This is a genomic window from Nonomuraea sp. NPDC003201 (assembly GCF_053590415.1).
Genome location: NZ_JBSFTC010000032.1, coordinates 1 through 53,560 on the forward strand (window position 1 = coordinate 1; position 53,560 = coordinate 53,560).

Genomic DNA, 53,560 nt, shown 5'->3' on the forward strand with positions numbered 1-53,560 from the left:
GCCGCGGTGGCGGACGCGGCGGGCGCGGTGAGCAGCGAGCCCAGGACGGTGAGCAGGGCCAGCGCCGCCAGCGTTCTGGTACGGACTGGCGCCCGGCGTAAGGATCTGAACAGTCGAGACACGTTGACAAAGATACACAATTTTGGAGCACGCGCTCTGTTATTTTGCTCAGCCGGGGCCGGGGCGGGACAGCGACGTGGCCAGGAGCTCGGCCAGGTGGCGGGCCTGGCGGCCGGTGCGGGGGCGGCGGTCTGGGTGCGGCAGGAGAAGCCGTCCGCGAGGATCGTCCGGCAAGGGCCGCGGTGTGCTCCAGCCAGACTCCGTTGCAAGCCAGCCGCGTGGCGCATGTGTCGTCGGCTTTCCGGGTACCCACACATCAATCCCCGGCGGGGTCCGACGAAAGACGATCTCCCCCGTCGCGCGGGCGGGGAGAATAGTGTGAGGTAATGGATCGACGCATCTTCGGTCTGGAGAACGAGTACGGCGTCACGTGCACCTTTCGGGGTCAGCGCAGGCTGTCTCCGGACGAGGTGGCGCGCTACCTGTTCCGGCGGGTCGTGTCCTGGGGCCGGTCGAGCAACGTGTTCCTGCCCAACGGCGCCCGGCTGTATCTGGACGTGGGCAGCCATCCCGAGTACGCCACCCCCGAGTGCGACAACGTCGTGGAGCTGGTCACCCATGACAAGGCCGGTGAGCGGATCCTGGAGGGGCTGCTCGTCGACGCTGAGAAGCGGCTCCGCGAGGAGGGCATCGCCGGCGACATCTACCTGTTCAAGAACAACACCGACTCGGCCGGCAACTCTTACGGCTGCCATGAGAACTACTGCGTGGGCCGGCATGGGGAGTTCGGGCGGCTGGCCGATGTGCTGATCCCGTTCCTGGTCACCCGGCAGATCATCTGCGGCGCGGGGAAGGTGCTGCAGACCCCGCGGGGGGCGGTCTACTGCGTGTCGCAGCGCGCCGAGCACATCTGGGAGGGGGTGTCGTCGGCGACGACCCGGTCCCGGCCGATCATCAACACCCGTGACGAACCGCACGGCGACGCCGAGCGGTTCCGCCGCCTGCACGTCATCGTCGGCGACTCGAACATGAGCGAGACCACGATGTTGCTCAAGGTCGGCGCGACCGACCTGGTGCTGCGCATGGTGGAGGCCGGGATCGTGATGCGCGACATGAGCCTGGAGAACCCGATTCGGGCGATCCGCGAGGTCTCGCACGACATGACCGGGCGGCGGCGGGTCCGGCTGGCCAACGGGCGTGAGGCGTCGTCGCTGGAGATCCAGCAGGAGTACCTGGGCAAGGCCAAGGACTTCGTGGACCAGCGGGGCGGCGACGTGATCGCGCGGAGGGTGCTGGAGCTGTGGGAGCGCACGCTGCGGGCGGTGGAGACCGGCGACCTGGACTCGGTGTCCCGGGAGATCGACTGGGTCATCAAGTACCAGCTCATCGAGCGGTACCGGAAGAAGTACGACCTGCCGCTGTCCTCGCCCCGGGTGGCCCAGCTCGACCTTGCCTACCACGACGTGCACCGTAAGCGCGGGCTGTTCTACCTGCTGCAGCGGCGCGGCGCGGTGGAGCGGGTGGCCTCCGACATCAAGATCTTCGAGGCCAAGTCGGTGCCGCCGCAGACCACCCGGGCGCGGCTGCGTGGCGAGTTCATCCGCAAGGCGCAGGAGAAGCGGCGCGACTTCACCGTCGACTGGGTGCACCTGAAGCTCAACGACCAGGCGCAGCGCACCGTGCTGTGCAAGGACCCGTTCCGTAGCGTCGACGAGAGGGTGGACAAACTCATCGCCAGCATGTGATCGGGTGGTGGCCAGACCGGAGGCCAGGGCCTTCTCGATCGTACGGAAGCCCACACCGTACTTGCGCCGCAAGGCCCCCGCATCACCGCCGAGGACGACCCCGCCCGCCGCCGACGCACCCGCTGACCAGGCGAGCCCGCAGCGCCGACATCGGTTCCGCCATCGATGCAGGACGACATGGAGCGGCTGGGATCGAGCGACGGGCCGTCAGGTCCGGGCCGTCCGCTCCGCGTTGACCGCCCGGACGGCCTCGTGGACGTGCTGCCTGCTCCCCGGGTCGAGCACGGCCTGGGCGAGAAGGGCGTCGGTGGCGTCGCGCCGCGTCTCATCGGCGGGAATGTCCAAATACGCCAGCACCACCTCCTGATCGTCGAGATAAGGCAGCAAGGGCCAGGCGTACGGGGTCGCACTCGTACCTTCTGCCGCGCCCAGGACGGCCTCGTCCGCGACTCCCCGCAGCGCCATCGAGGCCTTGAGACAGCAGCGTTTCGCCTGGTCGATGATCTGCGCCAGGCGGTTGAGCGCGGGCACCGTGGCGCGCCCGGCGTTGTTCTGCTGGGCGTGCGCGGAGAGGTCGAAGTTCGCGCGCAGGTCCTCGCATTCGAGTTGCAGGTCCTCCAGGGTCTTGATGATGGAGTCCAGCCGCCGGCTGACGTCGGCGTGCCGCTTGGTCCTGGCGTCGGTCTGCGGTGGTGACGTGGCGAGGTCCTGGCAGGCGTCGTACGCCTGGCTCAGCGCGGTGACGGCCTGCGGTATCGCCGCGCTCACCTTTCTGACGGGCGCGGAGGCGCCGTCGGCCGGGAAGCCGTTCAGGGTGCCCAGGCATTCACCGGCGTCACGCAGATGGGCCAGCGCCCAGGCCAGCGGTTCGGCGCCGGCCTGCTCGGGCAGCGGGTCACGCCGGGCGCCGCGGCGATAGACGGCGTCCAGGCCGCCGTGCCCGGCGGCGGTCACCCAGCCCCTGGACAGGTCGATCTTGCTACGCAGCCTCCCGCGTACGGCCTCGGCGATGGCCACCGGGTCACCGGTCACTGCTGCTCCTTCGTTTCCGCTTCTTCTGCGTGCTTGTTCATCCGGTCCTCGAACAGCGGGTCGTCCCGATTCCTGTTCCAGATGGGCAGGTCGACCATAATGTCGTGCAGTTCGTCGAAGGTTTGCTGGTCGATGGGCAGGTCGTTCGCCGCCGCGAGGTCGGCGACCAGCACGGGAAGCTGGACCTCGCCCAGCTCGGTCGGTGCGACGACGTCGGCCGCTATCTCGAAGAGCTTGCGAGCACCGTCGTAGAGCCCAGGGACGACCTCGGTGTCCTCAGACTCATCGGATCTCTCATCGTGGGCCGTCACGAGTTGCCGGTCCAGGCCGCGCCCGTACATTTCTTTCAAGGTCCACAGAAGCTGCCGAGGAGGCACCCGGGGGCCGAGCCTGGCCACGTGGATGAGCCAATATTTCACGGCGGAGTACAGGGCCTTTTCCCGTTCCGTCCGGTCGTCGAAGATCGCCTCGAACAGATCAACGGCCTTCCCGGGGGCGGCAGGTGCGATCTGAATCGACGCCAGGGAGGGCGGCGGGATCCGTAAGCTCCTGCCGGGGCCCGCGGAGGCGGGGTTGAACACGAAGTCGGCCACCTTGACCAGAAAAGAGCTGTTCGTCGCGGCCAGCTCGAAGAGGTCATTCATATCGAGAAAAGGCAGGAGATGTGACTCGGACACATCCCTGAACGACATCAGTCCCGCCAGGGTGCTCGGCGGCGGTGCGTTCACAGGCAGTGCGTCCCGCTTGGTCTTGACCAGGGCACGGATGGGCTCGCTCTGCTCGCCTGCCGCCTTTTTGGTCCTCTTGGGGGACCGGCTCCCGCTTCCCCGTTTCGGGCTGTCTCTCTTCATGCGGACCAATGTCGTAGGGCGTCCCGGTGGTGCCTACTAGCCGGCCCGCCAGTTTCGCGGACCGGGCGCGGCCGATTCCGGACACGTCGCCGGACGGGGACGGTCAGCGCTCGGACGGACCCGGATGGGCGCCGGAGCTGGGGTCCAGTATCGATGGCGGAACCGATGTCGGCGCCGGGGGCTGGCCTGGTCAGCGGGCGCATCGGTGGGACCGGGCCGGGCCCGGCGGGGATGCGGCTGCTCTGACCTCATCGAGCACTTCACAGGCTCTGGGCCCAGCGGCGAAGCTCGTTGGCGGCCTCGTCGGGGGTAAGGGAGCCGCGTTCCAGGTGAACCTCCTGAAGATGCCGGATCGCGGCCCCCACCAGCGGGGACGACGGGATGCCGAGCACCTCCATCACCGCCCTGCCGTCGAGTACGACGGGGACATCGTCACGCCTGACATACCTGTCACGTTCGGCGGCGGCGCGGGCATCGGCCTCCTCCTTCGCCCGGCGCGCCGCCTCCCAGGCGTCGTAGTCGGCGGCGTCCAGGGCACGCACGCCCGCCCGGCGCCACCCCTCCATGTCGCGCTCCTGCCCGAAGCCGACCGCGTCGAAGAGGTCCAGCGCAGCCGTCCCGACCGCTCCGAGGCGCGCGAGCATGGCGTTGATCGGCCAGTCCTCGCACGGTCCCGCAGCCGCAGGGATCCAGGCGTGCTCGGGACCCCAGGTCTGACGGCCGTTCTCCCACAGGGCAGCGGTCTGGCTGCCGTCACCACCCCAGAAGTCCGCCTCCACGTAAGCGACTCGACCGCCGCGTGACCAGTCCTCCAGCCTCTCGGCGAACGCCGGGGACATGAGCGTGAACGGCCCGGCCTCCCGCCGTGCGTCGGTCAGCTCGTTGAAAACCTCGTCGGTAACCGGCAGCAGCCCCAAGCGTTGCCGAAGCGGCACCACCACAGCCCGCGGCACATCGTCCGACAGGAACCGGAGATGGTCGAAGTCACCGACAACACCGCGCAGCACGTACGACATGCCCGCACCCTAGATCGGGCAGCGGCACAGAATCAGCACATTTCCTAGGTCGGACGTCGCGGTGTCGACCATCTTCAACCATGGCGACCTGCATCCGGTCAACGTCCTCACCGCTGACGGCACGATCTGCGGCGTGATCGATTTCGGCGACCTCTTCGCGCGCGATCCGGCCGGCGACCTCGCCGCAGCTTGGAGCCTGCTGCCGGACGGCACCGCCGATCTCTTCCATTCCGCTTACCGGCCGGCCCTGGACGCCGCGGCCCTGCGCCGTGCTCGCGGATGGGCGGTGCGACGCGCCCTTGGCGGCATCCTCATCGGCGAAGCCGGCGTCCGCGGTCGGCCAGGCGGCAAGGCCACGTGGGGCCCACCCGCCCACGCGGCACTGCGACGCCTGGCGCCACGCCCAGCCGCTCCGCGGCCCGGGCCACGGCCGCCGGCCAGCGCCCGCGCGACCTGGAACGCCTGCCCTCTCGTCCCTGCCCGAGTCGTGTCGGTGCTGGGGCCGAGCACGCGCAGCCTCCCTAAGCGGGGTCAACCGCATCATCGGAGCGTCGGTCCTAGGAAGACCGCTCCGTTCCTCGGCCATCGAGGGCGATGGCAGTGTGAAGGCCCGTCCGAACGAGGAAGAGCGGTGATCAGGCGATGAAGGCGGTGCGGTTCCACGAGTACGGCGGGATCGATGTCCTGCGGGTGGAGGAGGTGGAGCGTCCGGTGCCCGGCCCCGGGCAGGTGCTGGTCGAGGTCCGTGCGGCCGGGATCCAGCCCGGCGAGGTGATGATCCGGCAGGGCGCGCGGCACGAGCGCTGGCCGGCGACGTTCCCCTCCGGGCAGGGCAGTGATCTGGCCGGCATCGTGGTGGAGGTCGGTCCGGAGGTGCGCGGCGTCGCGGTGGGCGACGAGGTCCTCGGCTTCACTCACAAGAGGGCGAGCCACGCGGAGTTCGTCGTGGTGGACGATGTGCAGCTGACCCCGCGTCCGAAGGGGCTGTCCTGGGAGGTGGCAGGGTCGTTGTACGTGGCCGGCACGACGGCGTACGCCACCGTGTTCGCGGTCGACCCCGGACCGGGCGACACGGTCGTCGTGTCCGGTGCGGCGGGCGGCGTCGGGTCCCTTGCGGTGCAGCTCGCGCGGCGGTGCGGCGCCACGGTCATCGGGCTGGCGAGCGAGCCGAACCACGCTTGGCTGAAGGATCGCGGTGTCGTTCCGGTCGCGTACGGGGAGGGTGTGGCCGAGCGGATCCGGGGAGCCTGCGGCGGGAAGGTCGACGCGTTCATCGACACGTTCGGCGACGGCTACGTGGAGCTGGCAGTGGAGTTGGGCGTGCGGCCCGAGCGGATCAACACGATCCGCGACTGGCAGGCCGCGGCCAAGGTCGGTGCGCGTACAGACGGAGAAGGCGCCGCGGCGTGCGCGGTCGTGGTCGGCGAGCTGGCCCGGCTCGCCGCGCGCGGGGAGCTCGAGGTGCCGATCGCCCGCGCCTACCCACTGGAGCAGGTACGGGACGCGTTCCGCGAGCTGGAACAGCGGCACACTCACGGCAAGATCGTGCTCCGTCCCTAGCGGGGGAAGGCGAGCCGAGACGCGGGCGTCACGATCGGCCAGGCGGCGGCATTCGCCGGCGTCACGGTGAAAACCATCCGGCACCACCACAAGCACGGCCTGATCGACGAACCCCGCCGCGACAGCTCCGGCTACCGCCGCTACGGATCGGCCGACCTGCTGCGGCTGGTCCAGATCCGGACGCTGGCCGCCGCCGGAGTGCCGCTGGCCGAGATCGGGGCGATACTCGACGCCGACCCTGACCGGTTCGCCGCCGCGCTCGTCGACGTCGGACGGCGCCTCACCGACCGGATCGACGATCTGATCGCGCGGCGCGACACGCTGCGCCGGCTCGCCACCGGCGACCGGGCCCTGCTGCCCGACCGCGTTCTCGCGAAGCTGGACAGGGTGGCCGCCGAGCTGGGCTTCACCCCGGACGACGTGACGATGGCCCGGGAGGGCCTGGTGCTGATCAGGGCCCTGGTGCCGGAGGGCTTCGACGACTATGTCACCAAGGTCGAGCGCGCCCTCGACGACCCTCGGTACGTCTCCTTGGTCAAGCGCCTGTGGTGTGCCGCCGAGTGGGAGCCGGACGACCCCCGGATCGACGAACTCGCCACCGCCACGGCCGACCACTTCCTCGCTGCTGCCGATCCCGGCCGGGCTCCGGGCCCGCGCCGACGGCGCGATTCGCTACAGCCTGCTCAGCCACCACGGACAGGAGCAGAAGCCGGCCTGGGCTCGGCTGGATGAGCTGTTCGAGGCAAGGATGCGCTCGGCCGGCGTCGACCTCCCGTAGCGGGCTCCCCGGCGCTCATGAAACCGACGAGCCTGGCGAGGGCCCCATCCCGGTGAAGAGAGCGTCGAGGATCCGGTCGACGTACTCATGGGTCAGTTGTTCCTGAGTGATCAGGAGCTGGAAGTACAGCGGGCCGGACAGGATCGCCATCGCCAGGTCGAGGTCGAAGCCGCGCGACAGCTGGCCCTGGTCGCGGGCCGCCTTCAACCGGGCGACGGTCTTGTCCGCCTGCGGGGTGATGAAGCGCTCGTTGAGTGCGGCGGCGACCTCGGGATTGTGCTGGGCCTCGCCGATCAGGGCCTTGTACAAGGGGCCGAAGGGTGGCGTGGCCAGCAGGTCGACGGCCGCGCCGATCTGCGCGCGCAGGTCGGCGACGATGTCGCCGGTGTCGGGATAGTCGAGGCCAGGCTCGTTCAGCGACAACAGCGAGTCGAGCAGCAGGGCGCCCTTGGACGACCATCGGCGGTAGATGGTCTGCTTGCTCGCGCCCGCACGGGCGGCGACCGCTTCAATGCTCAGTTTGGCGTAGCCGATCTCCTGGCCGAGCTCCAGCGTGGTCCGCATGATGGCCTCGGTCCGGTCGGCGCCGCGGCGATGGGGCGTGTCGGTCATGCCGACACCTTATCGGTACGGAACGTGCCGTACTTGACACCAGAAGCCTTCATGGACATCATCCTATCGGAACGGTGCGTACCGTACCGATAAGAGCCGCTTTCGGAAAGAAGACGATTTTTGATGCCCATTCCTGCCGACCCGACCGTGGTGCATCCCATGCCCGAGCAGCCGCGGGTGGTGCTGCTGAGGCCTCTTGTCACCTCGCCGCTGATCGAGGTCGGAGAGTTCTCCTACTACGACGACCCGGACGATCCGACCGCCTTCGAGACCCGCAACGTGCTGTACCACTACGGGCCGGAAAAGCTGGTCATCGGGAAGTTCTGCGCGCTGGGGGAGGGGGTGCGATTCATCATGAACGGCGCCAACCACCGCATGGACGGGCCCTCGACGTTCCCTTTCCCGATCATGGGCGGCTCCTGGGCCGAGCACTTCGACCTCATCACCGGCCTGCCCGTACGGGGTGACACCGTGGTCGGCCACGACGTCTGGCTCGGCTACCGGACCACGGTGATGCCCGGCGTCCGCATCGGCCACGGAGCGATCATCGCCTCCGGTTCCGTCGTCGTCGACGACGTCCCTGACTACGGCATCGTCGGCGGAAACCCCGCCAAACTCATCCGCCGCCGCTACAGCGACGCCGACATCGACCGTCTCCTCGCTCTGGCCTGGTGGGACTGGCCGCTCCAGCACGTCAGCGAGCACATCCGCACGATCATGTCCGGCGGCATCGACGACCTGCAGAACGCGGCGCCCGCTCCGGCACCGGCCAGCCATCATGACTGACCCGCAGGTGGAGCGCACCGTCAAGGCGGAGTTCGAGATCGTTGAGTTCGACGAGAGGGTGTATGGCGAGCACGCCGAGGGGCCCAAGCTGACCCGGGTCACGATCCGGAAGCGCTACCAGGGCGTGATCGAAGGAACGGGTGTCGCCGAGGTGCTGACGGCCCAAGGCGGCGCCGGCGGTGGCTACGTCGCCTCGGAGCGCATCGAAGGCACGCTCGACGGCCGCCAGGGCACCTTTGTCATCCAGCACTGGGGGCTGGCCGATGGAGCCGAACAGAGCAGCGAAGGGAGCATCGTCCCGTACTCCGGGACGGGAGAGCTCGCCGGGATCGCCGGGCGGGCGATGGAGCGCGAGTTCCAGGTGCTCACGCTGGTCTACACGTTGTGAGATCACTCGAGCCGGACCTTGGCTCGCGGTTGCGACATCTGACCTCCGTTTCACAGTTCCAGCACTTCGGAATCGAGCTATCGGCATGCCTGCTTCGTCCCATCCCAACCCGTTCGCCGGCTGGCTTCGCGGCCAGGCCGTCCCGCTCACCCACCTCGACCCTGAGGCGCCGCTCGACGATCTGGAGCCGGTACGCGACATCATCGGCAACCCCCGCGTCGTCGCGATCGGTGAGAACTCCCACTTCATCAACGAGTTCTCACTCATGCGCCGGCGCATCCTGCGGTTCCTGGTCGAACACTGCGGCTTCACCGTCCTGGCCTTCGAGTACGGCTTCAGCGAAGGCTTCCCCCTTGACGCCTGGGCCCAGGGGCAGGGGACGGATGATGATCTGGCGGCCCATCTCGCCGAGGCGATCCCCGTGGGAGTCGACGAGCCGCTGCGCTGGATGCGCCGGCACAACGCCACAGCCGGGGTGCCGGTGCGTTTCGCCGGGATCGACATCCCGGCGGCCGGTGGATCCCTGCTTCCCGCGCTGGCCCCGGTCGCCGACTACCTCCGCGAGATCGATCCGGAAACCCTCCCGGCGGTCCAGGCGGCGATGCGGATCGCCGAGTCGTTCGCCGGTGCCTCCGCGGCCTCGGCCGCGCCGGCCTGGACGCGCCTGGCCACCGCCGAGCAGGACGCTCTCAGCGCTGTCCTGATGCGCCTGCTCATCCGGTTCCGCGCCGTCGAAGCGCTGTACGTCTCCCGCGGCGATCAGCACAGCTATGACATCGCCCTGCGTCGCGTCGAGGCCGCCTGCCACGCCGACTACGGCTTCCGTGCCATGGCCGGCCTGTACGCCGGAAACGGGCTGACGGCCGACACCTCGGCCCGCGACGTCTACATGGCCGGGTCGGTCCTGTGGCACCTGGAGCGCCTCGAACCTGGAACCCGCATCGTGCTGGCGGCTCACAACGCCCACATCCAGAAGGTGCCGATCTCCTTCAACGGTCACCTCACCGGGCTCCCGATGGGACAGCACCTGCAGCGCGTTCTCGGCGACGAGTACTTCGCCCTCGGCCTGACGAGCACCACCGGGCACACAGCCGATATGCGCCCCGACGAGAACGCGCGCTTCGGTTTCGCCATCGACGACACGGCGTTGGAGGCGCCCGAGCCGGGAAGCGTCGAAGCCGCCTTCGCGGATGCCGGCCTGGGGCTCAGCATCGCCGACCTCCGCCGGGCACGCCGAGAGGCCGTTGCCCCGGGTCCCGATCGCATCCGGATACAAAGCGCCTACTTACACACCCCCGTCCTCGACGCGTTCGACGGCATCCTCAGCACCCCGACCTCCACCGTCGCCGACGACGTCGAAAGCTGAATCGTCCAGAACGTCCAGGAGATCGTCAGCCGAGGCCAGAACCTGCGGAAACAGGGAGTAACGAGATGCGTGTGTTACTGACAACGACGAATTGTGAGGGAGTCACCCGGTGATGAACACCGATGTGATCATTGTGGGCGCCGGTCCGACCGGCCTGATGCTGGCCGCCGAGCTGCGCTTGGCCGGGGTACGTCCGCTGGTGCTGGAGCGGCATCCGCAGCGCCGGGACACCCCGAAGGCCGGTGGCCTCGGCGGGCAGATCCTGGAGCTGCTGCGTTACCGGGGCCTGCTGGAACGATTCGAAGCGGCCTGCACCGGCCCTGTTCCGGCTCCTCGCTTCCCCTTCGGCGGTGTGCACCTGGACTTCACCCAGCTGGCAGATCCCCCGCTGCACGCCCTGCCGCTCCCGCAACAGCTGCTTGAGCGGCTGCTCGACGAACGCGCCGGCGAGCTCGGCGTCGACGTCCGCCGCGGGCACGAGGTGGCCGGGGTGAGCCAGGACGAGGCCGCGGTGAGCGTGGACGTGCACGGCCCGGACGGGCCGTACCGGGTGATCGCCCGCTACCTGGTGGGGTGTGACGGCGCGCGCAGCCGGGTCCGCGACTGGGCCGGCATCGGCTTTCCCGGCACCATCTATCCGGAGGTCAACCGGCTGGCCCAGGTCACCTTGCCCGAGAAGGTGACCGTGCTCGGCAACGGCGATCTCGACGTGCCCGGCTACGGCGCTGTCCGCGCGGGTTTCACCCGGACCGACCATGGCCTGTTCGGCGTCGGCTCCTCGCCCGGGTCCCAGAGCGTCTCGCTCTACACCATCGAGGACGAGAGCACCGAGTACGACGACGACGTCCCGATGACGGTCGCCGAACTGCAGGACAGCGTCCGTCGCGTGCTCGGCGTGGAGCTGCCCGTGGGGGAGGCGCACCGGCTGTCGCGCTTCACCTTCAAGGCCCGGCAGGCCGAGCGCTACCGTGAGGGGCGGATCCTGCTGGCCGGCGATGCGGCGCACCTGTTCCCCGCCACCGGGGTGGCGCTCAATGCCGGCATGCTGGATGCGGTCAACCTGGCCTGGAAACTGGCCGCCGACCTCCACGGCTGGGCGCCGACCGGCCTGCTGGACACCTACCACAGCGAACGCCACCTCGCCGGCGCCCGTACCATGCTGCACACCCGAGCCCAGGTGGCACTACGGCGCGGGCACGACGTGGCCGCCGAAGCACTGCGGGAGGTCTTCCAGGAACTCCTCGCCGACGAGCAGCCGCTGCGCCGCATGGGAGCGCTGGTCGCCGGCACCGACATCCGCTACCCGATGCCCGGCTCCGACCACCATCCCCTCGCCGGCGGCTTCGCCCCCGACCTCACCCTGCACACCGGCGAGGGCAAGACCAGCGTCGCCGAACTCCTGCACCCCGCCCGGCCGATCCTCCTCGACCTCGCGGACCGCTCGGACCTGCGCGAAACGGCCCAGGACTGGCGGCATCGCGTCGACATCCACACCGCCAAGACCGACGCTCGGCCGGCCGACGCCCTGCTGATCCGCCCGGACGCCCACATCGCCTGGGCGGCGACCATCGACGAACCCACCGGCACCGCCGCGCCCGCGCTGCGCGAAGCACTCTCCGGCTGGTTCGGCACACCCTGATCATGCCCTGCGAGATGGATAGAGGGTGACTCATCGGCGTCGCAGGGCCTGCGTCCTGGCCCTGCGACGCCGGGAGCGAAGCGCACGTCAGCTGGGTGGGAGCCGGTCAGTCCATTCGGCGTCTGTCCGGCGCCAGGGGAGGGGGTACCTCGGAATACGGCTGGGACGGATCGACAGCATGCTCCAGCAGTTCGCAGAGCGCCGTACCGGTCACTTCATGTCAACGGTGAGTAACGATGCACGGCCCGTATGATCAACCGGTGGATGAAGGGATCTTGGTTCTGCTCGCCGGCGCTCCGGGGTCGGGGAAGAGCACGCTGCTGCCACACCTGCTGAAGGCCGCCGACGGGCTGGTCGTCATGGACATGGACGAGCTTCTCGAGGACGGCAGGCTCATCGGCGTACCGATCGCGACGATGGACGCCGCACCCGTCTGGCCCGTCTACGACCGCATGTGGACCCGCATCGTCACCGTGGTCCGGCGAGCCGGCCATCCCGTCCTCCTGCTGTGCCCCGTCCCCGACGCCGACGAGCTCGCACCGGGCGGGCGATGGACCGGCGACGTCCACTGCGCCCTCCTGGACTGCAGCGACACCGAACGACTGCGGCGGCTGCGAGCACGCGGTGACAGGCCGGACGAGGTCGAAGACGCCATGGCGGACGCCGCCCGGGCACGCACCCTCATCCCCACCGTGTTCCACACCGACGATGCCGACGTCACCGAGTTGGCCATCCGGATCGCCGACTACGCCAACAAGCTGCGCCGCCAGTAGCCGCCCTCCGACGCCCGGACCGACAGATGAACAAGCCTGACCTGGCCCATCTTGGCCAGGCTCTCAGGGCACTGCGCGCCGACGGGCTCGCCCTGGCCGTCGCCTCCCGGCTGGGGGACCGGGCGGTCGCGGCGTCCGCCATGCTCGACGAGGTATGTAGGTCGTTGATCCGTAAAACCGGACTGACCGCTCTGACGGCGTGTCTGTCGATCGTCGCGGCGCTCGCCGACGTCGGCCGTACTGAGTTTCTCGTTGTACGCGACAGCGTCGAGACAAGCTGCGGTCCACAGGTCGCCCTCTGGAACAGGTCGGCGTTGTCCAGGGCCGGGTGGGGGACGGCCTGGGTGCCACCGCGTTCACCGTCGGTCAGCATCGGCGGCTAGAACACCGCAGTGCCTTCGGACGTGTGGTCGCGACCGGTCGGCCAGGGCCGCAGGCCGGGTTAGTGTTTCGCGCTCGGGCGGAGTCGGTCGGCGATGGAGGCGACCAGCTCGTAGGACCGGCGGCGATCCGCGTGGTGGTAGGCCTGCCGGTAAGGATCGCGCCACACGGCCCAAACGAACGGCGTCGCCGCGGGTCACCGTACGCGACGGTGTCACTCGTAGAGGGCCGGTTTCGGTCCGGGCGTTCGGGGATGAGTCAGGCGCCCTGCGGCACGATAACGCTGGATCGAGCGTTTCTGCAGGTCGCGTTGCTCGCTAAGTGCTTTTATGTCAACCGGCTGCCCCTTCCAGCCGTACTTGGGCTGTGGGCCTACCCGGCATGGGATGAGGTCGTGGGGCCCGTCCATGCGGCGAGAGGTCTGTGGTCTGCGAGCCCCGACCCGGCCGTAGCCGTCCGGGGGCTCCGCGCGCCTGCCAGCCATCAATTCAAGGGGCTTGGCGTCGCGCGCCGGCGAAGCCAAGCCGCTGTCGACACCGATGGATGACCCGTGAGCGTCGGCCATGCCGGTGTCGCTGGGGGACGAGCCTCTTTTAACGTGGTGTAGATCAGTCGCGAGGCTGCCGCTTGGCCAAGCCCCGTACCCCAATGACGGCGACAACCAGGGCGACGATGACCACCACCGGGCCGATGACCGCCCACGCGGTGACGCCGCTCATCACGCTGCCGCCCAGAACGCCCAGCCCTTGCAGCGTCCACACCGCTCCCAGCAGGGCGAACAGCACACCGCCGACGAGCAGGATCCATGCTTTCACTGCTGATCTCGCCTCTTTTCGGGAAGGGGTCACCGCTCAGTGTGCGCACCCTGTAGGCGAAGAGGCAAGCCCGCCATCGACTCACAGGCGGCTATGTTCGGCCACAGGCGCAAGCGTGTCCGGCCACGGCCAGACACGCTCCGCGCAGGCGGCGGTGCCGTCGACGCGCCCGCCCCCGTTCCATCAGCGGATCGGCCATGGAAGGCGTTCGAACTCTCCCCTGCCTTTGACTTCAGCGCGGTCGAGCTTCGTCGAGGTCGGAACGCCAACGACGCTGGACGCGGTCGTACCGGACGGGCCCGAGCTCGAACTGGGTGAGATCGAGCGTGACGAGTTGCTGATAACCCTCTTCAGGAAGGTCGGTGTCCAGAACGATCTGCAGCCCAGTGGCTGGGTCCTGAAGCACGACTGGGCGGCCGGGGACGGAGTCAGGCACGGAGCCGCGGCCACCAAGGACCGCACGCACGGCCTTCTGGAGTCCTCGGTAGCCGTCATCGGCGATCTTGGTACCCAGACCGCTCAGGAACGCCTGCAGCGGCAGAGCGGCCAGGATCAGCCACTCCAGCTGCTCAGGGCCTCGACGCGGGGGCAACATCCTGACCGGGGTGGATAGGTTGAGTCACTCGATCAGCGCCGGCGGCGTGTCCCATCGAACCCTCGGGGAGTGCCAATCGCTAGATGGGGACCACGGGCAATCGTTATCTTGGGTTGTTGGCCTCTTCTCGCAGGTCAGAGCGAGATGATCTTTTCTGTCACGTGTGGCATGTTGGCTGATCTTCACAGCATGTTGCCTCGGACGTGTGTCTAGGTGCTTTCGAAAACACCTTCGGTGGGATGGCCCAAGGGGCCGGCGTCGACCCGAGTGACGGTCCGTGCATCGCCTCCGATTGTGGAGCATGCAGTTGCCAGCACTGCGGCCGCCGATAGTGCAGCCAGGGCTTTCGTCCCTGCCACGGCCATCTTGGCACCTCTCATCGCCGCCCATACCGGACACTGCTGCCGTGCCCATTCGAACACGTTGCGTAACCAGACGGAAGGCGTGGCCGCTGCAGGTGGAGGCGGTCGCGCTGTCAGGCGCTGGGATTCACGGCAGCAGCACTGCGCAGAGGCCCAGCATCGGCCACTTCAGCACGAAGGTCATGACCAGCGCGGCCACAGAGGCTTCCTGGATCACCATTTTGAGTGACGGGGAACATACTGATCGCTCTCGGAGCCCTGGTTCAGTCGGATGCAGGCGCCACCGGGGGGAGATCGTCTTTAGGCCTTGAGCATCTACGGGCTCACGCCGGTAAGAGGCTGATCACGGCCGCGCGGCGCGTCCTCCCCCTGGGCGCGCGCTATTTCACCCTGGCGGCCGGAGCCGTGAAGGTGTTGCAGACGGACGGCGACTCGGACTCGAACCCCCGCCTGATCCAGTAGACACGATTGGACGCTTTGCCGAAGCCGGCGAAATTGCCGTCGATAACGTGCCGATCGATGTAGTAGTCCTGGCCGTGCTCGCGCGTGTGGCCGAGCGAATCCCAGACACTGCCGGTGAACGCCCCGGAGAAGCAGAGCGTCTGCAGCGTGTATCTGGACTGAAGGGCCAGCGCGTCCCGCTTGGACAGCTTCTTCATGGTCTTGGCCACGGCGTTCATGATGCCCGCGACGTTCTGGACATGGATGGCATAGCCCGCGCTGAGGGCCTCCAGCAGTTGTGGCTTGTCGATCTCGCCCTTAAGCCCGTAGTCGCTGACCATCATGTGGACGGTCTTGGTGTTCGTGCAGTAGACGCTGTCAGTGGCGTCGGGCGCGTAGATGCCGCAGGAGGTCTTGACCCGCTCGCCGTACGACAACACCACCTTGGGTTTGGTGTACCGCAGACCTGCCTTCGTCAGCAGCGGCCCCCACGCCTTGTCCAGACAGAGGGAGACCTCTTCGACATAGCGCCGGAACACCTCGACGTCGGCGCTGTCCGCATACGGCTCCTCGCAGGTCTTGAGCGCGAACTTGCCCGCCTTGTACAGCGGGTTCTTGGTCAGCACGGCCGGGGCCGACGCGGCGCTGGCCGTCCCGCTGAACGCGGCGCTGGCGAGCACGCCGACGAGTAATGGCACGATCAAGGACCTCGGACGCATGGCACCGGACTTTACATGGGTGTCAGCCCACATAAGCCCAAAACCCACATTGGGATGATCTTGAAGGGTTGAACGGCGAGGTTGATGAAGCTCAACTCGTTGCTGGCCAACTGCGTGATCTTCCACACGGCGCTGGACATGACCGATGTGCTGCGCCAGCTGCTGGCCGAGGGCTGGCAGCCCGAGCAGGGCAAGGAGATCACCGCCGCGCAGCCGTCGCCCTATCTGACCGCGCACATCAGCCGGTTCGGGCTGTATGCCACCGACGTACTGCGCCTGCGCCCCGACGACTTCGACCCCGACCTACCCGCGATCGACTTCACCGCCTTGGCCGAGGCGGCGTAGACGGCAAGCAGGCCAGAGGCAAGCGCTGGGGATCGTGGTGAGGCGTTTCGGGCGGCAGGGGCAAGGCTGAACATAGGCACGGCGCTCCCGCCGATCTTGGCGCCGGCTGGTATGCCGCTTTTCCACGGTGCGGCCGTTCCTGTCGCTGCTGACCCAGGTCGTCGACTTGGGCGCGAGCCCGAAAGGGCACCGGTGCTGAGGCCCTCAAGGCGCTGCCGGAGCTGATGGGCCAGAAGAAGGTCACAGGGAGATAGCCGCCGACCCCGGCCGTTGTCTGGCGGCACACGGCCGCCGGACAAGGTCGCCCACCGCCGAAATCAGACGGCTTCGCGCAGGTACAGGTCGCGCAGCAGGCCGATCTCGCCGCCGTGATGTGTGACCTCTTTCAGAGCGTGCAGCGCGAGCTTCAGATAGGTCTCATCGGCCCAACCGCCGGGGCCCATGCCTATCGGCGCCAACAGGCGCTTGTCGCCGAGGGCTGCGATCCGGGAGATGAAGTGCTCCCAGTCCTCGGCGAGCGCCTGGATGCCTTCTTTGGCGGTGCCCGGCCACACATCGCGGTCGCCGTAGTCGGGAACGTCGTCGAAGAGGTAGATCACGTAGCCTCGCAGGCAGAGGTTGCCGATGTGCCAGATGCGCCAGGCGATCGTCGTGACGGGGTCCGGCGCCTCCGGACTCGATTCCGGAAAGAGCATGGCGACGCGGAAGAGGCCGTCGTCGCCGGGGCGGATGCCGATGCAGTCGCCGACCGGCTCCCAGTGGTACTCGGCGTCGGTCAGGCCCTCCAGGCGCCCGAACAGCTGGTAGCGCACGTTTTCGAAGGTCGCGAGAATGTCCCGCGTGACGGGGTCGGGCACGATCATGTCAGCCATGTCAACTCCAGGGCTCGGTGGTTTCGGGTCGGTCGGGATGATCAGGGTCGACGGGTTGGCCGACTCGGTCACGTGCCGCCGCCTCGGCGTGTGTCGCCGGGTGCGAGCAGGCTGGTGAGTTCGGCGATGGTGTCCGGCGACGGCTTGAAGTAGCGGCGGACGTTCTCTGCCTTCTTGTGCCGCGACTTGGCCATCAACATCAGCAGGCTCGCCCCCTACTCCCCGAGGTGGGTCAGACCGGAGTGCCGGAACTCGTGCAGATCCCAGCCTGTGCCCGCCCCGTGCAGCGCGGTGTGCTCGTCCAGCAGGGCGCGGGCCTGGCCGTACGACAGCCGGGCCAGCCCGGAATCCGGGCACACGTCCCGCGACGAGACCACCTTGCCCGGCCCAGGGCGGCGGTGAGTGACGAACACCGGGCCGCGGGTGCGGTTCTTCAGCAGCCGCGGCAGCAGCCGGGCGGTGCTGGCGTCCCAGTACACCGGCTCGAGCACGAAATCCTCGCGGGCCTGGCCGCGGCGGCGGGCCTTGGACTGCGCGCCTTTGGCCTTCACCAGCGCGCGGCGGCCAGCGAAGTCCAGGTCCTCGATATTCAGCGGCAGGATCTCCTCCGCCCGCGCCACGGTCTCGTACAGCATCCGGTAGAAGCACTTCTCCCGCAGGTGCACCTCGCGGCGGGCGATCAGCCGGTCGATCGCCATCTTCGAGCGCGCCGGCGTCTCGGAGTCCGGCGGGGTCAAGCGCTTGGCCCAGGCCGGCACCTCCGGGCCGTCGAAGCCACGCTCGGCACACCAGGCGAGCCAGGACAGCACCGCCGCCCGGCGGGCGTTCCAGGTGTTCACCGCCGTCGAGCCCCACAGCGCTTCGAGGGCCTCGCCGATCTCGTCGTCCGCGACCTGCCCGAGCGGCCGGCCCTCGCCGACCCGTTCGGCGGTCTTGCCGACCCCGATCGCGTAGTTCCGCACCGTGTTCGGGTTGCCGAGCGCGTCGAGGAAGGCGTCGGCGGCGCCGCGGACGGTGAGCGCCTTCCCGGCGGGCAGCTGCGCGACGGTGGCCACCGCTTCCCCCTGCCACAGATAACAGGGCCGCTTCGCGTAGCGGCCCTGAACCGTCGCCGCAGGTCGCGATCAACGATGCCCCAGATAATAGGGCATTATCCGTGGCAGCATTCGACCTCAACCAGCGTGAACGCTTGCCGATCTCCGCTTCAAGATCATCCCAATGTGGGTTTTGGGCTTATGTGGGCTGCCCCCCATGATCTCCCAGAGTTCACGCGAACTGAAGGTTCATCAGGTTGAACCGAGAGGTCTTCACGCATCATGGATGGTTTCAGCCCTTGGGTTCGGCTGAATGCGCGGAGTCTTGTTCCTCTGCGCGCGTGGTGAGCATACCCGGGCACCAGGTCGAGAGCGGCAGCCGGCACGACAACCGGTCGATCTTCTCTGGGTGCAGCTCTTCTGCAGTTCCCGAGACCTATGGGTGGGACAGGAGTTGGAACGGCGCCATCACGCCGGACACCCGTTACGGGGTGGCGCGGCCCCCTTTCTGGTGCTACTGGGCGACATCGCCCGAGTAGGCGATGCCCCGACCAGGGATTTCAGTCAAATTTCAGCATGGTTTCATCCGGATAGGCGACCGTTGCTCTATGTGTCAGCGAAGTCCGGGATTCAATCTGGGTCGCACTTCTTCGATCTGCGTCAGAATCCAGTTTCTGACTTCGTTTCATGCTCGACAGTCAAAATTCACGAAGGGAAATCATCATGCGACGGAAGGCCATCGTGTTCCTCAGCGCGGCTGTACTGGGAATGGTCGGATTAGTCGGGACCGGATCGCCCGCGATCGCCGAAACTTCCGCAGTGATCACGCCAGCAGAGAACGCGTCAGGATCCAGGGTGTCGGACCCGGTGGAAACCATGGAGTCTCGGTCGTTCAGCTGCGAATGGGAGGACGGGAACATCAATTTCTCCTGGGAAAGGGGGACTCTCAACACTCGGGTCTACGTCAACAATCACTGTAGTGACGTCAGATACTTCACTGTAATCATCACCGACCTGGAGGGAGGCAAGAACGTATGCTGGCGCGTACCCGTAGGAAAAAGTAGTAAGGAGTTCAGTCACGGGCTCTCTGGTCGTGTCTCGTCAATTGTGAGGCATTGCTGACGGACATTGTTATTCCTCTCCATTTCAGCGATTCGCAGCGTGACTTGGAGGGGTTCCGTAACTCGCGCCTTCTCGGCTAAGGAGATGCGTTCCGCCCTGACTGCCGCCCGGTAGGGGGGCGGGGCGCTTCCGTCGTTTCGGCCCTGATAGTCCGATGCAGCGGGGCGGCACCGGGATCACGGCATCCGGGGTTGAGGAACCGGCGGACAGCCGTTATCGAGGAGAACGATCTTGCTAGGGCCTCAATGGACAGGAGCGGGATGCGGGTGGATAACTGCTCACCATCGCCGCACAGCGCGCCGTCGACCTCGCGCGGCGCTTCACCCGTGCCCTGATGCGACGTGATTGGCGACAGGCCGCCGGTGCCGCATGGCTGGCCCTGGCCAAGGCGGCACCGCCCACGCTCCGGCTGAAGACCGGCATCGATCATCTGGCCCAGCTCGCCGCCCACGACGCCGTGGCCGCGCGGCATCTCCAAGCCGCGCGTGCGTTTTTGAACCGGGAGAGCACATGAACAGCGCGGTGTTCGACCACATCGCCGAGCAGGCGTTGCGCTGGCTGCATCGCCATCTCGGCCGCATGCGGCTGAGCGAGCACCGCGGTGAGGTGCTGTATGCGCTGCTGAAGGCCGAGCCGCACCTCGCGAGGCCGCTGATCTTCTACGCTTGCTGAAAGAAACCGGCGCCAGTCATGCCGGCGTTGAGCACCTGGCCGGGCATCTGGTGAGCACGCGCCACTGGGCCGCTCTCGACGAATCCCCCCGCAGACGTCTGGGCCGCCTGACCACCCAGCGAACTCTCGGGCTGCCCGTGCATGACGACATCGAGGAGATCATCGCCAAGACCTGGCTCGGGCATGCTCCCGAGCCCTGGCTCCTCGACCATGACAACGCCTATGCCCTCACCCACACCGTGTTCTATCTGACCGACTGGGGTCGATCACCCGCCCGTCTGCCCGCTGCCCTGGCCGATTACCTCAGCGGTTGGCTCCCGGCCTGGTGTCAGGTGTGGTGCGAGGAAGAAGACTGGGACCTGCTAGGCGAACTGCTGGCCGTGGACGCCTGCCTGCCCCAGCCCGCCCTCGACGAACGGCTGTGGCACCACCTGGCCCAGGCCCAGCTGCCCGACGGATCCATCCCCGGCCTGCGGCCGCACCCACCCAGCATCACCCCTGACAGCACCCCCCTGACAGCGACCCCGGTCACGACGACGCCTACCAGGGCCCCCACTCGGGTCCGCGTCACCAGCCGCAAAGTTGTGAGCTCCGGCGATAAATGGCCGGGGAAACCCAGAGCAATCTGGCCGAGGACGGTTCCGGATCGGTCAGCTGACTCTTCGAACGAGGGTCAGTGGGTGCGGCGGCGGGGTGCCAGGACCTCGGTGACCTTGGCGATGGCTTCGGCGCCGGGTTTGACGTAGCGCATGGCCGTGCGGGGGTTCTTGTGGCGGGTCTTGCCATGATGAGCTGGAGGGTACTTCGGCGTCGCCGAGGTGGGTGGCGGCGCTGTGGCGCAGCTGGTGCAGGTCGAGGCTGGCGTGTTTGTCGAGCAGGACGCGGGCGCGGTCGTAGCCGAGGCGGGCGCGGCCGGTGTGCGGGCAGATGTCGGCGGCGGCCGGGCGGCGGGCCGGAACGGGGCGGCGTTCGGACAGGAACAGCGGACCGTGCGTGCGCGTGCTGCCGTCGGGGAGCCGGAGCAGGCGGGGCAGCAGGTGGGCGGTGCCGCTGTCCCAGTACACCCATTCGGTGGTGCCGCCCTTGGACCGGACGGGAGCGCGCCGGTGCTCCAGGTCGAGGTCTTCGACGTTGAGCGCGAGGATCTCGGCGGCTCTGGCCGCTGTTTCGTAGAGCATTCGCCACAGCGCCCGCTTCCGCAGCGGGATGTCGCGGCGCGACAGCAGCCGGTGGATGGTGGTCTTGGCCACCGCCCGGGTCTCGTCGGCGCTCTCTTTGCGGCGTTCGGCGTCGGCCGGGACCGACGGGGCGGCCCAGTGCTTCTTGGTCTGGCACCAGAGCAGCCAGGAGGTGATGGCGGCGCGGTTGCGGTTCCAGGTTGCCAGCGCGCTCGCCCCCCACAGCTCGGCGAGTGCGGCGCCGATCTCGGCGTCGGCGACGTCGGCGAGTGGCCGGTCGCGGCCGAGCAGGGCGATGACGCGGTCGATGACCGAGGCGTAGGCGCGGTGGGTGTTGGGGTTGGCGGTGCGCGGGATCGCGAGGAAGGCGTCGACGGCCGCGGCGAGGGTGACGTGCCCGCCGCGCAGGGCGGCGACCTTCGGCGCGGTACTCATGCTGGCCGCCCGGCGGCACTCGTCACACCGGCCCGGATGATGTACCGGATAACGTGCCGGAATCGCGCACCGCCCCGGCGGAGGGTTCTCCTGGTCACCGCGCCGCCATGATCGCTCATGTACGGGATAAAAGATCATTATCACGTACATGATGTGGGCCAATGACCCTCGGATGTCCTTCCTATCAGCCGGTTAACGACGGGCAGATAATCGACTCGCGCGTCAGCGGGAATGCCGGTCTAATACCGCCATGCACATCACCTCGGAAACGTGCACCGACGGCATCCGCGAGCAACTCTTCACCATTGGAGACATCCCCGGGGCGCTCTGGACGCCCGCCGAGGGCACCGGTCCCCACCCACTGGTCCTGATCGGGCATGGCGGCGGCCAGCACAAGAAGGGATGGGAGGTCGTCTCTCGGGCCTTCCCCTACGTCACCTCCTGCGGCTTCGCGGTCGCCGCGATCGACGCCCCAGGTACCGGCGACAGGCCGGAACACCCGGAAATCCGGCGGCTGGTGGCGCTCATCCAGGAACGAGAGGCCGCGGGCGAGCCCTTCCGGTCCTGCCCGGAGTGGCCCGCCCTCAACGAAACCGTGGCGGCGCAGCTCATCCCCGACTGGCAGACCACCCTCGACGCGCTCCAGAAACTGGATTCCGTCGGCGACAGCCAGCCCGTCGGGTACTACGGTCTGTCCCAGGGCGGTGAGATGGGCATCCGCCTCGTCGCGACCGAACCTCGGATCACAGCCGCGGTCTTGGGCCTCGTGGGAAGCGACTGGCTCATCGACATCGCGGCGCGGATCACGATCCCGGTCGAGTTCGTACTGCAGTGGGACGATGAAGATAATCCGCGGGACTCGGTCATGAAGCTGTTCGACGCACTCGGCTCCGCCGAGAAAACCCTGCACGCCAACCCCGGAGGCCACTTCCGAATCCCGTCTTTCGAAATCGACAGCTCGATCCTATTCTTCGCTCGGCACCTGAGTAGCTCCTGACCACCGGTGCCCAATACATGCCCGGCGTCGGACACCGCATGTGGAACGGCCTCGACGACAACAACGAGCGCGCCGCCGCCATCACAGCGTTCCTCCAGAGCGAGCCGTCGCCCCTTCCCTATTACCCAACCCGCACCGGCATCTCCGCCTTCCTCCGCGACCACAGGTAAGGCTTGCAGCGGGCCGATGTCATCCCACCGAAGGTCCGCTCACGCCGCAGTGAGGTCGAGCCGGGTGTCCATATCCAGCCGGAACCGGCCGTAGGGGTTTACATGGGCCACCGCGTACAGCTCCTTTGCCCTCCGCCGGGGCGCCCCAATGGGGGTCACGGAAGGCCGGAGGGGTTCGCGCTCGGCTACCTGGTGCAGAACCCCGGGGCGATCCAGCGCGACATCGCACGGCGGACCCGTACGAGCGCGGCGGCCGTCTCCAGCCTGCTCCAGGGCCTGGAACGCCGCGGTCTCGTCGAACGCCGCATGGAGCACGGTGACGACCGCAGCAAGCGGGTGTACGCGACACCGGCCGGCAACGAGCTGATCGCCGGGCTGGACAGCGCGATGACCGCCGTCGAGCAGGACATCCTCGGCCCGCTGGACCAGGCCGAGCGGGCGACCCTGCGCACCTTGCTCCAGAAGATCACCGCGGAGCTGCCGCACCCCTAAGGCTTGTCCCAGCCGGAGACGAACCAGCGCACTTCGCCCGTCTCGGGGTCGTACTCCCGCCGTTTGGTCGTGCCGATGTTGCCGCCGTACACGTGGATCCCGATGGTGGGCTCGCTGCCGACGGCGGCGACGGCGTGCACGTCGTCATCGGTGGTGCAGCAGACGGTCACCTGCCCCGGCGTCCACCGGGCGTCGCCGGCGGGCGTCAGCGGCCCGCTCGGGGTGGACTCGGTCGGCTTGAGGTAGCGGGTCTCGTGCTCGACCCCGGCGTAGATGCCGACGACACCCCACGTCTCGTGTGAGTGCACGTTGGTCCGCTGGCCCACGTCCCAGACCACGGACGCCATCGACCAGCTGTCGTCGGGGGCGATGTACATCGGGTACGTCAGGTGACGCGCGGCCGAGGCCCGCGTCAGCTCCGGCGGCAGCCGGTAACCCCTCGGCCAGGAGCGCCGACATCAGTTCGCCGACCCGCGCCGTGATCTCGTGCTCGTCGCCGGTGCTGGCCACCACGAGTGCGACGTCGTCGATGAACGTCTGGAGGCGGTTCATGACACTCTCCGGTACTTGAGGTGGGTGACGCCGGGCGCCTCGACGGCCCGTACCTGCTCAAGCCGTACGTCCCCGAGATTCTCCAGGAGGCGGGGACCACCGCCGAGCAGCACCGGGACGACGTGCAGTTCGAGCACGTCCAGCAGCCCCGCGGCCAGGTACTGCCGGACGACCTGGCCGCCGCCCCACACCATGACGTCCTTGCCGTCGGCGGCCTTCTTCGCCTGGTCGAGTGCCGACTCGATCCCGTCGGTGACGAAGTGGTAGGTGGTCCCGCCCTCCATCTCCACCGGGCCGCGCGGGTGATGGGTCACGACGAACACGTCGTAGTGGTACGGCGGGTTGTCGCCCCACCAGCCCTTCCACTGCTCGTCGACCCAGGGGCCGCCACCGATGGGGCCGAACATGTTCCTGCCCATCACCGCGGCGCCGATGTTCTCGATCGACTGCTCGAACACCGGCGTGCTCGGGTTCACCTCGCCGCCCTCCTCGCCGTCTGCCCGGCGGAAGGCGGCCAGCCCCAGCCCGCCTCACCAGTTCAGCGGCACCCAGCGGCACCGCCAATCCCGGCCTACCGACCAGGCCAAAGGCGCCACACCCGCTCAAAGCCGCTGGCAGAAAGCCCAGGCCATCCTGCAGCAGACTCCAGAACGCCCACGACGAGCCCAGGACATCGCCGCCGCCCTCGGCATCACCGGTAAGCAGAGTCTCCACAGCTTCTACGTCCAGATGTCCGCCTGGGCCCGTCGGGGCAGACTCACCAAGACCGCTCCGGGCATCTACCGGATCGCGCACCCAACCGCTCTGGACACGCCCCCGTGATCGTTAACTTCGCGGCATTGGGTGGTCGCCTGTGAAACGGCTGCTGTCTCTCTCGTACTCGGGCTGCGCAGCAGGGACGGCTATGCGGACAGTCGATCCAGCCATTCCGTCAGTAGCCGCTGTTCAGCATGACTAAGAACGTCCTGGTCGGGCAATGCGGCGCGCAGGGCTCGGGCGGCGCCGGCCGGGCCCCGTTCCTGCACGGCCGCTTCCTGGGTGGTGACAGCAGTGATCATTGCTTCGCGCAGTGCGAGGAGGAGGGCGGGGTTACGCTGGGACTCGGGCAGGGACAGCCAAGTCAGGACGGCGCCGCGTGCGGTGGCGTGGATGATCTGAGCCGCGAGATTCTCCTCGACGCGCAGCAAGCCTGTGATGGCCAGGCGGCGGATGCGCTCCTTGAGGTGTTCGAGGCCGGCTCGGAAAGCGGTGGTGGACCTGGCGGGCTCGGCGTACATCAGCGCGTACAGCGCGGGGTTGGCCAGTCCGAATTCGACCGCGATATCCCAGCTGGCGCGTAGTTCCTTGATGGGGTCCTGCGGGTCCGGGTCGAGGTGCTTGGCGGCCAGGAACCGGATGAAGCCGTGTTCGGCCACGGCGTCGAGCAGTCCCTCCTTGTCGCTGAACAGCCGGTACAGGGCCGGTGGTTGCAGCCCGGCGGCGTCAGCGACCGCGCGGGTGGTAACCGCATCGCGGCCTCCGCGCTCCAACAGGTCGATCGCGACGTCGATAATCCGGCGGCGGGTCTGCTCACGCGCTGTGACGCTGGGCTCCGCAGCAAGCCCCGCAGGGTTCGGGTCAGCCATCTATCAATGATAACGCTTACTGCGTAGCTCTGATCCTATCATCGTAAACAATATTTAATTGACGTTGATAATAATGGTGATAACGTTCCTCTGTTGTCATCGGAAACACCCATATGGGGGAGCGTCAGCATGTCCGACCGTCTGCGGATCATCGGAGTGGAAGAGACCGTCGTCGTACCCGCCGTCCACGAGGCGTATCAGCGAGCCGGATCAGCACAGATCCCCGCCCGCGGTTTCGGCGACGGCCCGATCGCCAAGAACCTGCGCGAGGCCGGCGCGCAGCGGCTGGCCCACATGGACGACCAGGGCATCGACGTCGCCGTACTGTCCCTGTCCTCGCCCGGCGTGCAGGGCCTGCCCGAGGCCGAGGCGATCGCGGTGGCCCGCGAGGCCAACGACCAGCTCGCGGAGATCGTCGCCTCGCGTCCCGACCGTTTCCAGGCGTTCGCCGCGATCCCCACCCAGTCGCCGGCCGCGGCCGCGGCCGAGCTGGAGCGGGCGGTGGCCGAGCTGGGCTTCCCCGGCGCCATGCTGTACGGCCGCACCGGGGACAAACTGGCTGACCACCCTGGCAACGATGAGCTGTACGCCACCGCCGAGCGGCTCGGTGTGCCGCTGCACTTCCACCCGCAGATGCCGGCCAAGCCGGTGATAGACGCTTACTACTCCGACATCGGCCCGATCGGCACGGCGCTGGCCGGAGCGGCGATCGGCTGGTACTACGACCTGGGCATCCAGTACCTGCGGATGATCTTCTCAGGTGTCTTCGACCGATTCCCCGAGCTGCAGGTGATCGCCGGACACTGGGGCGAGGTCGTCATGTTCTACCTCGACCACACCGGATTCTTCGCCCAGGCCGGCGGCCTTCAGCGGCCGCTCGCCGACTACTTCAAGCAGAACTTCTGGGTCGCCGGCAGCGGCACCAACAGCCCACGCTACCTGCGCTGGACCGCCGAGGTCATGGGCACAGACCGGATGCTGTATTCCACCGACTACCCCTTCACCTACGGATTCCGGCCAGGCGGTTTCCCCTATGTCGACACCAGCAATGGTGCCGCCCGTTCCTTCCTGGAGGACGCGCCCTTCACCGACGGGCAGAAGGCCGACATCGCCCACCGCAACTGGGAACGCCTCACCGCCCGCGCGACCCGACGCCCGGCGGCCTGAAGCTCGCGCTGCCCGCTCTGGTCGAGGTCGCGCATCCCGGAACCGGTGCGCTGGCTGAACTACGACTGCGCCATCGAGGCGATCGCCACGGCGTACGCGCGCAAGCTGCCCGCCATTGGCGAGGTCGGTGTCGCCGCTGACCTGATGGCCACGACCGGCTCCGCCGACCTGACCGCCGCGATCGGCACCAGCGCCGGCGAGCTCGCCGAGCACAGCCTGCGCCGCCTCAACGGCACTCAGGTCACCCGCCGCATGGCGATGCGCGCCCTGGCCGACATGCGCACCGCCGCCCGGCGCACCACCATCGGTGCCCCCTGACAGGCCGCCAGACGCCGCCACGGGCGCGCCCCTGAACCTCTGGGGCGAGCCCTTCGTCATGCCGCACTGGCTCACTCCTCCGAACCACGCCGCCCCGATGGGGTCCGGCAGGTCAGCGGTCGGCCAGGCGGTCCCAGAAGGCCAGTTTGTGGAGGGCGTCCTGATCGTAGATGCCGACGCCACCGGGGCCCGGAGCCAGGCGATGGACATGCCCGGTGCGCACGGGGCTCCAGCGCGGCAGGCCAGGAGCGTTGGGGTCGCCGGTCGCCGCGAAGCGGGACCAGTACGTGATCATCATGTCGCCGAGCTTCCGCTGCTCGCGGGTGAGCGCAGCCCCGGGGAACAGGAACGACAGTTCCGATCCGTGCGAGGCGAGCGGCTCCACGCCACCGGGAAGGGGAAAGATCGGCGGCGCGGTACGGTCGGCGAACCCGTAGGAGTACACCGGGGTGTGCTCACTGAGCATTCGGTGCCGTTGCCCGCTCTCCTGACCATGGAGGTGGACGGCCCAGGACGCGCGCCAGACAGGCAGGTGCGGCACGAGCCGGTTGGCGCGGTCGCCGATGCGAGCATAGACCAGAGCCCGCCTTCTGACACGGGTCACGAGCGGTGCCGGGCCTGCGGGCCGTCCTGGTGGCCGAGGCGGCGGGAGAGGGTGGCGGCGCCGGTGCGGACGAGGTCGGTCCATTGCTCTCGGCGCCGATCGGTCCAGCGGACGGTGGGCACCGAGACGCTCATCGCGGCCACCATGCGGTCAGTGTGATCGAGTACGCCGACGGCGACGCAGGCGACCGCTTCGTTGGACTCGCAGTTGTCGTAGGCCACGCCTGCCTGCCGGATCTCGGCCAGTTGTGCGCGGAGCCGGGCGGGCGTGGTGATGCTGTTCGGGGTCATCGGCTGGAGGGGCCGGTCGTGCGGGTAGCGCGTATCAAGTGCCTCCGGAGGCAGGGCGGACAGCAGCATCTTCCCGACCGCGGTGCAGTGCGCCGGGAGTCGGCGGCCGACCGCGGAGACCATGCGTACCGAATGGGTGCTGCCTCGGCCCGGTCCCGCTTCCACACCGCCCCCGGATGCCTCGCTCGGTGCATCGGGCGCATCGCGGCCGTGGTCACGGTCGGGCGGTCACGGTCGCGGCGGCGCGCACGCTACGGGAGCTGGGGTCGTCCAGCGTGGTCGTGTGCTGCCAGAGTGCCAACGCCGGCGCCGTCGCCACCTATCGGTCGGCCGGTATGGAGCCGTTGGCAGAGCGGCTGGACCTGTTCCGCGACGCGCCGGATCAGCCCTTGGCCATGGAGTCCAGCAGCCAGTTGTAGCGCAGGCGCAGCGCGCGCTCCCAGCCGGCCGCCGCACCACCGATGGTGAGCGCGATGTTGAGCCACACCGGCAGCTTGATGGGTGAGGTGAAGGTCCCGAAGCGCTCGAACACCGGGGGGAACTTGAAGGCCACCTCGATGAGCTGCGGGATGAGCAGCAGCAGCGGGGTGACGAGCATGATCAGCGAGGTGAAACTGATCAAGCGGCTGAGTCCGGGGTGCTCGCGGTCGAGGTAGGCGCGGCGCCCTTCGCCGGAGCGCCGGTCCGGGACGAGTTGCTGCTCGGCCCCCTCGGGGGTGACGTAGTGGCAGCGCTTGAGGCCGAAGGCGGTCCCCGCCACTTCGATCACGCCGTCCTGGACGGGAAAGACAGCGGGGAGCCTGGACTCGGCGTGATGCCTGCCGTCGAGATACAGGTGGGCTTTCCCTTTGCCGTCCTCGGAGAAGAACCGCCCCACATGGCTGACGTCGACGGCGTAAACCACCTGACGGCCGTCGGCGGTCCGCAGCGGAAGGTAGAACAAAGCGCGGGTAGGCGGCTGCCACCAGCGAAAACGCTTGAGTGGGCGGCCGTCTCCCGGCTGAACTCGTTGCATGGCCCGGCTTCTGCGCCGCTCCTTGAACATGTCAGGCTCTGGTCGTCGTTCTTCGTTCACGCTTGCGCGTGAGGCTTTGGCGGGGTCTGGTCGTCATCTGCGGCTGTCTCCTCGAGGATGGCGTTCACGCTCTGCATGACGCGGATCTGAGCGGGGCTGTAGAACTCCACCACCGCGTGCGCCAGCGTGTTCCCTGCCAGCTCCACCCCCAGTGGCGAATCCGCCATCAGGTCGTGCAGCCACGGGTGCTTCTCCCGCGACCTGCGGACCATCGGCGCCATCCGCTCGGCGAGCCGGGCGATCGCGGCATCGTCGGCATCCGGGGGAAGGGCATCGAGCGCGGCCTGGATGTCGTCGTCCTCGGCGATGATCTGGCGGAATTTCTCCATGCTCTCCTCGCTGAAGACGGCCGAATAGACGGTGAGCAAGGACTGCTCTCTGTCGGAGAGGTCTTGGGAAATGGGGGCGAGCATGGGCGGCACATGCATCGGCGCGCGGTGGCGCAGGATGACGGCCAGCTCCGCGCGTACCCGATTGAGGCGTTCGATCGTCGCCGCCAGCTCGGCGTCCAGCAGCCGGATCGCCTCGTCCGGATCCTCGTCGGCCCGCTCCATCGCCGCGATCTGCGACAGCGACACCCCCAGATCACGCAGCCGCTTGATCTGCAACATCCGGATCAGGTGCGCGACCTTGTACTGCTTGTAGCCGTTGGCCGCGCGCTCGGGCTCGTCCAGCAGCCCGATCTCGTGGTAGTGCCGGATGGCCTTCACCGTCGAGTCCGTGAGTTTGGCCAGTTGCCGAGTGCTCCACGCCATGTCTCCACCTCCCTCGCCGACGCCTCACGCTTCCTTGACTGCAAGTTCACACCATGCCCCTGGGGCACGGTCAAAACGACGCCCACATGGCGGTGGGCTGCCCGAACCACTTTGCGACCGGATGCGGGGCACTGCTTGACCGTGCCCCAAGGGCACGCTGTTAGCTCGCTGTCACAAGCAGCCCGAGGAGGAGCTACGTGATCAGACAGCGCGGCATGCCACGAAAACTGGCGGCGACGGCGGTGATGTCAGTGATCGGCATCGCCGGCACATCGACCGCAGCACCCACCGCGGCCGAGTCCGCCGCAGCACCCACCGCGGCCGAGTCCGCCGCAGAGGTGTCGTGGGGCGAGTGTCCCAAGGACGTCGTGACCGCGGCCGCGCCGTCCAAGCTGGACTGTGCCACCGTGCCGGTGCCTCTGGACTACGCCGATCCGGCGAGCGGCGAGATCAACATCATGATCTCCCGGCTGGCCAGCGAAAAACCGGCCAAGCGGCGCGGCATCCTGCTGCTCAACCCGGGTGGCCCCGGCGGGTCCGGGCTGGCGTTCCCCGGGTTCCTGGTGGCCCGGGGGATGCCGGTGAGCGTGACCGACAGCTACGACGTGATCGGCATGGACACCAGAGGCATCGGGCATTCGGCACCCGTGAGCTGCGGATTCACCGGCAAGGGACCGTACGTCGGGAACCTGCCGCCGTACGCGGTCGACGACGCGGCGGTCCTCAAGCAGGCGAAGGTCGTCAAGGGGGTGGCGGAGCAGTGCGCGAAGAAGGACCGTGACGACCGCCTGCGCCACCTGACGACCGCGAACACCGCTCGCGACCTGGACCGGATCCGCGCCGCGCTCGGCGAGCGGAAGGCCAGTTTCCTCGGGTTCTCCTACGGTACGGCGCTGGGCGCCGCCTACGCGTCGATGTTCCCCGAGCGGTCCGATCGGGTCGTGCTCGACAGCAACATCGGCGACACCCACCTCGACCCCGACGGCCTCCGCCGCTACGCCCTGGGCATGGAGCAGACCTTCCCGGACTTCGCCAAGTGGGCGGCGCAGCGGCACGGCAGCTACGGCCTGGGCCGTACGCCGCAGGAGGTGCGCGCCACGTACTTCAAGATCGCCGAACGCCTCGACAAGCAGCCGGTGCCGGGCCTCGACGGCGCTCTTTTCCGGAACTCCGTGTTCGGGATCCTCTTCAACAAGACGCTGTACACCTCGGCGGCGCAGCTCTGGCAGACCCTGCTCACCGGCGGCAACCCGCTCGACGACCAGCCCGACCTGTCGTCCTACGACAACTCCTGGACCGTGTTCCTGGCCGTGACCTGCAACGACGTCAACTGGCCCGAGGACGTGAACACGTATCGCCGCGCCGTGGCCCAGGACCGCAAGCGGTACCCGCTGTACGGCGCCGCCGCCGCGAACATCACCCCGTGCGCCTACTGGCCGCACGAGCCGGCCGAGCCCCCGGTCAAGCTGACCGACGAGGGGCCGGCCAACATCCTGCTCGTCCAGAACGAGCGGGACGTCCCCACCCCGCACCGCGGCGGTGAGATGTTCCGCGAGAAGCTCGGCGACCGCGCCCGCCTGGTGAGCGTCGACGCCGCAGGTCACGGCGCCTACCTCCTCGGCGGCAACGCCTGCGCGTGGAACGTCGCCACGAGCTACCTGGTCGACGGCCGGATGCCCCAGCGCGACATCTCCTGCCCCGCGTCCTGAGCGTGACCGGGCGGGGTCGTGGCTCGAACCTCCGGCCCTCATGGGGTGCCACCGGAATACGGCTGGTATGGGCCGTCGAGCGGCAGCGACTTCTTGGACGTAGGTTTTCGGACGGCATTCGCGCAGGTGAGCCCGTCATCCGAGAACGTCGTTTCTGGACGGCCTGCGACGAGACATGCATCTTCGCAGTTCAGGGGCCTCGGCGGCCCGAATCTGCCGTATTCCGGTGGCACCCGAAATGGGGGCGCCCCCTCGCGCCCCACCCAGATTGGCGACAATCAGCAGCCGGTCAGTTCAGCCGCTTGGCCCACAGGTCGTTGTATCCCCGCAGCGTGATGACCAGGTAGACGGCGATCTGGCCGATGACGTTCGCCGCCGTGTACAAGGTCGGCGCGGCGTCGGTGTGGAACTGCAGCCCGGTCACCGGGACCCAGGGGTAGGTCTGGTAGTCGCCCGTCAGAGTGGCATGCCACACGAGCCCGTCACTGCCGCGCGCGGCGAGCTGCACGATCGAGTAGTTGTCGGGGTCTGAGGCCGCCGCGATCCGCAGCGCCGTCCGCATGTTCCCGATCGCCCGCCAGCCGTTGTAGGAGTTGTTCCGCGGGTTCCACACCTGGCGGTAGATGCGGTTGTCGGTGCCGCGGTGCAGCAGCATGATCTGCGCGTTGGGGTAGTCGTAGCGCACGGCGGTGGGCGGCGACTCCGACCGGCCCATCCCGGCGACCTCCTGGCCCGTGAAGTGCCACCTGTCCTCGTACTGGGCGTGGTAGATGCGATAGTCGGTGCCGGTGTAGTAGACGTGCAGCGCCTGGCCCAGTTCCACGGCCGACGGGGAGCCCAGCGAGGCGGCGCCCGGAATGCCGGTCCACGGGCTCCAGGTGTTGTTGTCGGCGTCGGTGAGCCTGGCGTAGTAGAGCCTGTTGTCCGAGTTGCCGCGGATGAACACCCACAGGATGCCGCGATAGACGACCGCCGTGGGCGCGAACGGGGTTCGCCATGCCCCGGGTATCAGCACGAAGTCGCTCATCTGGTCGGACCAGTAGAGCCTGCCGTCGTTCCCCCGGATGATCCTGATGGTGTGCCCCGGCACCGACACCACGGCCGGGGTGTTCGGGGTGATGCCTTCGCCGAACTTGGCGTAGTCGCCCTCTACCGCGTGCGCCGGCGAGGCGATGACCATGGATACCAGTAATGTCAGGACCGCTGCGATCGCGACCCGGATTCTCCTGCGCAAGACCGTCCTCTTTTCCCCGGTTGTCGGCCGAAGGGCAGCGTAGGCGGGACCAAGTGAACAAAGAGTGACGATGGCCGCCGACCCGCGGGCGCTTGACCAGCTTTCCGCGGGCGCGGACCTGGCCATCTCGGCGCTGACGGGATCATCTCCCACACCAGCAGTGGCGTCGATGAGGACGGCGCATGGTGGCGCATGTGGCTGAAGGATCCCAACGTGCCACGCTCGTGGGCTGCAGTCACCTGCAGGCCGGACTCGCAGATCTCCGTCCAGCAGGTCGGCGATCGGCCGCTGTGGGACGAGGTCGCCTCGGCTGCCAGCACCTGCCGGGCCCGCGCCCTGGCCCGGGCCGGATCGGCACGCAGTTCGCCCGCCACGACATCGGGGTCGGCGCCGCACCGCACCGCCAGTGCACGCCAGCGCATATGCCTTACGTGCCTGACAAGATCACATTTTCCCTGACCTGTGAGAAGACCCAAGAACCCAAGATAACGATTGCCGCTACGGCAGAGGCCCACTGACCTGGGTGTACCCCGTTAGCTTCGGGACCGGTCCTGATGCTTTCGGCAAAGTGGGCCCTTATGATCTTTAGAAGGCCGCCTGGGAGGGGTCCCGAGACCATGCAGGTAGGTCCTGTGCCACGGGCGCCGCTTCCCTGCGGCCAGCCGAAGGGAATCGATGACCAATGGGCCTGTTCAGACGACGCAAAGACGGTCGTCTCCTGAAGAGCGCGCTGAAAGTTGCCGGTCTTACCACAACAGAGTTCGTCGCGTTGATCTGCGAAGCTACCCTGCGTTCAACCGGGATCGTCATGAGCGACGTGCAGATGGGCACAGGTCTCCTCATGCTCGACGAGGCCGCAGGAAGCGAGAAGGCAACCCGTGACATTCAAAGGCTGGCCGAGTTCCTTCCCACCGCCCGTGATCGAGCTCTCGCCGCAGCGTTTCCCATCTTCGTGTACAGCCGGTTCGCTCAGCAGTACCCGGAATTTGGTGGCGTCCACGTCCTCGCCGCCGACGAGCAGCACGCACGCCACGACGCCGACCTGTATCGGGCGATCAATGACGAGCTGGGCTGGACCCAGGTTGGTCTGATCCATCAAGACCAGCCCCCCGAGGAAAGGCAGGCTGCCTACGCCACCACGACCACAATTGGAGCCGACGACCAGTTCGGACTTGACCGCGCCACAGGCATGCTCGCCGTCATACGGCTTCCCACATCCCCGTCGCACCACACCGGGCGCTACCCCTGGCGGACCTACCTACCGAACCCAACATGAGCATTAGTGGCCGGTGTTGGCGCAGACTCAGCCGAAACCGGGGCGTGCCGGATGGCGTGGCGGCGCTGAGTCTCGGCAGGTGGTGGATCAGCCGGGTCGATGACCCGCACGCGCTCGGTCGGATCGGCAAGCCGATCCTTACCGCATGGAATGCCGTTCGATCTGACCTTGTGGAAGCGCGACACGTGGGCCGTGCCGTGGAGCGGACGATCTGCGCCGAGCAGGAGCCGCAGCTCGCCGAGACCCCGGGCGGGCAACTGGCCGCCTGCCACTTCGCCGGGGAGCTGGTGGCGACCGGCGGACAGCGGTGAACTCACCGGGCTTCAGAGATCGGCGAGGAGGTCGTCGAGGGCCCTGTTGAGGGCTTCGGCGTTGGCCGGGGTGAACCAGGTGGTGCGGATGCGTTCGTTGTTCCCGTTCGGGGTCTCGTGGTCGGCCGCGAGCTGGTGCAGCGAACGGGTCTCGTCGCTCAGGGAACGGCCGACCCCTTGGAAGAGGCCGCGAACGTAGCGGTCCGCGTCGTCGGGGTCGATGCCGTGATCGACGGTCCACGACGTGAGCGTGGCGAGATACGAGTAGTGGGTGGTCAGCGTTCCCGTCAGTGCGGACAAGACGTTGAAGGCCGCCTCGTCCGCGACCGGGAGCACCCCGCCCAGGTGCTCGAAGAGGGAGTCCACCATTGGGTGCGACGGGTACGTCACCGTGACGGAGCGGCGTTCGCGCACGGTGGGCAGGGGGATGGCCCGTACCAGCGGGGCGTCGGTGGCGAGCGTCCGGCGCAGGTCGTCGTTGCCGACCCCGGCCATCACGTTGACCACCACCTTGTCGCCGTCCACCCTCAGCCCGGCCAGTGCTTCGTGCCGGTCCTGGCGGCGTACGGCGATGATCACCACCTCGGAGCCGTCCACCACTTCCTGGTTGCCGGGGCACACCCGCACGCTCTCGTAGCGCTCGGACAGCGCCGCGACCGTGCCGGCTCCCCGGGGGGAGAGGAACACCTCGGGGGAGCGGTCGGCTCCCTCACACAGCCCCGCCACGATGGCTCGGCCGATCTCGCCCACCCCGATGATGCCGATGCGCTTCACTGTGTCTTCCTCCATCGTCATACCTGTCGCGATCTTCTCCATAGGACCATGACCGCCAGGAGGCCGGCCGCGCAGGGGCGTTTCCGCCGCGTCCGATCTGAGCTCACGACGGTCAACGGCAACCCCGGGCTCATCCTGCGCCTGGACGGCGTGATCGACGGGGTGCTGGCCTTCCGCGTGGAGAGCGCCCGCGTCACCGGCCTCTACTACGTCCGCAACCCTGAGAAGCTCACCCGCGTCGAGTCCGAAAACCCCTCTCGCCTCCCGCTGACGTGCATTAATTTCATCCGATACCGTATCGAATGAGAGCATGTCTGATAACATGGGTTGATGACAGCCGACGTTCCCCGCAGAACGACCGACCGCCCTGGGGATGCATCACCTTTCGCTCTCGGCCTGCTGCTGCGCCAGGCGCACTGGCGCGCGGCCACGGTGATGACAGAGGCGCTTCGGCCGCTCGGCATAGAGTTGCGGCATTTCGCCGTGCTGATCGTGCTGATCGAGCGCGGGCCCACGGTGCAGCGGGACCTGGCGGCGGCGACCGGGTCGGACAAGGCCGGAATCATGCGGGTCGTGGACGACCTGGAGCGTAAGGGGCTGGCCGTACGCAAGAGCGTGCCGGGGGACCGACGGGTTCGGGCAGTGGAGATCACGCCTCAAGGCGTCGAGCTTTTCGATGCGGCCCATGTGGCGGCGGAGCCGGTGGATGCGCGCCTGGTTACCGCGTTGGGGCCCGGCGAGGCCGAACTCCTGAGGGATCTGCTGACCCGGTTCGCCTATCCAGCGGACGGCGAGGCGTAAGCGCGCCTGTGCGCCGGTTGCCTGGCGCCCCGCCGGCTTCGGGCGGGGACGCTGTCCTGGCGGTGCCGTTGCGCACCTCATCGGCTGGCGTTGAATCCATTCCCTCCGCGATGCACGGGGCTCGTACGGCCACTGAATAGTATTGAATGATACTATCGCTTGTGATACGGTCTCATATGTAGTGAAATTAACGCGTTGAGGAGGTAGGTGATCTTGGACGTCTATGAGGCAGTCACGAGCCGACGGGCGGTGCGCGGATTCACCGACCGGCCTGTCCCGAGGGAGGTGCTGGAGCGCGTGCTGTCCGCCGCGGCTTGGGCGCCGTCCGGATCGAACCTCCAGCCATGGCACGCGTACGTGCTGACCGGCGAGCCGCTGGCCGAGCTCAAGAAGCGCGCCGGCGAGCGCCTGGCCGCAGGCGACCCCTGGGACGAGCGCGAGTACGAGATGTACCCGCCCGCGCTGAAGACCCCGTACCACGAGCGCCGATCCGCCTTCGGCCAGGAGCGCTACAGCGCACTCGGCATCGTGCGTGAGGACTGGGAGGCGCGCCAGAGGGCCGCCGCCGAGAACTGGCAGTGTTTCGGCGCGCCCGCCGCGCTGTTCTGCTACATCGACCGCGACATGGGCCCGCCCCAATGGGCCGACGTCGGCATGTACCTGCAGACCGTCATGCTGTTGCTGCGTGCCGAAGGGCTGCACAGTTGCCCGCAGATGGCGTGGTCGGTGTATCGCAGGACCGTCGCGGAGATCCTCTCACCCCCGGACGGCCTCATCCTCTTCTGTGGCATGTCGATCGGGTTCGAGGACGTCACGGTGGAGTACGTCCGTACGGGCCGGGCACCGCTCGACGAGACGGTCGCGTTCGTCGAGGGTTAGCCCCGCGCGTCCTCGAGATCAATTTCACCGGCCCCCGATTGATGAGTACGTGTCGTCAAATCCGGCTCCGGACCCCCTAGGTCGCGGCCGGCTCGCCCATGGACCGGGCGGCTACGACATCTCCGCCAGCGTGATCACCCCGGGCCTCGCCGTCACCGAACAGGCGCAAGACGTTCCCCGGCACTGCTGTGAGCGCGACGCGCCCGGCAGCCCGAAGACCTCGTCGGCACGGCCTCCTTCCCGCCTCTTCCGAGGCCGATTTCTTGAAAGGAAACGCAATGACTTACATCGTTGGTTACATCGTCGGGAGCCTGTCCCAGAAGTCGATCAACCGGACTCTCGCTCTGGCTCTGAGCCGTCTCGCGCCGCCGGAACTCCGCCTCACGGAGATCCCCATCGGCGAGCTGCCCCTGTACAGCTACGACTACGACCCGGACTACCCCGCCGTGGCCCAGGAGTTCAAGGACGCGATCAAAGCCTCCGACGCCCTCCTGTTCGTCACACCCGAGTACAACCGGTCCGTACCGGGCGCGCTGAAGAACGCCATCGACTGGGCGACCCGGCCCTACGGATCCAACGTGCTGAACGGCAAGCCGTCCGCGATCATCGGAGCCTCACCCGGCCCGATCTCCACCGCGGTCGCACAGCAGCACCTCAAGGCCATCCTGTCCTTCACCAACTCCCCGGTGCTGGGTCAGCCCGAGGCCTACATCCAGTTCACCAAGGGCCTGATCAACGACGAGGGCGACATCCAGGTGCCGTCCGTCGCCGAGTTTCTGACCGGATACATGCGGGCCTTCACGGCGCACATCCGGCGCCACCACCACGACATCCCGGACCTGTAGACCGCCCTGAGAGCGAGCCTTCATCATCACCGCCGGGAGGAGAACCATGTCCTTGATCGTCAGCCAGATCCTGTTCACCACGGCCATCGCCGCGGCATTGGCCATGGTGTCCCTGTACAGACGGACACCGGCCCCGTGCCAGGCCTGCTCGCCGCAGGAACGGCAGCTGCTCGTCCTGTTCATCCGCGATGAAATCGACGAGGAGGAATACCGCCGCCGGCGAGCCTTGACCGGCCTAGTTCCTGGCAGGTTCGCGCACGCGTGCGGCGCGCCGGGCGATCTGCGAAGCGGCGAGATAGCGTCATGAGTCCGGGCTCATCGCCGCGCCTGCGCTCGACCCCGGCCCGACTCACCGTCCTGGCCATGGCCACGGCGATCGCCGTACTGGTCCCGATGGGCATGGTCGGAGCGTCAGCCGCCGGGCAGGCGTCAGCCGACCCCGGCTGGTCAGGCGCCCGCGAGCAAGCCGGGATCACCGCCGCCGCAGCCGGGCGCCGGAATCTGACCGGCACGATCGAGACGCAGACACCCGGCATCGACCTGATCCAGGTAGTGGGAGCCGATCACCGCGTCATCGCCGCTTCGCCCGCGGCACGCGGTCGGGACCCGCTGAGCCAGGTACGACCCTCCCCGGACCACCCTCAGGCCGACGTCGAGGTGTGCGCCAAGAACACCGGCAGACAGTGCCTGCGTCTGGCCGCCGTCCGCCTCTCACCCGCCCCCACCTCCCCGGTGGTCTACGCCGGCCGGATGGTCTCGCCCATGGCGCCGTCCCGGACGTTCCAACTGCTCTGGATCGCCCAGATCGCGCTGCTGATCCTCCTGGCCGCAGCGGCAACATGGAAGATCACCAGCCGCACGTTGCGCCCGATCCAGCTCATGCGCGCACAACTGGCCGCGATCAACGTCAGCGACCTGAGCATCCGCATCCCGCAACCGCACGGCCGCGGCGAGATCGCCCAACTGGCGCGCACCGTCAACCACACGCTCGGACGTCTGGAGCAGGCCAAAGCCTCGACCCATCAGGCGCTGCAGCGGCAACGCCAGTTCGCCTCCGACGCCTCCCACGAGCTGCGCACCCCGCTGGCCGGCCTGCGCGTGCGCCTGGAGGAGGCCCAGATGCATCCCCGCGACACCGACCTGCCCGACCTGATCGGGCACACGCTGGAGGACCTGGACCGGATTCAGGACATCATGACCGACCTGCTCCTGCTCGCCCGGCTGGACGCCGCCGCTCCCCAGGCCACTCGGCACGTCGATCTGACCGACCTGATCCGCACCGAGACCGGCCGGCGTGCCGATCGCCACCCGGCAGCCCTGAACCTGGCCGAACGGGTCGTCGTCGACGCCGTACCAGGACAGATCGCAAGGGTGCTGACCAACCTGCTGGACAACGCACAGCGGCACGCCACCAGCAAGGTGCGGGTACGGCTGCGCAGCTCGGCAACGCACGCCGAGCTGGTGGTGAGCGACGACGGCGACGGCGTTCCCCGGGCCGACCGAGAACGGATCTTCCAGCGGTTCGTCCGCCTCGACGCCGCCCGCAGCCGCGACCGCGGAGGCACCGGCCTGGGCCTGGCCATCGCCCGGGACATCGCCACCGCCCACCACGGCACCCTGCACGTCGAGCAGGCCGCGATCGGCGGGGCCGGCTTCATCCTGCGCCTGCCACTGAGTGCCCCTGCCGAGCCTCCCCGGTGATCGCCCGCACCGCGCTGGACACCCAAAGCGGTTCTCCGACCCACGGTAAGCGACCAGCTCCTCGGCCATCACCGCCAGCCAGTCCGTCACCGCCGACCAGTCCGGCTCCGGCTCCGGCTGCCGCTCCGTGACAGTGACCTCACCCATGTCTCCTCCTCAGCCCCGGTAATTGCGCCACCGCAAGTATCGATACCGCTGGTAGCGCAATGGGTTATCGTGAGGGCATGACCTCGACCGCATCCGCCAGACCACCCGGTCGCCCGCGCGCCGGCCTCAACGACGTGGTCTTCGCCGCGACGCTGAGCACGGTCCAGGAGCTCGGGTACGCGCGTGCCACCGTCGACCGCATCGCCGCCGCGGCCGGGGTCGCCAAGACGACGATCTACCGCCGCTGGCCGTCCAAGGGCGCGCTGATCGTGGACTGCCTTCTGGACGTGTTCGGCCCGGTGCCGCTGGAGGGCACCGGTCGAGCCGAGCTCATGTCCTCGGCCATCCACTGGATCGCGGGGAAGATCAGCGAGCCCGGCGTCGGCGACGCGTTCGCCGGCGTGTTCAGCGACGCCGTCAGCGACCCGGCCCTGCGCGAGATCCTGTCCGCCCGGTTGCAGGACCCCTACCGGCTCGCACTCCAAGAGGCGCTCGGCGAGCCGGAGACCCGGGTCCTGTTCTTCATCGACGTCATTGTCGGAACCCTGCTCCACCGGATGGGCATGACCGGCGAGCCGATGGTGGATGCCGACGTCGCCGCGCTGGTCGAGATGGTTCTCTCGCACTTCACCGACGACGCATCCTGACTGCCGATCGCTTCGACCTCGATGTCGAGCGGACAACGCTCACGGCCGACCGTCTGCGGATGCGCGCCGACGCCCGCACGGTGCGGTTGGCAGCATCAGAGCGATTCTCGATTGATTCCAGATGCGGTGAGCCGACCGCGTGGGCGTACAGCTCAGTAGAGGTGATGCAAGCAGAAGGCGCGTGTCCGGAGAAGGGTCGGAGCCTCCAGCACCCCCTGGAGACTACCCATGCGACGTCTGGGCTCCGCCGATGATGATTCGATGCGACCGGAGAACGACCACAGGATGAGGTTCTAGAAGTGGGTGGCGACACCAAATGCCTCGCGCAGTTGGGCCATGTCATGACGGTCTCGGTCGCTGGGTTCATACCCTTGGTGGAAGGCAATCTGCTGGGCCGCCGACAAGCAGTTCACCGGAACGCCCTCGATCATGCCCGTGGTGAAGGCGTCCGCAGGGTAGTGAAAGGTGCCGCCATGATCGTTGGCTTGCTGGACGGCGGAGCCGTCCGCCTCGAACCGCAGCGGATGTAGGTCCAGCTCGTGACCATGGTGATCCTTCATGACGAACCGGACGGGTCGGCCGGGCTGAACATCGGGCTGCTCGATGAACCCTGCGGCCTCCAGGTTCTTGATCAGCAGCGGTTCCTGCTCGACGCGGTGCAACAGGTCAAGGTCGCGATGTTCACGGGTGACCTTGCCGACCAGGGCATCGATGCCCCATCCACCAGCAACCCAGATCTCGCAATCCGCGTCACGTAGCAGCGCCAGCAACCGCAGCATCACACTCGCATCCATCATGGGAAGCATTCTGCCCGCCCCGCTCGGGCCATGTCGATCAAGCCTTGAGCGAGCCAGGGAGGTGCCCCGCACCTTCGCTGAGCCGCATCAGTTCGACGTGACAGCCATGGTCTCCGATGTAGCGGATTGAGGTACTTTCGTCTCGCCAGACCTGGCGAGTCTCAACGGATCAATGGACGGCCCGGACCCGGCGCCACTACGCCCGCCGAGGCAGCACGATTGGAGGGTGCGGGTCAGCTCGGGCAGCGCCATGATCCCGGCGTTGTCGACCAGGATGTGCAGCGGCCCCTCCCACGCGGCGACGAACGCGTCGATGCAGGCGCGGTCGTCCAGGTCGAGCTTTCTGGCATGCACGCTCGCATTGCCGGTCTTCGCGGTGATGCCCGCCGCGACCTGCCGGCCGGCGTCGAGATTGCGGACCGCGAGGGTCACGTCCGCGCCGGCGCAGGCGAGGGCGCGCGCGGTCTCGGCGCCCAGGCCGGAGGAGGCGCCGGTGACGATGGCGCGTTTGCCGGTCAGGTCCACACCGGCGATGACGTCATCGGCGGTGCTCTCCTTGGTGAACGGGATGTTGAGCTGGTCAGTCATGATGTCGTGTGTTCCTTCATGGTCGTGTGATCGGTACGTGCGGTTGTTGCGGATGGGTCAGGGGCGGATGAAAGCGCCGCCGTCGACGTCGAACGTCGAGCCGGTCATGTACTTGCCTTCGGGCTTGGCGAGGTAGACACAGAGGCTGCCGACGTTCTTCTCGGCGTCGCCGATGCGGCCGAGGGCGATGCCCTTCGGGATGTCGGCGATGACGTCGGGGTACTCGCGCTCGTTGGCCTCTTTGTTGGAGCCGTAGGCGCCGTGGTGGGGAACCGACTGCACACCGGCACCGGAGCCCATGACGTTGACGGTGCCCTCGGTCTCCTTCAGGTACGGCAGCGCGGCCGCCATGAACCGCCAGGTCGCGAACACGCCGGATTCGTAGGTGGAGATCATGTCGTCCCAGCTCAGGTCCTCCAGAGCGATTCCCGTGCGGAACTCCTGGGCGTTGTTGATGAGGATGTCCAGCCGCCCCGAACTCCTCGACGGCCTGGGAGATGACCCGCGCGGCGGCCTCGTGGTCCTTGTGGTTCGCGGTGAGCGCGAGCACACGGGCGTCGGGGAGGAGTGCTTCCAACTCGGCCTTGGCTGGTGGGCGGTCAGAGGTTGGCGGGGAGGGTGGCGCCGGTCAGGCGCTCGGCCTCGGCCCACAATCGGGCGGCGACGTCGCGGTCGAGGCCCTTCTTCGTGGGCCGCGCGAGGGCAGGAGCACCGACCAGCCCCCAGCGGGGGCCGTAGTAGCCGCCCTGGGTCACGCCGGGCGCGGTCGCGGCGTACAGCATCGGGCCGGCACCGGCCTCCGCGCTGTGTTGCGGGGTGACCTTCCACGCGATGCGGAACAGCAGGCTGGGGTCACCACCGAGCCTCGGGCCGGAGGCGGCGATGTTGGTGGCCGCGTTACCGGGATGCGCTCCGGCTGACAGCAGCGGCCAACCACGCTCGGTCGCGAGCCGGGCCAGGTGTTGGCTCAACAGCAGGTCCGCCAGCTTTGAACGCCCGTACGCTCCGGTCGGGTCGTAGCTCTTCTCCCAGTTCAGATCGTCGAAGTCGATCTCGCCGCGGGCGGCCATGCCGCTGCTCATGGTCACCACGCGCGGGGCGGGCGCTTTCAGCAGCAGCGGCAGCAGCCGCACGGTCAGGGCGAACGGGCCGAGGAAGTTGCTGCCCAGCTGCAGCTCGAACCCGTCGACGGTCTCGTGCCGCACCGGGGGGAACATGACCCCGGCGTTGTTGAGAAGGATGTCGACCGGGCGCCCGTCGGCGATGAGGCCGGCGGCGAACTCCTTGACCGAGGCCAGGTCGGCCAAGTCGATCCGCCGCACCTCCACGTCTGCTGCCGGGTGGGCACTGAGGATCTCGGCGCGCGCCTGTTCGCCCTTGGCGACAGTGCGCACTGCCATGATCACCCGCGCGCCGGCCGCGGCCAGCTTGGTCGCAGCCGCCTTGCCGGTTCCGCTGTTCGCGCCGGTCACCACGGTGAGCTTTCCCTGCTGGCGAGGAACCTGGTACATGACGCACCCCTTAAGTACTGCCGGTATTTTGTCCCTGTTCACGCTAACGCACCGCCGGTATCTTCGCAAAATACCAGCGGTATGTAAGATGGGCCCGTGAACTTCAAGCGCGCCCGCAACGAGGAGCAGCGGACCGAACGACGCCGGCAGATCTTGAAGACCGCGGCCGCGATGCTGGCCGAGATGCCGGTCGCGAAGCTGAGCCTGAACGAACTGAGTCGGCGCGTCGGCCTGGCCAAGGTCAACGTGCTGCGCTACTTCGACTCGCGCGAGGCGGTCCTGCTCCAACTACTGGACGCCGAGATCCAGGACTGGATCGCCGAGCTGGAGCGGTCGTTTCAGCCCAGCGAGGGCACGCCGCGAGAGCGCGGTGACCGGCTGGCCGAGATTCTGGCCGAGTCGATGGCGCAGCGGCCGGTGCTGTGCGACCTGATCAGCGCGCAGGCCGCAGTACTGGAGCACAACATCTCCACCGAGGTCGCCATCCGGCACAAGTACGCCGCCAAGCACTCCATGCAGGCGCTGGTCCAGCTGGTCCTGCGGCACGTGCCCGAACTCGGCGCCCACGGCGCGCCCCGGGTGGTGGAAGTGACCCTTCTGATGGCCACCGCGGCCTGGCCCTGCGACCGGCCATCAGAGGCGATGCTGGCCGCCTACGCCTCCGACCCGGCACTGGCCGCCATGCGACTCGACTTCACCGAGGTCATGCGCCGGACGGTGGAGGTGGCCATCTCCGGGCTCCTCGCCCGCCAGAAAGAGCCGACGAGCGCGAGCCCGCGTCCCTGAGCGCTGGCGGACGTCACGACGGGATGCGTCGGGCTGGACTCAGGCCGAAGATCAAATTCCAGGGCCGAGGGGCTTTGACGGGTCCAGCCGAGATACGGGCAAAACCGGCCATGAGTCGATCTTGAGAACGTAGGGCATGCCCGCTGCGGGTCCGGGTTGATGGGGTATCCGATGCCGAATCAGGCTCGCTGCGGGGTTGGCGCGTAATCTCGGAAGTCGTCCGCCCGTAGACCGCGAGGGAGTCGGCCCTGGTTTCTGCGTTTCCGTCTCACGGACTGTATTCGGTCGGCTACAGCATCTCCCGTTCTGTGGTGATCGGGGCCGCTGGGAAGGCAATGCCTGATGGCCTCGATCGACAAGACCGCTTACCCGCGGTTCAAGCGGACGATCTCCGAGCGTGAACTGCGCGAGGCGTACTCGCCGAGCCTGGCGGAGATGGACTGGGCGCGGGAGATGACCGACAGCGATGAGAACCGGCTGTCGCTGTTGGTGTGGCTGAAGTGCTGTCAGCGGGTGGGCCGGTTTCCGCGGCTGGCCGAAATCCCGGCCCAGGTGATCGAGCACGTACGGAACGAGCTGGGCCTGCCGGAGCGGATCGGCATGACGGACGTGGCCGAGCGGACCGGACGCAACCACAAGGCGCTGGTGCGGGCCCGGCTGGGGCTGGACGGCGATCAGGCCGCCGCGCGCAAGCTGGCCGAGCAGGCGATCCGGCAGGCAGCCAAGACCAAAGACCACCCGGCCGATCTGATCAACGTGGCGCTGGAGGAGCTGGCCAAGAACAGCTGCGAATTCCCGGCGTTCTCCACCCTGGATGACCTGGCCGCTCAGGTGCGCACGGAGGTCAACGGCGCCATCTTCACCCTGGCCTACGGCCGGATGGGCTTCGACGACCACGCGCGCATGCTGGCGATGCTGGAGGTGGATCCGGCCACCGGCCGCAGCAGTCATGACCGGGCCAAGAAGAGCGCACCGCGGGCCACGGTGACCAAGCTGCGCCAGCAGTTGGACCATCTGGCCTGGCTGGACGGCATGGCCGGGGGCAGCGACGCCTGGCTGAAAGGAGTGCCCGCTTCCAAGATCGCTCATTTCGCGGCCGAGGCGCGGGCGCTGGACGCCGCTGAGATACGCGACTACGGCGAGGTCAAGCGGATCGTGCTGGAAGCGTGCCTGCTACACCAGGCCCGGATACGCGCCCGCGATGACCTGGTGACCATGCTGTGCAAGCGGATGAACACCATGCACAACAAGGCCCGCGAGCTGCTGGAGACCATTCGCGCCGAGCAGCGTCAGCGCAACGAGCGGATGCTGGCGGTGCTGGGGGATCTGCTGAGCGCGGCCAAGGAGGTCGACCTGTCGGCTCGGAACGCGCCGAACCCGTGGACGGCGGTGCGGCGTCGGCACGAGACCGGACGGGCGGTGCTGGAGACGATCGAGAGCAATGGCGGCCTGGCCGACCTGGTGGCCGAGCACGAAGCGCTGGCCGCCTTCCACGGCGACAACTATCTGCCGCTGCTGGACCGCTTCTATCGCTCCCATCGTGGGCTGCTGCTGCGCCTGGCCGGCGTGCTGGTGCTGGAGCCGGCCAGCGCGGACCGCAGGCTTCTGGAGGCGCTGGAGTTCGTGCGCGCCAATGCCACCCGCACCAGCGAGCTCATCGGCGACGAGTACACGGTCGAGGAAGACGTCGTCGATGAGACGACCGGCGAGGTGTCCACGGTGACGGTGCGCAAGCACGTGGATGTGTCTTTCGCGTCGGAGGCCTGGCAGAAGGTGATCGCCGACAAGCGCCGCCCCGGCAAGGTGGTGCGCCGGCATTTTGAGATCTGCGTGTTCTCCTGCCTGGCGGACGAGCTGGTGCGCGGCGATGTGGCGGCGGTCGGCTCGGAGGCCTACGCCAACTGGCAGTCCCAGTTGCTCAGCTGGGAGGACTGCCAGCCGCACCTGGCCACCTACTGCGCCGAGGTGGGCCTGCCCACGACGGCCTCGGAGTTCGTGGCGCAGTTGAAGATGCGGATGAAGGACGTGGCCGCGGCCATGGACGCGGGCTACCCGGACAACGCCGACCTGGTCATCGACGAGCAGGGCAGGCCCTCGCTCAAGGCGCGCAAGTCCGCCGGGCACAGCGCCGAGGCGCTCAAGCTGGCCACGGCCGTCAAGGGCCGACTGCCGGAACGCTCCCTGCTGGAGATTCTGACCCGGACCACGCGGCATCTGCGCTGGTTCCGGCATTTCGGGCCGCTGTCGGGGTCGCAGGCCAAGCTGGCCGACCCGCTGGAGCGCTACCTGCTGGTGGCCTTCGCCTACGGCTGCAACCTGGGCGCCGCCCAGGCCGCCCGGCATCTGGGCGGCCGCATCAGCGCCCACGAGTTGTCCTACACGGTGCGCAAGCACGTCACGCTGGCCAGTTTGAACAAGGCGATCGCCGACGTGGTCAACGCCTACCTGCGCCTGGATCTGCCCCGGTTGTGGGGGGAGGGCAACGCGGTGGCCGCCGACGGCACCAAGTACGACATCTACGTGGACAATTTGATCTCCGGTACGGGGGCTACGGCGGCGTCGCCTACCACCACATCGCCGACAATTACATCGCGCTGTTTTCCAGATTCGTGCCGTGCGGGGTGTGGGAGGCGGTCTACATCATCGAGGGGCTGCTGGAGCAGGAGAGCGAGGCGGCGCCCAAGGAGATTCACGCTGATACGCAAGGCCAGTCGTTCCCTGTCTTTGGTTTGGCGCATCTGTTCGGATTCGAGTTGCTGCCACGCATCCGCAACTTCCGGGACCTGACCTTCCACCGGCCCGAGCCGGGCCTGCGCTATCGGCATATCGACGCGCTGTTCGGCGAGCCGATCAACTGGCAGCTGATCGAGGCTCACTGGCAAGACCTGATGAAGGTGGCCATCTCCATCCGCGAAGGTGAGCTGTCGTCGATCACCTTGCTGCGGCGGCTACGGCACGACTCCAAGCGCAATAAGATCTACCGCTCCTTCCGCGAGCTGGGCCGCGTGATCCGCACCATGGTGCTTCTTCGTTACGTCTCCGACGCCGCGCTACGGGAGAACATCACCCGGGCCACCAACATGGTCGAGTCCTACAACAACTTCTCCAAGTGGATCGGGTTCGGCAACAACGGAGTGATCGCCGAGAACGACCCGGAAGAACAGGAAAAGGCGATCAAGTTCAACACCCTGGTCGCCGACCTGGTCATGTACCAGACCACGCTGGACATGTCGCTGGTGCTCAACCGGCTGCGCAGCGCGGGCGAGACGGTGCATCGCGCCGACGTGGCCATCATGTCCCCCTATCAGGAGGACAACGTGCGCCGCTTCGGCGACTACGTCTACGACCTGAACGCACCGCTGGAGGACATGGATGTCAACCTCAAGCTTGGGGAGGAGACCGATGCTGCCTGAGAGGCGCCGTTGCCGGGGGGTAGCCGCCAAGTTGTCAGACAGTGGTTGACGGGGCTGGGCCGGCGCGCTTCTCGTTATCGATCGTCATGGAGCGGGGATACCAGGCCGGCGTCGTAGGCGGCGATGACGAGCTGGATGCGGTCGCGGGCGCCGAGTTTGGTGAGCAGGCTGGCGATGTGGGCTTTGGCGGTGCCGGGGCTGATGTGCAGGTGGGCGGCGATCTCGGCGTTGGACAGGCCGCGCCCGGCCAGGGTCAGCACCTCGCGTTCTCGCGCGGTGACGCCAGCCAACTCGCGTGGCCGCGGGCGAGGTTCGGGGCGTTCGGCGAACTCGGCGATGAGGCGGCGGGTGACGCTGGGTGCGATCAGGGCGTCGCCGGCGGCGACCACGTGGACGGCGGACAGAATGTCCTCCAGCGCCATGTCCTTGACCAGGAACCCGCTCGCCCCGGCCCGCAGCGAGGCGTAGACGTTGCTGTCGTCGTCGAACGTCGTGAGCATGATCACGCGGGTGGCCGGCGATTCGGTGGTGATGGTCTGGGTGGCCTCGATGCCGTCCATGCCGGGCATCCGGATGTCCATCACGACCACGTCGGGACGTAGCTGCCGGGTGAGCTGGATCGCCTGGGTTCCCGTCCCGGCCTCCCCGGCGACAACGACGTCGGGAGTGCCGTCGATGACCATGCGCAGACCGGCGCGGATCAGCGGCTGGTCGTCGGCGAGCACGACGCGGATGGTCAACGTGCCTCCACGTGAGCGGTCTGGGCGCGCCCCCGCGCTGAGGGCGGACTTGGTAGCGGGAGGGTGGCGGTGACGCGGAAACCACCCTCTGGGCGTGGTCCGGCGCTGAGACAGCCGTCCAGCAGAGCGGCTCTCTCGCGCATGCCGGCGATCCCGTACCCGCTGCCGGGTGAGGCCGCAGTGGTGGCGGTGCCGCGTCCGTCGTCGGTGATGTCGACGCGTAGTTCGTCGGGCGCGTAGTCGAGGACGACCTGGCAGTGGCGGGCGTCGGCGTGGCGGACGACGTTGGTCACCGACTCCTGGACGATGCGGAAGGCGCACCGGTCCACCGCGGGGGGCAGCCCGCGTGGCTTCCCCTGGCGGCGCACGTCCACACGGACGCCGGCGGCCGTGGTCGTCTCGGCGAGCCGGTCGAGGTCTGCCAGCCCCGACAAGGGCGCCGCTTCCGGCTCCGATGCGGTGGGGGGCTCGCGGAGCACGCCGAGCATGTGCCGGAGTCCCTGCAGGGTCTGCCGGCCGGCGGCCTCGATCGCGGCGAGCGCGTCCCGCGCCTGCTCCGGCCGGCTGTCGATCACCCGCGCGCCCGCGCCGGCCTGGATGGCGATGACGCCGATGCTGTGCGCGACCATGTCGTGCAGCTCGCGCGCGATGCGTAGCCTGTCGGCCGTGACCGCCTGAAGCTCGGCCTGCGCACGCAGCGCCCGGCCGTACTCGCGTCGTTGCCGGAGCGCCGTGCCCGCCGTCCAGGCGACCACGACGCCCAGGCCGAGCAGGCCCGACAGCGCGAGGAAGCCTGACGCGAAGACGCGCAACCCCTGAGTCAGCAGGGCCACGTGCCAGGCCGCCTCCTGGACGATCAACGTGGTGGCCGCCGCGGCCAGGCCGGTACGGCGTGACCGGGTGGCCGTGATGAAACAGACCAGAAGATCGGCCACCGGCATCAGCGGCCAGACCCGCTCCGCGGGCTGCGCCAACGCCACGGCCACGAGCAGTTCGGCCAGCAGCACCGCCAGCACCGCGCACGGCCGGCGCCGGGCCCACACCAGAGGAAACGCCATCGCGGCGGCGAAACCCGCGTGCATCGCACCTACGGGCAGCAGACTCTCGTCATCGGCCAGCGTCACGGCGTGCAGCAGCGGCAGGGAGGCCACGACGGCACACCAGGTGAGCGCCGTCCGCACACCATGCGGCAGCCGCTGGGTCAAGGGTGGCCTGGGCATTTCATCGCGCACCCGGTCGATCGTAGTCATCGGTTTCCGCTGCGGGCATCGGCCTGCCGGCCTATGCCCGCAGGCCACCCCTGCCCGCCCGGAACCGGCCCGCAGCCAGATGTCACGCCTGCCCGGTCTGCGACACCGTTGGGCGGGTGATCGAAGTCAACCAACTGACCAAGCGCTACGGCGAGGTGACGGCCGTGAACGGCCTGACCTTCACCGTGCGGCCGGGCTGCGTCACCGGGTTCCTCGGCCCGAACGGCGCCGGCAAGAGCACCACGATGCGGATGATCCTCGGGCTGAACCGGCCCACCAGCGGCACCGCCACCATCGACGGCCGCCCGTTCGCCCGGCACCGGGCCGGCCTGCGGCACGCCGGAGCGCTGCTGGACGCCGGCGACGTGCACGGCGGGCGCAGCGCCGCGGCGCACCTATCCGCGCTGGCCCGCAGCAACGGCCTGCCGCGCTGCCGGGTGGGTGAGGTGCTGCGGGAGGTGGGGCTGGAGAGCGTGGCCCGCAGCCGGGTGGCCGGGTTCTCCCTGGGCATGCGCCAGCGGCTCGGCATCGCCGCCGCCCTGCTCGGAGACGCGCCGGTGCTGCTGTTCGACGAGCCCGTCAACGGGCTGGACCCCGAAGGGGTGCGCTGGGTACGCGGCCTGTTCCGGCGCCTGGCCGGCGAAGGACGCACCGTGCTGGTCTCCAGCCACCTGATGAGCGAGATGGAGCACACCGCCGACCGGCTCATCGTCATCGGCCGCGGCGAACTGATCGCCGCTGAGAGCCTGACCGCGTTCGCCGCCCGCGGCACCGGCGCGTCGGTCACCGTACGCACGCCCGACCCCGCCGAACTCGCCGCCGTCCTCGCCCACGCAGGAGCCCACGTACGGCAGGACGAAGGCGCATGCCTGACCGTCACCGGGCTGAGCGCCGCCCGCATCGGCGAACTCGCCTACGAGCGGCGCATCCTGCTGTACGAGCTCGCCCCGCGCGCCGCCTCGCTGGAGCAGGCCTTCATGGAGCTGACCGCCGACCGCTCCGAGCACCGCAGCGCCGTACCAGAGGGTGACCCGCGATGACCTCTGCCCGCTTCCACGACCTGCTCGCCGCCGAATGGATCAAACTTTGGTCGCTGCGCTCCACCCGCTGGCTGTTCGGCCTCGGCATCCTGGCCATCATCGCGTTCGCCGTGCAGAGCAGCCTGGACGCCCGCAACGGCTGGCCCGACTTCACCCCGATGGAGAGGGCCAGGTTCAACTCCCTGTCGGAGGTGTTCAGCGGCCTGTCCGCCACCATGCTCATGATCGGTGCGGGAACCGTGGGCGCGCTCACCATTGTGGGCGAGTACGCCACCGGCCTCATCCGCACGACCCTGACCGCCGTCCCGGCCCGTCACCGCGTCGTGGCCGCCAAGCTGGCCGTCGTCGGCGCCGTTATGCTCGCGACCGGTGCGCTGATCTCGGCGGCCACCTTCGGCGTCAGCCAGGCCATCCTGTCCGGGTGCGGCGTCGCCGTCTCGCTGGGCGACTCCGCCGTGGTGCGCGTGCTGGCCGCCAACGCGCTGCTCGCGCCGGTCTCAGCGCTGGTCGGGATGGGGATCGGCGCGCTGCTGCGGCACACCGCGGCGGCCGTCGTTACGGTCTGCGGCGTGCTGGTCATCGTGCCCACATTTCTGCAGCCGACCGTCCACCAGTGGCTCAACGACCTGTACGCCCTGATCCCCTTTTACGTCTGGCGTACCTGCCTGGGCCTGCCCCAGCTCCGCGACGACCCTGCCCTACCCACGGTGGCCGGCTCCTGGGCCGTCTTCGCGCTGTGGCCGCTGGCTGCCGCCGTCTTGACCCTGCTCGTCGTGCGCCGCCGCGACGTCTGAGCACCTGCCGGAAGGAACCCGATGAAGACCCCGCGCCTGCAGGCCGTCGCCCTGGCGGCCTGCCTCGCCCTGACCACGGCCTGCGCCCCCATGGCCTGCGCCACCACGAACGCGTCGGCCACCACCGATCTCCATCTGCAGCTGCCCCGTCCCACCGGGGCCGACCCGGTCGGCCGCGACATCCTGTCCCTGGTCGACACCAGCCGCAAGGACCCCTGGGTCCCCGAATCCGGCCCTCGCAGGCTCATGCTCTCCCTGTACTACCCCGCCCGCTCCGCCACCGGCGATCCCGCCCCGTACATGACCAAGGAAGAGGCCGCGTCCCTGATCCAGCGCAAGGCGCCCGGCACCGGCCTGACAGCGGAGGCCATCAGCGGCACCCGCACCTACGCCCGCACGGGCGCCCGTCCCGAGCCGGGCCGCCATCCCCTGGTGGTGCTCTCGCCCGGCCTCGGCCTGCCCCGGGCCAGCCTCACCGCCCTCGCCGAGGACCTGGCCAGCCGCGGGTATGTCGTCGCGTCGATCGACCATGCCTACGAATCCTCCGGCACCACCTTCCCCGGCGCAGGCCTGCTCACCTGCGCGCCCTTGTGCGACCAGCCCAGACCCCCCGAGGGCGGCAAGGCCACCATTGCCACAAACCGCGCCAAGGACGTCTCCTTCGTCCTCGACCAGCTGACCGGCCGCCACCCCGCCTGGAAACACGCCGGCCTGATCGACCCCAAGCGCATCGGCATGGCCGGCCACTCACTCGGCGGCGACGCCACCTCCGCCACCATGCTGGCCGACCGGCGGGTCAAGGCCGGCATCAACCTCGACGGCACCATCAACGCCACCCTCCCCGCCACCGGCCTCGGCGACCGCCCTTTTCTGCTCGTGGGCAGCCAGTCCGACCACAGCCCTGGCAAGGACCACACCTGGGACGGCACCTGGCCGGTCCTGAACGGCTGGAAGCGCTGGCTCACCGTCGCCCAAGCCGTCCACGACAGCTTCACCGACCTGTCCATCGCGGCGAGCAAGGCCGGCCTGTCGGCTTCCGGCACCATCGCCGCCGAACGCGGAATAGCGATCACCCGCGCCTACGTCACCGCCTTCTTCGACCAGCACCTCAAAGGCAGGGCACAACCCCTGCTCGACGCCCCCACCCAGGGCAACCCTGAAGTCGCCTTCCACAGCCCATAATTCCGCATTACATGATCATTCCCGGACTGCGAGCCTGACCATCGCATCAATCGCCGGACGAATGCACCGTACTTCCGAGATTGACGTCATCTCGGAAGTACACTCCCATATGGGGCTTCCGAGATTACGAAGCCCCGTCCGGGCGCCCGCCCGACCAGGCTGCCGCCCGCGTATGACGTCATCCTCGACGAGTACGCCGCTGCGCTGGAGCCCGCGCCGCTGTGCTGGAGCCCGCGCCACTGGCGGCCGAGACCCGGCGCACCTACCGCTCCCGCGTGCGGATGTACCTGGCCTGGCTGGCCGACCACGCCGCCACCTACACCGCCGACCCTCTCTCCGATCGGCAGGCGCGGGACTGGGCCGTGCGCGACTACCGGATGTGGCTGCTGCGCGACGGCCCCGCCAAACGCAGCCGCGTCTACGTCAACTCCGCCCTCACCGCCCTGGACGACTTCTACACCCGCCGGGGCCTGGGCAAGGCCGACATCGCCCGCGAAGACCTGCCCAAGAACGCGCCCCGCGCCCTGGAGGAACGCGCCCGCATCCGCTGGCTACGCGCCGTGGAGGCGCATCTGTCGCCCCGGGGCCGGTGCATCGCGCTGATCCCGTACTACGCCAGCGCCCGCATCAGCGAGGTCTCCGCCTCGACGTCGACGACATCCAGGTGTCGGCCCGCAAGGGCAGGCTGCGCCTGTACGGCAAAAGCGGCAAGTTCCGCGAGGTCGACATCCACCCCAAACTCCGCACCGAGCTGCAGCTCTGGCTCGATGAGCGCCCCAACTGGCCCCGCGCCGACGACAACCGTGCCCTATTTCTCAACGCCAAGGGCGGACGGCTGAGCACCCGCGCCGCCGGCGGCATCATCGCCGAGATCGCTCAGAACGCTGGGCTGGATGATCCCACCACGGCGCACGTCCTGCGCCACACGCTCGCCACCACGCTGGTCCGCGGCAAGGCCGACCTGGTCCTGGTTGCCGAGATCCTTGGCCATGCCCGCCTGGAGACCACCCGGCGGTACAGCTTGCCGTCCGACAAGGACAAGGAAGACGCCCTCAAGCTGATCACGGTTGACCGCTGACCGTACGTCTGCCTGGGGAAATTGGCGTCAAGATCGACTCATGGCCGGTTTTCCCGATATCTCGGCTGGATCCGTTTGAAGACATTCCCGTTGTCCGTAGGCACCTCGGAGAGGTCCCAGCCGTGCTTGGCCGCGAGAGAGCCGAGTACGGCGCGCAGCCGGGCCCCGCGGAACCGGCGGGGCATGTGCGGATGGGCTACGCCCGCGCCTCCACCGTCCGCCAGTCCCTCGACACCCAGCTCGGCTCTCTCAAGACCGCCGGCGTGACCCGCGTCTTCTCCGAGAAGATCTCCACCCGCGCCACCACCCGGCCCGAGCTCGACAAGGCCGTCGCCCTAGCCCGCGAGCTCCGCTCCGCGGGGGTGGCGGTCACCCTCGTGGTGCACGAGCACAAACGACTCGGCCGCGGCCTCGGCCTGGCCGCCCTGGCCGGGC

General features: G+C 68.5%; 63 protein-coding genes and 2 pseudogenes (1 of these 65 cut by a window edge). 37 read left to right on the forward strand and 28 right to left on the reverse strand.

Translation table 11 applies throughout. The features are described from left to right. Positions 1-168: 168 nt before the first annotated feature. A complete protein-coding gene (locus tag ACWDX9_RS15155) occupies positions 169-294 on the reverse strand; it encodes a hypothetical protein (protein WP_449953657.1) in 126 nt (41 codons plus the stop codon). Positions 295-446: 152 nt separating this feature from the next. Between ACWDX9_RS15155 and pafA the strand changes: the two genes are divergently transcribed. Further along, positions 447-1,805: a Pup--protein ligase gene (gene pafA / locus ACWDX9_RS15160; protein ID WP_449953659.1), complete on the forward strand. Its 1,359-nt coding sequence runs from the start codon at positions 447-449 to the stop codon at positions 1,803-1,805. A gap of 207 nt (positions 1,806-2,012) precedes the next feature. Here the strand turns inward: pafA and ACWDX9_RS15165 are convergent, their stop codons facing one another. From ACWDX9_RS15165 to ACWDX9_RS15175, 3 genes are all read right to left on the reverse strand, one after another. Further along, positions 2,013-2,837: a hypothetical protein gene (locus ACWDX9_RS15165; protein WP_449953662.1), complete on the reverse strand. Its 825-nt coding sequence runs from the start codon at positions 2,835-2,837 to the stop codon at positions 2,013-2,015. Beyond that, complete coding sequence (locus ACWDX9_RS15170) at positions 2,834-3,688, reverse strand: hypothetical protein (RefSeq protein ID WP_449953664.1); 855 nt, start codon at positions 3,686-3,688, stop codon at positions 2,834-2,836. Before ACWDX9_RS15170 ends, ACWDX9_RS15165 begins: the two co-directional genes overlap by 4 nt. 260 nt (positions 3,689-3,948) lie before the next feature. Further along, entirely contained in the window at positions 3,949-4,704 is a 756-nt protein-coding gene (locus ACWDX9_RS15175) for a hypothetical protein (RefSeq protein WP_449953667.1), read from the reverse strand. 61 nt (positions 4,705-4,765) lie between these two features. On the opposite strand from ACWDX9_RS15175, the gene ACWDX9_RS15180 reads away from it, so the two are divergent. From ACWDX9_RS15180 to ACWDX9_RS15190, 3 genes are all read left to right on the forward strand, one after another. After that, the gene (locus ACWDX9_RS15180) at positions 4,766-5,350 is read left to right on the forward strand and encodes a phosphotransferase (RefSeq protein ID WP_449953670.1); all 585 of its coding nucleotides are present in this window, start codon (positions 4,766-4,768) and stop codon (positions 5,348-5,350) included. After that, on the forward strand, positions 5,347-6,264 hold the full coding sequence (locus tag ACWDX9_RS15185) for an NADP-dependent oxidoreductase (protein ID WP_449953672.1): 918 nt from the start codon (positions 5,347-5,349) through the stop codon (positions 6,262-6,264). Before ACWDX9_RS15180 ends, ACWDX9_RS15185 begins: the two co-directional genes overlap by 4 nt. 66 nt (positions 6,265-6,330) lie before the next feature. Beyond that, the gene (locus ACWDX9_RS15190; protein WP_449953675.1) at positions 6,331-6,996 is read left to right on the forward strand and encodes a MerR family transcriptional regulator; all 666 of its coding nucleotides are present in this window, start codon (positions 6,331-6,333) and stop codon (positions 6,994-6,996) included. Positions 6,997-7,057: 61 nt separating this feature from the next. On the opposite strand, the gene ACWDX9_RS15195 is transcribed toward ACWDX9_RS15190, so the two are convergent. After that, positions 7,058-7,654 carry a TetR/AcrR family transcriptional regulator gene (locus ACWDX9_RS15195; RefSeq protein WP_449953678.1) on the reverse strand — a complete coding sequence of 199 codons (597 nt, stop codon included), beginning with the start codon at positions 7,652-7,654 and terminating at the stop codon, positions 7,058-7,060. A 123-nt stretch (positions 7,655-7,777) separates the two neighbouring features. Between ACWDX9_RS15195 and ACWDX9_RS15200 the strand changes: the two genes are divergently transcribed. The 6 genes from ACWDX9_RS15200 (at position 7,778) to ACWDX9_RS15225 (ending at position 12,989) form a co-directional block, all read left to right on the forward strand. Then, entirely contained in the window at positions 7,778-8,440 is a 663-nt protein-coding gene (locus tag ACWDX9_RS15200) for a CatB-related O-acetyltransferase (protein ID WP_449953681.1), read from the forward strand. A 7-nt stretch (positions 8,441-8,447) separates the two neighbouring features. Further along, entirely contained in the window at positions 8,448-8,828 is a 381-nt protein-coding gene (locus ACWDX9_RS15205; protein ID WP_449953684.1) for a DUF3224 domain-containing protein, read from the forward strand. Positions 8,829-8,913: 85 nt separating this feature from the next. Continuing rightward, entirely contained in the window at positions 8,914-10,194 is a 1,281-nt protein-coding gene (locus ACWDX9_RS15210) for an erythromycin esterase family protein (RefSeq protein ID WP_449953687.1), read from the forward strand. A gap of 112 nt (positions 10,195-10,306) precedes the next feature. After that, on the forward strand, positions 10,307-11,833 hold the full coding sequence (locus tag ACWDX9_RS15215; protein WP_449953851.1) for an FAD-dependent monooxygenase: 1,527 nt from the start codon (positions 10,307-10,309) through the stop codon (positions 11,831-11,833). Positions 11,834-12,093: 260 nt separating this feature from the next. Further along, positions 12,094-12,606, forward strand: coding sequence for an AAA family ATPase (locus ACWDX9_RS15220; protein WP_449953690.1), 513 nt, complete (start codon positions 12,094-12,096; stop codon positions 12,604-12,606). A 26-nt stretch (positions 12,607-12,632) separates the two neighbouring features. Then, complete coding sequence (locus ACWDX9_RS15225; protein WP_449953693.1) at positions 12,633-12,989, forward strand: hypothetical protein; 357 nt, start codon at positions 12,633-12,635, stop codon at positions 12,987-12,989. 606 nt (positions 12,990-13,595) lie between these two features. Here ACWDX9_RS15225 and ACWDX9_RS15230 read toward each other — a convergent pair. The 3 genes from ACWDX9_RS15230 to ACWDX9_RS15240 all read right to left on the reverse strand — a co-directional run bounded on the left by ACWDX9_RS15230 (position 13,596) and on the right by ACWDX9_RS15240 (position 15,898). Then, positions 13,596-13,802, reverse strand: coding sequence for a hypothetical protein (locus ACWDX9_RS15230; protein ID WP_363973284.1), 207 nt, complete (start codon positions 13,800-13,802; stop codon positions 13,596-13,598). A gap of 232 nt (positions 13,803-14,034) precedes the next feature. Beyond that, complete coding sequence (locus ACWDX9_RS15235; protein WP_449953696.1) at positions 14,035-14,397, reverse strand: hypothetical protein; 363 nt, start codon at positions 14,395-14,397, stop codon at positions 14,035-14,037. Between the two features lie 742 nt (positions 14,398-15,139). Beyond that, entirely contained in the window at positions 15,140-15,898 is a 759-nt protein-coding gene (locus tag ACWDX9_RS15240) for a neutral zinc metallopeptidase (RefSeq protein WP_397177715.1), read from the reverse strand. Between the two features lie 99 nt (positions 15,899-15,997). Here ACWDX9_RS15240 and ACWDX9_RS15245 point away from each other — a divergent pair. Beyond that, a pseudogene (locus tag ACWDX9_RS15245) lies at positions 15,998-16,264 on the forward strand (Tn3 family transposase); the annotation flags it as partial. A gap of 317 nt (positions 16,265-16,581) precedes the next feature. Here ACWDX9_RS15245 and ACWDX9_RS15250 read toward each other — a convergent pair. The 4 genes from ACWDX9_RS15250 to ACWDX9_RS15265 all read right to left on the reverse strand — a co-directional run bounded on the left by ACWDX9_RS15250 (position 16,582) and on the right by ACWDX9_RS15265 (position 19,090). After that, entirely contained in the window at positions 16,582-17,136 is a 555-nt protein-coding gene (locus tag ACWDX9_RS15250; protein ID WP_449953700.1) for a DinB family protein, read from the reverse strand. Positions 17,137-17,204: 68 nt separating this feature from the next. After that, positions 17,205-17,330, reverse strand: coding sequence for a hypothetical protein (locus ACWDX9_RS15255; RefSeq protein ID WP_366329341.1), 126 nt, complete (start codon positions 17,328-17,330; stop codon positions 17,205-17,207). A gap of 21 nt (positions 17,331-17,351) precedes the next feature. Continuing rightward, positions 17,352-18,191, reverse strand: coding sequence for a tyrosine-type recombinase/integrase (locus ACWDX9_RS15260; protein ID WP_449953705.1), 840 nt, complete (start codon positions 18,189-18,191; stop codon positions 17,352-17,354). Between the two features lie 677 nt (positions 18,192-18,868). Beyond that, entirely contained in the window at positions 18,869-19,090 is a 222-nt protein-coding gene (locus ACWDX9_RS15265) for a hypothetical protein (protein WP_449953707.1), read from the reverse strand. A 536-nt stretch (positions 19,091-19,626) separates the two neighbouring features. Between ACWDX9_RS15265 and ACWDX9_RS15270 the strand changes: the two genes are divergently transcribed. Genes ACWDX9_RS15270 through ACWDX9_RS15280 form a run of 3 tightly spaced genes read left to right on the forward strand, consistent with a single transcriptional unit; the run spans position 19,627 to position 20,710 of the window. Continuing rightward, positions 19,627-19,806 (forward strand): hypothetical protein, encoded by a 180-nt coding sequence (locus tag ACWDX9_RS15270; protein ID WP_449953710.1) that lies wholly within the window; start codon positions 19,627-19,629, stop codon positions 19,804-19,806. Continuing rightward, positions 19,803-19,964, forward strand: coding sequence for a hypothetical protein (locus tag ACWDX9_RS15275; RefSeq protein WP_449953713.1), 162 nt, complete (start codon positions 19,803-19,805; stop codon positions 19,962-19,964). Before ACWDX9_RS15270 ends, ACWDX9_RS15275 begins: the two co-directional genes overlap by 4 nt. Continuing rightward, a complete protein-coding gene (locus ACWDX9_RS15280) occupies positions 19,958-20,710 on the forward strand; it encodes a DUF6895 family protein (protein WP_449953716.1) in 753 nt (250 codons plus the stop codon). The genes ACWDX9_RS15275 and ACWDX9_RS15280 overlap by 7 nt, the downstream gene beginning before the upstream one ends. Here ACWDX9_RS15280 and ACWDX9_RS15285 read toward each other — a convergent pair. Beyond that, entirely contained in the window at positions 20,615-21,577 is a 963-nt protein-coding gene (locus ACWDX9_RS15285) for a tyrosine-type recombinase/integrase (RefSeq protein WP_449953719.1), read from the reverse strand. The genes ACWDX9_RS15280 and ACWDX9_RS15285 overlap by 96 nt on opposite strands. A 250-nt stretch (positions 21,578-21,827) precedes the next feature. Here ACWDX9_RS15285 and ACWDX9_RS15290 point away from each other — a divergent pair, with 250 nt between their 5' ends. The 3 genes from ACWDX9_RS15290 to ACWDX9_RS15300 all read left to right on the forward strand — a co-directional run bounded on the left by ACWDX9_RS15290 (position 21,828) and on the right by ACWDX9_RS15300 (position 23,236). Beyond that, complete coding sequence (locus ACWDX9_RS15290) at positions 21,828-22,574, forward strand: dienelactone hydrolase family protein (protein ID WP_449953722.1); 747 nt, start codon at positions 21,828-21,830, stop codon at positions 22,572-22,574. A 17-nt stretch (positions 22,575-22,591) separates the two neighbouring features. Then, the gene (locus tag ACWDX9_RS15295; protein ID WP_449953725.1) at positions 22,592-22,744 is read left to right on the forward strand and encodes a hypothetical protein; all 153 of its coding nucleotides are present in this window, start codon (positions 22,592-22,594) and stop codon (positions 22,742-22,744) included. A 102-nt stretch (positions 22,745-22,846) separates the two neighbouring features. Further along, positions 22,847-23,236 carry a MarR family winged helix-turn-helix transcriptional regulator gene (locus ACWDX9_RS15300; protein WP_449953728.1) on the forward strand — a complete coding sequence of 130 codons (390 nt, stop codon included), beginning with the start codon at positions 22,847-22,849 and terminating at the stop codon, positions 23,234-23,236. Here ACWDX9_RS15300 and ACWDX9_RS15305 read toward each other — a convergent pair. The 3 genes from ACWDX9_RS15305 to ACWDX9_RS15315 form a co-directional block, all read right to left on the reverse strand. Further along, positions 23,233-23,613: a hypothetical protein gene (locus ACWDX9_RS15305; RefSeq protein ID WP_449953731.1), complete on the reverse strand. Its 381-nt coding sequence runs from the start codon at positions 23,611-23,613 to the stop codon at positions 23,233-23,235. The genes ACWDX9_RS15300 and ACWDX9_RS15305 overlap by 4 nt on opposite strands. A 171-nt stretch (positions 23,614-23,784) precedes the next feature. Continuing rightward, positions 23,785-24,264, reverse strand: coding sequence for a dihydrofolate reductase family protein (locus ACWDX9_RS15310; protein ID WP_449953732.1), 480 nt, complete (start codon positions 24,262-24,264; stop codon positions 23,785-23,787). A 426-nt stretch (positions 24,265-24,690) separates the two neighbouring features. Next, on the reverse strand, positions 24,691-25,413 hold the full coding sequence (locus ACWDX9_RS15315; protein ID WP_449953735.1) for a TetR/AcrR family transcriptional regulator: 723 nt from the start codon (positions 25,411-25,413) through the stop codon (positions 24,691-24,693). Positions 25,414-25,542: 129 nt separating this feature from the next. Here ACWDX9_RS15315 and ACWDX9_RS15320 point away from each other — a divergent pair, with 129 nt between their 5' ends. Together ACWDX9_RS15320 and ACWDX9_RS15325 are read left to right on the forward strand one after the other, a co-directional pair. Further along, a complete protein-coding gene (locus ACWDX9_RS15320) occupies positions 25,543-26,580 on the forward strand; it encodes an amidohydrolase family protein (RefSeq protein ID WP_449953738.1) in 1,038 nt (345 codons plus the stop codon). Between the two features lie 45 nt (positions 26,581-26,625). After that, on the forward strand, positions 26,626-26,898 hold the full coding sequence (locus ACWDX9_RS15325) for a hypothetical protein (protein WP_449953741.1): 273 nt from the start codon (positions 26,626-26,628) through the stop codon (positions 26,896-26,898). Between the two features lie 112 nt (positions 26,899-27,010). On the opposite strand, the gene ACWDX9_RS15330 is transcribed toward ACWDX9_RS15325, so the two are convergent. Next, positions 27,011-27,364 (reverse strand): carboxylesterase family protein, encoded by a 354-nt coding sequence (locus ACWDX9_RS15330; protein WP_449953743.1) that lies wholly within the window; start codon positions 27,362-27,364, stop codon positions 27,011-27,013. Between the two features lie 134 nt (positions 27,365-27,498). Beyond that, positions 27,499-27,957, reverse strand: a complete 459-nt coding sequence (locus ACWDX9_RS15335; protein ID WP_449953746.1) for an IclR family transcriptional regulator — start codon at positions 27,955-27,957, stop codon at positions 27,499-27,501. 11 nt (positions 27,958-27,968) lie between these two features. Here ACWDX9_RS15335 and ACWDX9_RS15340 point away from each other — a divergent pair, with 11 nt between their 5' ends. Beyond that, positions 27,969-28,211 (forward strand): GNAT family N-acetyltransferase, encoded by a 243-nt coding sequence (locus tag ACWDX9_RS15340; protein WP_449953748.1) that lies wholly within the window; start codon positions 27,969-27,971, stop codon positions 28,209-28,211. Here ACWDX9_RS15340 and ACWDX9_RS15345 read toward each other — a convergent pair. Beyond that, positions 28,175-28,696, reverse strand: coding sequence for a hypothetical protein (locus ACWDX9_RS15345; RefSeq protein ID WP_449953751.1), 522 nt, complete (start codon positions 28,694-28,696; stop codon positions 28,175-28,177). The genes ACWDX9_RS15340 and ACWDX9_RS15345 overlap by 37 nt on opposite strands. A gap of 167 nt (positions 28,697-28,863) precedes the next feature. Then, positions 28,864-29,622 carry a helix-turn-helix domain-containing protein gene (locus ACWDX9_RS15350; RefSeq protein ID WP_449953754.1) on the reverse strand — a complete coding sequence of 253 codons (759 nt, stop codon included), beginning with the start codon at positions 29,620-29,622 and terminating at the stop codon, positions 28,864-28,866. A gap of 197 nt (positions 29,623-29,819) precedes the next feature. On the opposite strand from ACWDX9_RS15350, the gene ACWDX9_RS15355 reads away from it, so the two are divergent. Then, entirely contained in the window at positions 29,820-31,331 is a 1,512-nt protein-coding gene (locus tag ACWDX9_RS15355) for an alpha/beta hydrolase (protein ID WP_449953757.1), read from the forward strand. A gap of 289 nt (positions 31,332-31,620) precedes the next feature. On the opposite strand, the gene ACWDX9_RS15360 is transcribed toward ACWDX9_RS15355, so the two are convergent. Further along, on the reverse strand, positions 31,621-32,565 hold the full coding sequence (locus ACWDX9_RS15360) for a hypothetical protein (RefSeq protein WP_449953760.1): 945 nt from the start codon (positions 32,563-32,565) through the stop codon (positions 31,621-31,623). Between the two features lie 682 nt (positions 32,566-33,247). Between ACWDX9_RS15360 and ACWDX9_RS15365 the strand changes: the two genes are divergently transcribed. After that, on the forward strand, positions 33,248-33,841 hold the full coding sequence (locus ACWDX9_RS15365; RefSeq protein ID WP_449953762.1) for a hypothetical protein: 594 nt from the start codon (positions 33,248-33,250) through the stop codon (positions 33,839-33,841). 185 nt (positions 33,842-34,026) lie between these two features. Continuing rightward, the gene (locus ACWDX9_RS15370; protein ID WP_449953765.1) at positions 34,027-34,152 is read left to right on the forward strand and encodes a hypothetical protein; all 126 of its coding nucleotides are present in this window, start codon (positions 34,027-34,029) and stop codon (positions 34,150-34,152) included. A gap of 12 nt (positions 34,153-34,164) precedes the next feature. On the opposite strand, the gene ACWDX9_RS15375 is transcribed toward ACWDX9_RS15370, so the two are convergent. Then, a complete protein-coding gene (locus tag ACWDX9_RS15375) occupies positions 34,165-34,926 on the reverse strand; it encodes an NAD(P)-binding domain-containing protein (protein WP_449953767.1) in 762 nt (253 codons plus the stop codon). 48 nt (positions 34,927-34,974) lie between these two features. Here ACWDX9_RS15375 and ACWDX9_RS15380 point away from each other — a divergent pair, with 48 nt between their 5' ends. The 7 genes from ACWDX9_RS15380 to ACWDX9_RS15410 all read left to right on the forward strand — a co-directional run bounded on the left by ACWDX9_RS15380 (position 34,975) and on the right by ACWDX9_RS15410 (position 39,946). Further along, positions 34,975-35,232, forward strand: coding sequence for a hypothetical protein (locus ACWDX9_RS15380; protein WP_449953770.1), 258 nt, complete (start codon positions 34,975-34,977; stop codon positions 35,230-35,232). A gap of 24 nt (positions 35,233-35,256) precedes the next feature. Further along, positions 35,257-35,727, forward strand: a complete 471-nt coding sequence (locus ACWDX9_RS15385) for a MarR family winged helix-turn-helix transcriptional regulator (RefSeq protein WP_449953773.1) — start codon at positions 35,257-35,259, stop codon at positions 35,725-35,727. 207 nt (positions 35,728-35,934) lie between these two features. Beyond that, positions 35,935-36,606, forward strand: a complete 672-nt coding sequence (locus ACWDX9_RS15390) for a nitroreductase (RefSeq protein WP_449953775.1) — start codon at positions 35,935-35,937, stop codon at positions 36,604-36,606. Positions 36,607-36,884: 278 nt separating this feature from the next. Next, positions 36,885-37,451, forward strand: coding sequence for an NADPH-dependent FMN reductase (locus tag ACWDX9_RS15395; protein ID WP_449953778.1), 567 nt, complete (start codon positions 36,885-36,887; stop codon positions 37,449-37,451). 46 nt (positions 37,452-37,497) lie between these two features. After that, a complete protein-coding gene (locus ACWDX9_RS15400; RefSeq protein WP_449953780.1) occupies positions 37,498-37,758 on the forward strand; it encodes a hypothetical protein in 261 nt (86 codons plus the stop codon). Then, complete coding sequence (locus ACWDX9_RS15405; protein ID WP_449953783.1) at positions 37,755-39,152, forward strand: sensor histidine kinase; 1,398 nt, start codon at positions 37,755-37,757, stop codon at positions 39,150-39,152. The genes ACWDX9_RS15400 and ACWDX9_RS15405 overlap by 4 nt, the downstream gene beginning before the upstream one ends. Positions 39,153-39,376: 224 nt before the next feature. Beyond that, complete coding sequence (locus ACWDX9_RS15410; RefSeq protein ID WP_449953786.1) at positions 39,377-39,946, forward strand: TetR/AcrR family transcriptional regulator; 570 nt, start codon at positions 39,377-39,379, stop codon at positions 39,944-39,946. 293 nt (positions 39,947-40,239) lie between these two features. Here ACWDX9_RS15410 and ACWDX9_RS15415 read toward each other — a convergent pair whose 3' ends face one another. The 4 genes from ACWDX9_RS15415 to ACWDX9_RS15430 all read right to left on the reverse strand — a co-directional run bounded on the left by ACWDX9_RS15415 (position 40,240) and on the right by ACWDX9_RS15430 (position 42,842). Then, positions 40,240-40,743 (reverse strand): nucleotidyltransferase domain-containing protein, encoded by a 504-nt coding sequence (locus tag ACWDX9_RS15415; protein WP_449953789.1) that lies wholly within the window; start codon positions 40,741-40,743, stop codon positions 40,240-40,242. An 87-nt stretch (positions 40,744-40,830) separates the two neighbouring features. Further along, positions 40,831-41,331, reverse strand: a complete 501-nt coding sequence (locus tag ACWDX9_RS15420) for an SDR family NAD(P)-dependent oxidoreductase (protein ID WP_449953792.1) — start codon at positions 41,329-41,331, stop codon at positions 40,831-40,833. Positions 41,332-41,388: 57 nt separating this feature from the next. After that, positions 41,389-41,982, reverse strand: a complete 594-nt coding sequence (locus ACWDX9_RS15425; RefSeq protein ID WP_449953795.1) for an SDR family NAD(P)-dependent oxidoreductase — start codon at positions 41,980-41,982, stop codon at positions 41,389-41,391. Next, on the reverse strand, positions 41,931-42,842 hold the full coding sequence (locus ACWDX9_RS15430; protein ID WP_449953798.1) for an SDR family oxidoreductase: 912 nt from the start codon (positions 42,840-42,842) through the stop codon (positions 41,931-41,933). Before ACWDX9_RS15430 ends, ACWDX9_RS15425 begins: the two co-directional genes overlap by 52 nt. Before the next feature lie 96 nt (positions 42,843-42,938). Here ACWDX9_RS15430 and ACWDX9_RS15435 point away from each other — a divergent pair, with 96 nt between their 5' ends. Together ACWDX9_RS15435 and ACWDX9_RS15440 are read left to right on the forward strand one after the other, a co-directional pair. Continuing rightward, complete coding sequence (locus ACWDX9_RS15435; protein ID WP_449953800.1) at positions 42,939-43,628, forward strand: TetR family transcriptional regulator; 690 nt, start codon at positions 42,939-42,941, stop codon at positions 43,626-43,628. Positions 43,629-43,970: 342 nt separating this feature from the next. Further along, positions 43,971-47,041 (forward strand): annotated as a pseudogene (locus ACWDX9_RS15440) (Tn3 family transposase). Positions 47,042-47,115: 74 nt separating this feature from the next. Here the strand turns inward: ACWDX9_RS15440 and ACWDX9_RS15445 are convergent. Both ACWDX9_RS15445 and ACWDX9_RS15450 read right to left on the reverse strand, forming a co-directional pair. Beyond that, entirely contained in the window at positions 47,116-47,781 is a 666-nt protein-coding gene (locus ACWDX9_RS15445; protein ID WP_449890320.1) for a response regulator, read from the reverse strand. After that, positions 47,778-49,013, reverse strand: coding sequence for a sensor histidine kinase (locus ACWDX9_RS15450; RefSeq protein ID WP_449953803.1), 1,236 nt, complete (start codon positions 49,011-49,013; stop codon positions 47,778-47,780). The genes ACWDX9_RS15445 and ACWDX9_RS15450 overlap by 4 nt, the downstream gene beginning before the upstream one ends. Positions 49,014-49,147: 134 nt before the next feature. On the opposite strand from ACWDX9_RS15450, the gene ACWDX9_RS15455 reads away from it, so the two are divergent. The 5 genes from ACWDX9_RS15455 to ACWDX9_RS15475 all read left to right on the forward strand — a co-directional run. Next, positions 49,148-50,071, forward strand: a complete 924-nt coding sequence (locus ACWDX9_RS15455; RefSeq protein ID WP_449953806.1) for an ABC transporter ATP-binding protein — start codon at positions 49,148-49,150, stop codon at positions 50,069-50,071. Next, positions 50,068-50,865 (forward strand): hypothetical protein, encoded by a 798-nt coding sequence (locus tag ACWDX9_RS15460; RefSeq protein WP_449890325.1) that lies wholly within the window; start codon positions 50,068-50,070, stop codon positions 50,863-50,865. Before ACWDX9_RS15455 ends, ACWDX9_RS15460 begins: the two co-directional genes overlap by 4 nt. 21 nt (positions 50,866-50,886) lie before the next feature. Further along, positions 50,887-52,047 (forward strand): alpha/beta hydrolase family protein, encoded by a 1,161-nt coding sequence (locus tag ACWDX9_RS15465; protein ID WP_449953808.1) that lies wholly within the window; start codon positions 50,887-50,889, stop codon positions 52,045-52,047. A gap of 172 nt (positions 52,048-52,219) precedes the next feature. Continuing rightward, on the forward strand, positions 52,220-53,125 hold the full coding sequence (locus ACWDX9_RS15470; protein WP_449953811.1) for a tyrosine-type recombinase/integrase: 906 nt from the start codon (positions 52,220-52,222) through the stop codon (positions 53,123-53,125). 122 nt (positions 53,126-53,247) lie between these two features. Then, a protein-coding gene (locus ACWDX9_RS15475; RefSeq protein ID WP_449953814.1) for a recombinase family protein crosses the window boundary here: on the forward strand, positions 53,248-53,560 show its 5' portion. The gene runs 185 nt beyond the window's last position; only the first 313 of its 498 coding nucleotides appear in the window; the start codon lies at positions 53,248-53,250; its stop codon lies off the right edge, out of view.

Excerpts from the sequence above, each read along its gene's own strand:
- ACWDX9_RS15380 (WP_449953770.1), top strand. The coding sequence starts at position 34,975 with ATGACCGCCAGGAGGCCGGCCGCGCAGGGGCGTTTCCGCCGCGTCCGA.
- ACWDX9_RS15315 (WP_449953735.1), bottom strand. The coding sequence starts at position 25,413 with ATGGCTGACCCGAACCCTGCGGGGCTTGCTGCGGAGCCCAGCGTCACA.
- ACWDX9_RS15175 (WP_449953667.1), bottom strand. The coding sequence starts at position 4,704 with ATGTCGTACGTGCTGCGCGGTGTTGTCGGTGACTTCGACCATCTCCGG.
- ACWDX9_RS15350 (WP_449953754.1), bottom strand. The coding sequence starts at position 29,622 with ATGGCGTGGAGCACTCGGCAACTGGCCAAACTCACGGACTCGACGGTG.
- ACWDX9_RS15235 (WP_449953696.1), bottom strand. The coding sequence starts at position 14,397 with ATGTTGCCCCCGCGTCGAGGCCCTGAGCAGCTGGAGTGGCTGATCCTG.
- ACWDX9_RS15405 (WP_449953783.1), top strand. The coding sequence starts at position 37,755 with ATGAGTCCGGGCTCATCGCCGCGCCTGCGCTCGACCCCGGCCCGACTC.
- ACWDX9_RS15285 (WP_449953719.1), bottom strand. The coding sequence starts at position 21,577 with ATGAGTACCGCGCCGAAGGTCGCCGCCCTGCGCGGCGGGCACGTCACC.
- ACWDX9_RS15365 (WP_449953762.1), top strand. The coding sequence starts at position 33,248 with ATGGGCCTGTTCAGACGACGCAAAGACGGTCGTCTCCTGAAGAGCGCG.
- pafA (WP_449953659.1), top strand. The coding sequence starts at position 447 with ATGGATCGACGCATCTTCGGTCTGGAGAACGAGTACGGCGTCACGTGC.
- ACWDX9_RS15265 (WP_449953707.1), bottom strand. The coding sequence starts at position 19,090 with ATGTTCCCGTCCTCCCATTCGCAGCTGAACGACCGAGACTCCATGGTT.
- ACWDX9_RS15290 (WP_449953722.1), top strand. The coding sequence starts at position 21,828 with ATGCACATCACCTCGGAAACGTGCACCGACGGCATCCGCGAGCAACTC.
- ACWDX9_RS15215 (WP_449953851.1), top strand. The coding sequence starts at position 10,307 with ATGAACACCGATGTGATCATTGTGGGCGCCGGTCCGACCGGCCTGATG.
- ACWDX9_RS15465 (WP_449953808.1), top strand. The coding sequence starts at position 50,887 with ATGAAGACCCCGCGCCTGCAGGCCGTCGCCCTGGCGGCCTGCCTCGCC.
- ACWDX9_RS15255 (WP_366329341.1), bottom strand. The coding sequence starts at position 17,330 with ATGGCCAAGTCGCGGCACAAGAAGGCAGAGAACGTCCGCCGCTACTTC.
- ACWDX9_RS15250 (WP_449953700.1), bottom strand. The coding sequence starts at position 17,136 with ATGGCTGACATGATCGTGCCCGACCCCGTCACGCGGGACATTCTCGCG.
- ACWDX9_RS15210 (WP_449953687.1), top strand. The coding sequence starts at position 8,914 with ATGCCTGCTTCGTCCCATCCCAACCCGTTCGCCGGCTGGCTTCGCGGC.
- ACWDX9_RS15460 (WP_449890325.1), top strand. The coding sequence starts at position 50,068 with ATGACCTCTGCCCGCTTCCACGACCTGCTCGCCGCCGAATGGATCAAA.
- ACWDX9_RS15300 (WP_449953728.1), top strand. The coding sequence starts at position 22,847 with ATGGGCCACCGCGTACAGCTCCTTTGCCCTCCGCCGGGGCGCCCCAAT.
- ACWDX9_RS15320 (WP_449953738.1), top strand. The coding sequence starts at position 25,543 with ATGTCCGACCGTCTGCGGATCATCGGAGTGGAAGAGACCGTCGTCGTA.
- ACWDX9_RS15330 (WP_449953743.1), bottom strand. The coding sequence starts at position 27,364 with ATGCTCAGTGAGCACACCCCGGTGTACTCCTACGGGTTCGCCGACCGT.
- ACWDX9_RS15170 (WP_449953664.1), bottom strand. The coding sequence starts at position 3,688 with ATGAAGAGAGACAGCCCGAAACGGGGAAGCGGGAGCCGGTCCCCCAAG.
- ACWDX9_RS15385 (WP_449953773.1), top strand. The coding sequence starts at position 35,257 with ATGACAGCCGACGTTCCCCGCAGAACGACCGACCGCCCTGGGGATGCA.
- ACWDX9_RS15420 (WP_449953792.1), bottom strand. The coding sequence starts at position 41,331 with ATGACTGACCAGCTCAACATCCCGTTCACCAAGGAGAGCACCGCCGAT.
- ACWDX9_RS15295 (WP_449953725.1), top strand. The coding sequence starts at position 22,592 with ATGCCCGGCGTCGGACACCGCATGTGGAACGGCCTCGACGACAACAAC.
- ACWDX9_RS15270 (WP_449953710.1), top strand. The coding sequence starts at position 19,627 with ATGCGACGTGATTGGCGACAGGCCGCCGGTGCCGCATGGCTGGCCCTG.
- ACWDX9_RS15185 (WP_449953672.1), top strand. The coding sequence starts at position 5,347 with ATGAAGGCGGTGCGGTTCCACGAGTACGGCGGGATCGATGTCCTGCGG.
- ACWDX9_RS15415 (WP_449953789.1), bottom strand. The coding sequence starts at position 40,743 with ATGATGGATGCGAGTGTGATGCTGCGGTTGCTGGCGCTGCTACGTGAC.
- ACWDX9_RS15340 (WP_449953748.1), top strand. The coding sequence starts at position 27,969 with ATGCCTCGCTCGGTGCATCGGGCGCATCGCGGCCGTGGTCACGGTCGG.
- ACWDX9_RS15410 (WP_449953786.1), top strand. The coding sequence starts at position 39,377 with ATGACCTCGACCGCATCCGCCAGACCACCCGGTCGCCCGCGCGCCGGC.
- ACWDX9_RS15305 (WP_449953731.1), bottom strand. The coding sequence starts at position 23,613 with ATGTACATCGCCCCCGACGACAGCTGGTCGATGGCGTCCGTGGTCTGG.
- ACWDX9_RS15275 (WP_449953713.1), top strand. The coding sequence starts at position 19,803 with ATGAACAGCGCGGTGTTCGACCACATCGCCGAGCAGGCGTTGCGCTGG.
- ACWDX9_RS15195 (WP_449953678.1), bottom strand. The coding sequence starts at position 7,654 with ATGACCGACACGCCCCATCGCCGCGGCGCCGACCGGACCGAGGCCATC.
- ACWDX9_RS15225 (WP_449953693.1), top strand. The coding sequence starts at position 12,633 with ATGAACAAGCCTGACCTGGCCCATCTTGGCCAGGCTCTCAGGGCACTG.
- ACWDX9_RS15470 (WP_449953811.1), top strand. The coding sequence starts at position 52,220 with ATGACGTCATCCTCGACGAGTACGCCGCTGCGCTGGAGCCCGCGCCGC.
- ACWDX9_RS15400 (WP_449953780.1), top strand. The coding sequence starts at position 37,498 with ATGTCCTTGATCGTCAGCCAGATCCTGTTCACCACGGCCATCGCCGCG.
- ACWDX9_RS15395 (WP_449953778.1), top strand. The coding sequence starts at position 36,885 with ATGACTTACATCGTTGGTTACATCGTCGGGAGCCTGTCCCAGAAGTCG.
- ACWDX9_RS15430 (WP_449953798.1), bottom strand. The coding sequence starts at position 42,842 with ATGTACCAGGTTCCTCGCCAGCAGGGAAAGCTCACCGTGGTGACCGGC.
- ACWDX9_RS15200 (WP_449953681.1), top strand. The coding sequence starts at position 7,778 with ATGCCCATTCCTGCCGACCCGACCGTGGTGCATCCCATGCCCGAGCAG.